53 protein-coding genes (2 of these 53 cut by a window edge) are annotated in these 57,171 nt (G+C 71.6%); 26 read left to right on the forward strand and 27 right to left on the reverse strand.

All coding sequences use genetic code 11. From position 1 onward, the window contains the following. Both OG462_RS24985 and OG462_RS24990 read right to left on the reverse strand, forming a co-directional pair. On the reverse strand, positions 1–337 hold the start of the coding sequence (locus OG462_RS24985) for a FecCD family ABC transporter permease (protein ID WP_406060876.1). Its footprint begins 743 nt before the window's first position; 337 of the gene's 1,080 nt are visible here — the first part of the coding sequence; it begins with the start codon at positions 335–337; its stop codon lies off the left edge, out of view. After that, positions 334–1,338 (reverse strand): FecCD family ABC transporter permease, encoded by a 1,005-nt coding sequence (locus OG462_RS24990; RefSeq protein ID WP_406060877.1) that lies wholly within the window; start codon positions 1,336–1,338, stop codon positions 334–336. The genes OG462_RS24985 and OG462_RS24990 overlap by 4 nt, the downstream gene beginning before the upstream one ends. A 111-nt stretch (positions 1,339–1,449) precedes the next feature. Here OG462_RS24990 and OG462_RS24995 point away from each other — a divergent pair, with 111 nt between their 5' ends. Further along, positions 1,450–2,076, forward strand: coding sequence for an HAD family hydrolase (locus OG462_RS24995; protein WP_406060879.1), 627 nt, complete (start codon positions 1,450–1,452; stop codon positions 2,074–2,076). Positions 2,077–2,216: 140 nt separating this feature from the next. Here the strand turns inward: OG462_RS24995 and OG462_RS25000 are convergent, their stop codons facing one another. Next, positions 2,217–2,495, reverse strand: a complete 279-nt coding sequence (locus OG462_RS25000) for a hypothetical protein (protein ID WP_406060880.1) — start codon at positions 2,493–2,495, stop codon at positions 2,217–2,219. Between the two features lie 139 nt (positions 2,496–2,634). Here OG462_RS25000 and OG462_RS25005 point away from each other — a divergent pair, with 139 nt between their 5' ends. Continuing rightward, entirely contained in the window at positions 2,635–3,018 is a 384-nt protein-coding gene (locus OG462_RS25005) for a cold-shock protein (protein WP_015035334.1), read from the forward strand. A 33-nt stretch (positions 3,019–3,051) separates the two neighbouring features. On the opposite strand, the gene OG462_RS25010 is transcribed toward OG462_RS25005, so the two are convergent. The 4 genes from OG462_RS25010 to OG462_RS25025 all read right to left on the reverse strand — a co-directional run bounded on the left by OG462_RS25010 (position 3,052) and on the right by OG462_RS25025 (position 6,763). Next, a complete protein-coding gene (locus OG462_RS25010) occupies positions 3,052–3,906 on the reverse strand; it encodes a 1,4-dihydroxy-6-naphthoate synthase (protein ID WP_406060882.1) in 855 nt (284 codons plus the stop codon). After that, positions 3,903–4,667: a futalosine hydrolase gene (locus tag OG462_RS25015; protein ID WP_406060884.1), complete on the reverse strand. Its 765-nt coding sequence runs from the start codon at positions 4,665–4,667 to the stop codon at positions 3,903–3,905. The genes OG462_RS25010 and OG462_RS25015 overlap by 4 nt, the downstream gene beginning before the upstream one ends. Positions 4,668–4,674: 7 nt before the next feature. After that, complete coding sequence (locus tag OG462_RS25020) at positions 4,675–5,154, reverse strand: DUF2771 domain-containing protein (protein WP_189834884.1); 480 nt, start codon at positions 5,152–5,154, stop codon at positions 4,675–4,677. A gap of 229 nt (positions 5,155–5,383) precedes the next feature. Further along, positions 5,384–6,763 (reverse strand): MFS transporter, encoded by a 1,380-nt coding sequence (locus OG462_RS25025; RefSeq protein WP_406060886.1) that lies wholly within the window; start codon positions 6,761–6,763, stop codon positions 5,384–5,386. Positions 6,764–7,222: 459 nt separating this feature from the next. Between OG462_RS25025 and OG462_RS25030 the strand changes: the two genes are divergently transcribed. Next, complete coding sequence (locus OG462_RS25030; protein ID WP_406060888.1) at positions 7,223–8,152, forward strand: DUF3027 domain-containing protein; 930 nt, start codon at positions 7,223–7,225, stop codon at positions 8,150–8,152. Positions 8,153–8,241: 89 nt separating this feature from the next. Here OG462_RS25030 and OG462_RS25035 read toward each other — a convergent pair whose 3' ends face one another. Both OG462_RS25035 and OG462_RS25040 read right to left on the reverse strand, forming a co-directional pair. Beyond that, complete coding sequence (locus OG462_RS25035) at positions 8,242–8,499, reverse strand: type II toxin-antitoxin system RelE/ParE family toxin (RefSeq protein ID WP_406060890.1); 258 nt, start codon at positions 8,497–8,499, stop codon at positions 8,242–8,244. Beyond that, positions 8,496–8,750: a type II toxin-antitoxin system Phd/YefM family antitoxin gene (locus tag OG462_RS25040; protein WP_406060891.1), complete on the reverse strand. Its 255-nt coding sequence runs from the start codon at positions 8,748–8,750 to the stop codon at positions 8,496–8,498. Before OG462_RS25040 ends, OG462_RS25035 begins: the two co-directional genes overlap by 4 nt. Positions 8,751–8,901: 151 nt before the next feature. On the opposite strand from OG462_RS25040, the gene OG462_RS25045 reads away from it, so the two are divergent. Next, the gene (locus OG462_RS25045) at positions 8,902–12,045 is read left to right on the forward strand and encodes a sacsin N-terminal ATP-binding-like domain-containing protein (RefSeq protein ID WP_406060893.1); all 3,144 of its coding nucleotides are present in this window, start codon (positions 8,902–8,904) and stop codon (positions 12,043–12,045) included. 47 nt (positions 12,046–12,092) lie between these two features. Here OG462_RS25045 and OG462_RS25050 read toward each other — a convergent pair whose 3' ends face one another. Together OG462_RS25050 and OG462_RS25055 are read right to left on the reverse strand one after the other, a co-directional pair. After that, a complete protein-coding gene (locus OG462_RS25050) occupies positions 12,093–12,878 on the reverse strand; it encodes a GNAT family N-acetyltransferase (protein ID WP_406060895.1) in 786 nt (261 codons plus the stop codon). A 222-nt stretch (positions 12,879–13,100) separates the two neighbouring features. Beyond that, positions 13,101–13,409 (reverse strand): hypothetical protein, encoded by a 309-nt coding sequence (locus OG462_RS25055; RefSeq protein ID WP_406060897.1) that lies wholly within the window; start codon positions 13,407–13,409, stop codon positions 13,101–13,103. Positions 13,410–13,776: 367 nt separating this feature from the next. On the opposite strand from OG462_RS25055, the gene OG462_RS25060 reads away from it, so the two are divergent. Next, positions 13,777–14,151: a hypothetical protein gene (locus tag OG462_RS25060; RefSeq protein WP_406060898.1), complete on the forward strand. Its 375-nt coding sequence runs from the start codon at positions 13,777–13,779 to the stop codon at positions 14,149–14,151. Between the two features lie 207 nt (positions 14,152–14,358). Here the strand turns inward: OG462_RS25060 and tgmC are convergent, their stop codons facing one another. The 5 genes from tgmC to OG462_RS25085 all read right to left on the reverse strand — a co-directional run bounded on the left by tgmC (position 14,359) and on the right by OG462_RS25085 (position 17,157). Beyond that, entirely contained in the window at positions 14,359–15,486 is a 1,128-nt protein-coding gene (gene tgmC, locus OG462_RS25065; protein WP_406060900.1) for an ATP-grasp peptide maturase system methyltransferase, read from the reverse strand. Beyond that, complete coding sequence (tgmB, locus tag OG462_RS25070; protein WP_406060902.1) at positions 15,483–16,433, reverse strand: ATP-grasp ribosomal peptide maturase; 951 nt, start codon at positions 16,431–16,433, stop codon at positions 15,483–15,485. Before tgmB ends, tgmC begins: the two co-directional genes overlap by 4 nt. Continuing rightward, on the reverse strand, positions 16,430–16,639 hold the full coding sequence (gene tgmA, locus OG462_RS25075) for a putative ATP-grasp-modified RiPP (protein ID WP_406060904.1): 210 nt from the start codon (positions 16,637–16,639) through the stop codon (positions 16,430–16,432). Before tgmA ends, tgmB begins: the two co-directional genes overlap by 4 nt. A gap of 123 nt (positions 16,640–16,762) precedes the next feature. Next, on the reverse strand, positions 16,763–16,945 hold the full coding sequence (locus OG462_RS25080) for a hypothetical protein (RefSeq protein ID WP_406060906.1): 183 nt from the start codon (positions 16,943–16,945) through the stop codon (positions 16,763–16,765). Positions 16,946–16,980: 35 nt separating this feature from the next. Beyond that, entirely contained in the window at positions 16,981–17,157 is a 177-nt protein-coding gene (locus OG462_RS25085; protein WP_406060907.1) for a hypothetical protein, read from the reverse strand. 251 nt (positions 17,158–17,408) lie between these two features. On the opposite strand from OG462_RS25085, the gene OG462_RS25090 reads away from it, so the two are divergent. The 3 genes from OG462_RS25090 (at position 17,409) to OG462_RS25100 (ending at position 20,817) form a co-directional block, all read left to right on the forward strand. Continuing rightward, positions 17,409–18,407 (forward strand): XRE family transcriptional regulator, encoded by a 999-nt coding sequence (locus OG462_RS25090; protein ID WP_406060909.1) that lies wholly within the window; start codon positions 17,409–17,411, stop codon positions 18,405–18,407. Between the two features lie 17 nt (positions 18,408–18,424). Then, on the forward strand, positions 18,425–19,003 hold the full coding sequence (locus tag OG462_RS25095; RefSeq protein WP_406060910.1) for an HD family hydrolase: 579 nt from the start codon (positions 18,425–18,427) through the stop codon (positions 19,001–19,003). Positions 19,004–20,052: 1,049 nt separating this feature from the next. Next, positions 20,053–20,817: a calcium-binding protein gene (locus OG462_RS25100; protein WP_406060912.1), complete on the forward strand. Its 765-nt coding sequence runs from the start codon at positions 20,053–20,055 to the stop codon at positions 20,815–20,817. A gap of 3 nt (positions 20,818–20,820) precedes the next feature. Here the strand turns inward: OG462_RS25100 and OG462_RS25105 are convergent, their stop codons facing one another. Continuing rightward, a complete protein-coding gene (locus OG462_RS25105) occupies positions 20,821–23,229 on the reverse strand; it encodes a cation-translocating P-type ATPase (RefSeq protein WP_406060914.1) in 2,409 nt (802 codons plus the stop codon). Positions 23,230–23,329: 100 nt separating this feature from the next. After that, the gene (locus OG462_RS25110) at positions 23,330–23,632 is read right to left on the reverse strand and encodes a DUF2530 domain-containing protein (protein ID WP_406060916.1); all 303 of its coding nucleotides are present in this window, start codon (positions 23,630–23,632) and stop codon (positions 23,330–23,332) included. 192 nt (positions 23,633–23,824) lie between these two features. Here OG462_RS25110 and OG462_RS25115 point away from each other — a divergent pair, with 192 nt between their 5' ends. Next, positions 23,825–25,276 (forward strand): NCS2 family permease, encoded by a 1,452-nt coding sequence (locus tag OG462_RS25115; protein WP_406060918.1) that lies wholly within the window; start codon positions 23,825–23,827, stop codon positions 25,274–25,276. Here OG462_RS25115 and OG462_RS25120 read toward each other — a convergent pair. After that, complete coding sequence (locus tag OG462_RS25120) at positions 25,246–25,527, reverse strand: hypothetical protein (protein WP_406060920.1); 282 nt, start codon at positions 25,525–25,527, stop codon at positions 25,246–25,248. The two genes, OG462_RS25115 and OG462_RS25120, sit on opposite strands and share 31 nt — an antisense overlap. Positions 25,528–25,727: 200 nt before the next feature. Between OG462_RS25120 and OG462_RS25125 the strand changes: the two genes are divergently transcribed. Beyond that, positions 25,728–26,171, forward strand: coding sequence for a MarR family winged helix-turn-helix transcriptional regulator (locus tag OG462_RS25125; RefSeq protein ID WP_015035348.1), 444 nt, complete (start codon positions 25,728–25,730; stop codon positions 26,169–26,171). Between the two features lie 26 nt (positions 26,172–26,197). Next, positions 26,198–27,535, forward strand: coding sequence for an MFS transporter (locus OG462_RS25130; RefSeq protein ID WP_406060923.1), 1,338 nt, complete (start codon positions 26,198–26,200; stop codon positions 27,533–27,535). Between the two features lie 66 nt (positions 27,536–27,601). Here the strand turns inward: OG462_RS25130 and OG462_RS25135 are convergent, their stop codons facing one another. Further along, a complete protein-coding gene (locus tag OG462_RS25135) occupies positions 27,602–28,108 on the reverse strand; it encodes a GNAT family N-acetyltransferase (protein ID WP_406060925.1) in 507 nt (168 codons plus the stop codon). 96 nt (positions 28,109–28,204) lie between these two features. Here OG462_RS25135 and OG462_RS25140 point away from each other — a divergent pair, with 96 nt between their 5' ends. From OG462_RS25140 to OG462_RS25155, 4 genes are all read left to right on the forward strand, one after another. Then, positions 28,205–30,457, forward strand: a complete 2,253-nt coding sequence (locus OG462_RS25140; RefSeq protein ID WP_406060927.1) for an FG-GAP repeat domain-containing protein — start codon at positions 28,205–28,207, stop codon at positions 30,455–30,457. 79 nt (positions 30,458–30,536) lie between these two features. Then, entirely contained in the window at positions 30,537–32,840 is a 2,304-nt protein-coding gene (locus OG462_RS25145; RefSeq protein ID WP_406060929.1) for an FG-GAP repeat domain-containing protein, read from the forward strand. Between the two features lie 117 nt (positions 32,841–32,957). Continuing rightward, positions 32,958–33,539, forward strand: coding sequence for an RNA 2',3'-cyclic phosphodiesterase (thpR, locus tag OG462_RS25150; protein ID WP_406060930.1), 582 nt, complete (start codon positions 32,958–32,960; stop codon positions 33,537–33,539). A 199-nt stretch (positions 33,540–33,738) separates the two neighbouring features. Continuing rightward, positions 33,739–34,728, forward strand: a complete 990-nt coding sequence (locus OG462_RS25155; RefSeq protein ID WP_406060931.1) for an aldo/keto reductase — start codon at positions 33,739–33,741, stop codon at positions 34,726–34,728. Between the two features lie 63 nt (positions 34,729–34,791). Here the strand turns inward: OG462_RS25155 and OG462_RS25160 are convergent, their stop codons facing one another. Beyond that, positions 34,792–35,331, reverse strand: a complete 540-nt coding sequence (locus OG462_RS25160) for a MarR family winged helix-turn-helix transcriptional regulator (RefSeq protein WP_406060933.1) — start codon at positions 35,329–35,331, stop codon at positions 34,792–34,794. Between the two features lie 60 nt (positions 35,332–35,391). On the opposite strand from OG462_RS25160, the gene OG462_RS25165 reads away from it, so the two are divergent. After that, a complete protein-coding gene (locus OG462_RS25165; protein ID WP_406060935.1) occupies positions 35,392–35,793 on the forward strand; it encodes a carboxymuconolactone decarboxylase family protein in 402 nt (133 codons plus the stop codon). 13 nt (positions 35,794–35,806) lie between these two features. Here OG462_RS25165 and OG462_RS25170 read toward each other — a convergent pair whose 3' ends face one another. Next, entirely contained in the window at positions 35,807–36,487 is a 681-nt protein-coding gene (locus tag OG462_RS25170) for a GDSL-type esterase/lipase family protein (RefSeq protein WP_406060937.1), read from the reverse strand. A gap of 73 nt (positions 36,488–36,560) precedes the next feature. Beyond that, on the reverse strand, positions 36,561–37,439 hold the full coding sequence (locus OG462_RS25175) for an alpha/beta fold hydrolase (RefSeq protein WP_406060938.1): 879 nt from the start codon (positions 37,437–37,439) through the stop codon (positions 36,561–36,563). A gap of 94 nt (positions 37,440–37,533) precedes the next feature. Here OG462_RS25175 and OG462_RS25180 point away from each other — a divergent pair, with 94 nt between their 5' ends. Beyond that, positions 37,534–38,529 (forward strand): WD40 repeat domain-containing protein, encoded by a 996-nt coding sequence (locus OG462_RS25180; RefSeq protein ID WP_406060940.1) that lies wholly within the window; start codon positions 37,534–37,536, stop codon positions 38,527–38,529. A gap of 118 nt (positions 38,530–38,647) precedes the next feature. Here OG462_RS25180 and OG462_RS25185 read toward each other — a convergent pair whose 3' ends face one another. Then, positions 38,648–39,259, reverse strand: coding sequence for a hypothetical protein (locus OG462_RS25185; protein WP_406060942.1), 612 nt, complete (start codon positions 39,257–39,259; stop codon positions 38,648–38,650). Positions 39,260–39,537: 278 nt separating this feature from the next. Between OG462_RS25185 and OG462_RS25190 the strand changes: the two genes are divergently transcribed. Then, positions 39,538–40,536, forward strand: coding sequence for a helix-turn-helix domain-containing protein (locus OG462_RS25190; RefSeq protein ID WP_406060944.1), 999 nt, complete (start codon positions 39,538–39,540; stop codon positions 40,534–40,536). Positions 40,537–40,670: 134 nt separating this feature from the next. Here the strand turns inward: OG462_RS25190 and serC are convergent, their stop codons facing one another. After that, a complete protein-coding gene (gene serC, locus OG462_RS25195; protein ID WP_266895025.1) occupies positions 40,671–41,789 on the reverse strand; it encodes a phosphoserine transaminase in 1,119 nt (372 codons plus the stop codon). 51 nt (positions 41,790–41,840) lie between these two features. Between serC and OG462_RS25200 the strand changes: the two genes are divergently transcribed. Continuing rightward, complete coding sequence (locus OG462_RS25200) at positions 41,841–44,672, forward strand: FAD-binding and (Fe-S)-binding domain-containing protein (protein ID WP_406060946.1); 2,832 nt, start codon at positions 41,841–41,843, stop codon at positions 44,670–44,672. A gap of 960 nt (positions 44,673–45,632) precedes the next feature. Here the strand turns inward: OG462_RS25200 and OG462_RS25205 are convergent. After that, positions 45,633–46,490 (reverse strand): LysR family transcriptional regulator, encoded by an 858-nt coding sequence (locus OG462_RS25205; RefSeq protein ID WP_406060948.1) that lies wholly within the window; start codon positions 46,488–46,490, stop codon positions 45,633–45,635. A gap of 171 nt (positions 46,491–46,661) precedes the next feature. On the opposite strand from OG462_RS25205, the gene OG462_RS25210 reads away from it, so the two are divergent. The 7 genes from OG462_RS25210 (at position 46,662) to OG462_RS25240 (ending at position 56,347) form a co-directional block, all read left to right on the forward strand. Continuing rightward, complete coding sequence (locus OG462_RS25210; RefSeq protein ID WP_406066706.1) at positions 46,662–47,606, forward strand: EamA family transporter; 945 nt, start codon at positions 46,662–46,664, stop codon at positions 47,604–47,606. 50 nt (positions 47,607–47,656) lie between these two features. After that, positions 47,657–48,034, forward strand: coding sequence for a VOC family protein (locus OG462_RS25215; RefSeq protein WP_406060950.1), 378 nt, complete (start codon positions 47,657–47,659; stop codon positions 48,032–48,034). A 1,123-nt stretch (positions 48,035–49,157) separates the two neighbouring features. Continuing rightward, positions 49,158–49,949: a TIGR03084 family metal-binding protein gene (locus OG462_RS25220; RefSeq protein ID WP_406060952.1), complete on the forward strand. Its 792-nt coding sequence runs from the start codon at positions 49,158–49,160 to the stop codon at positions 49,947–49,949. Then, positions 49,949–51,640: an acyclic terpene utilization AtuA family protein gene (locus tag OG462_RS25225; RefSeq protein ID WP_406060953.1), complete on the forward strand. Its 1,692-nt coding sequence runs from the start codon at positions 49,949–49,951 to the stop codon at positions 51,638–51,640. The genes OG462_RS25220 and OG462_RS25225 overlap by 1 nt, the downstream gene beginning before the upstream one ends. Next, on the forward strand, positions 51,637–53,235 hold the full coding sequence (locus tag OG462_RS25230) for an acyl-CoA carboxylase subunit beta (RefSeq protein WP_406060955.1): 1,599 nt from the start codon (positions 51,637–51,639) through the stop codon (positions 53,233–53,235). The genes OG462_RS25225 and OG462_RS25230 overlap by 4 nt, the downstream gene beginning before the upstream one ends. Positions 53,236–53,291: 56 nt before the next feature. Beyond that, complete coding sequence (locus tag OG462_RS25235) at positions 53,292–55,217, forward strand: acetyl/propionyl/methylcrotonyl-CoA carboxylase subunit alpha (protein ID WP_406066708.1); 1,926 nt, start codon at positions 53,292–53,294, stop codon at positions 55,215–55,217. Continuing rightward, entirely contained in the window at positions 55,214–56,347 is a 1,134-nt protein-coding gene (locus tag OG462_RS25240; RefSeq protein ID WP_406060956.1) for an acyl-CoA dehydrogenase family protein, read from the forward strand. Before OG462_RS25235 ends, OG462_RS25240 begins: the two co-directional genes overlap by 4 nt. A gap of 76 nt (positions 56,348–56,423) precedes the next feature. Here OG462_RS25240 and OG462_RS25245 read toward each other — a convergent pair whose 3' ends face one another. Further along, on the reverse strand, positions 56,424–57,171 hold the 3' portion of the coding sequence (locus OG462_RS25245) for a sporulation protein (protein ID WP_406060958.1). Its footprint extends 56 nt past the window's final position; only the last 748 of its 804 coding nucleotides appear in the window; its start codon lies beyond the right edge, outside the window; the stop codon is at positions 56,424–56,426.

Here is a 57,171-nt window from a genome sequence, read left to right on the forward strand (position 1 = left end):
TGCGGGCCACGGTCTGGATCAGCGCGCCCGCGACCCCGAACGCGGCGCCGACGGCGAGGGCGACGACGAGCCGGGGCTCCCGCAGCTCCGCCACGACGAACGTCGAAGGCGACGGCCGGCCGAAGAGGATCCGTACGACCTCGGAGGGGTCGACGAACCGCTCACCGACGCAGAGGTACGCGACGGAGGACGCGGCGAGGAGCAGCAGCAGGCCCACGGCGACGAGCGCGGAACGCCGGTGGACCAGGAACGAGGCCCTGCCGGCGCGCACGAGCCCGTACCCGGCGGGCCGCCGCACGCCCGCGGACTTCATTGGGCGCACGTCGAGCGAGGTCATGCCGGCACCGCCTTCCGCCGTACGAGCGTCACCAGGAACGGCACCCCGATCAACGCCGTCATCACCCCGGCCGGCACCTCGCCCGGCGGGAACACGATCCGCCCGGCGACATCCGCCACCAGCAGCATCACCGGCCCGATGACCGCGGCCATCGGCAGCACCCAGCGGTGGTCGGAGCCGACGACGGCCCGCGCGATGTGCGGGACGGCCAGGCCGACGAAGGCCACGGGCCCGGCGGCGGCCACCGCCGCGCCGGTCAGGACGGTCGCGCCGATCCCACCCACGATCCGTACCGTCGCGACCCGCTGCCCGAGCCCCTTGGCGACGTCCTCGCCGAGCGCGAGCGCGTCGAGCCCGCGCGCCACGGAGACGACCAGGAGCGCGCCGATCAGCAGGAAGGGCCAGATCTGGCCGACGATCTGGGCGTCGCGCCCGTCGAGGGAGCCGATCTGCCAGAACCGGAACTCGTCGAGCGCGGACGCCTTCGTGGTGAGGATGCCGGTGGTGACGGAGAGCAGCAGCGCGTTGATCGCGGCCCCGCCGAGCGCCAGCTTCACCGGCGTCGCTCCGCCGCGCCCGCTGGACGCGATGGCGTGGACGGCGACCGCGGCGACCGCGGCGCCGACGAAGGCGAACCACACGTACCCGGTGAGCGAGTGCACCCCGAAGAAGGCGATGGCCAGGACGACGCCGACCGAGGAGCCCTGGCTGATGCCGAGGATGCCGGGGTCGGCGATCGGGTTGCGGGTGATGCCCTGGAGGGCGGTCCCGGCGAGCGCGAGTGCCGCGCCGACCATCAGCCCGATGAGGGTGCGGGGGACGCGGAGCTGCCGTACGACCTCGGCGTCGGGACTCGTACCGCCGTGCAGCAGGGCGTCGAAGACCGTGGACGGGGCGATGGCGCGGGCGCCGACGGCGAGGCTGAGGAGAACGGCGAGGAGCAGGGCGACGAGAGCCGCCGAGGTCGCGAGGACCCGTCTGGAACGGAAAGCGGCTGGCATCAGGACCCATCGGGTGGCGCGAGGTTTGGTAAGGCTTGGCTCAGTGTAAGCAGCACCCATGTGTGCGGACCGGGCCGGAGGTCCCCGGGTGCGACCCCCGAGAATGGCCGCATGACGACTTCCGCCACCAGGCCCCCACTGACCGTCGGTTTCGACCTCGACCTGACGCTGATCGACACCCGCCCCGGAATCAAGGCGGCCTGGGAGGCCTTCTCGGCCGAGTCCGGCGTTCCCGTCGACGCGGACCTCGTCGTCAGCCGCCTCGGCCCGCCGCTGGAGCAGGAGATGGCGTACTGGGTCCCCGAGGAGCAGGTCACGGAGATGGTGACCCGCTACCGGGCGCTCTACCCGACGTACGCGATCGAGCCCTCGGCGCCGATGCCGGGAGCCCGGGACGCGATGCAGGCCGTGCGCGACGCGGGCGGCCGCACGCTCGTCGTCACCGCGAAGAACGGCCCGCACGCCGAGCTGCACCTCGCGCACCTCGGCATCGAGCCGGACGCGCTCGTCGGCGGCCTGTGGGCCGAGGGCAAGGCGGAGGCCCTGCGCGCCCACGGCGCCCAGGTGTACGTCGGTGACCACGTCGGCGACGTCCGCGGCGCCGCCACGGCGGGCGCCCTCTCGGTGGCCGTCGCCACCGGCCCCTGCGCCCCCGAGGAGCTGAAGGAGGCAGGCGCGGACGTCGTCCTGACCGACCTGACGGACTTCCGTGCCTGGTGGGAGAGGTACCTGGCCTGAACGGGAGCGCCAACCGGCCGGAGGGGGAGCGCGAACCGGTCCGGGGGGAGCGCTGTCCGGCTTGAACGGAAGAGCTGTCCGGCCCGAACGGAAGAGCTGTCCGGCCCGAACGGAAGAGCTATCCGGCCTGAACGGGAGCGCTATCCGGCCTGAACCGGCGCGGTCGCAGCACCGCGCGCCTGCCGCCGCTGGGCCGCGATCCCGCGCAGCACACCGGCGCCGGCGACGAGGAATCCGACCCCCATCAGCATGGAGATCGTGTACGCGACCGTGGGGAACGGGTCCGTACCCAGGAGCAGCGGAGCCACGGTGACCAGCGTCGCCACCGCGCCGATGGCGAAGAGGATGACACCGGCCTTGACGAGGCCGTCACCCGGAGCGCTGTCGTTCGCCGGTGCGGCAGGGGTTTCACTACGCATCCGGCCAGGGTAGTTCCCAGGCCGAAGGAACACATCGGCGACGTCTTGTCACCGGCCTCCGGACCATTAGCCTGGTGCGGCGGGTCGGTCGACCCGCTGTTTGCTATCCCCATCGACGAGGACGAGGACGAGGACAGACGTGCCTACCGGCAAGGTCAAATGGTTCAACAGCGAGAAGGGCTTCGGCTTTCTCTCCCGTGACGACGGCGGCGACGTCTTCGTCCACTCGTCGGTGCTCCCTGCCGGAGTCGACGCACTGAAGCCGGGACAGCGGGTCGAGTTCGGGGTCGTCGCCGGCCAGCGCGGCGACCAGGCGCTGTCCGTCACGATCCTCGACCCGACCCCGTCCGTCGCCGCGGCACAGCGCCGTAAGCCCGACGAACTGGCGTCCATCGTGCAGGACCTGACGACGCTCCTGGAGAACATCACGCCGATGCTGGAGCGCGGCCGCTACCCCGACAAGGCGCAGGGCGCCAAGATCGCGGGCCTGCTGCGCGCGGTCGCGGACCAGCTGGACGTCTGATTCCTTCGGCCGCCCTCGGCTACGGGAAAGCGGCTACGGGAAGGCGAGCGCGTCCGGGCCGAGGGGCGGTACGAGTCCCTCGGCCGCGGCGCGGGTGAGCAGCCCGCGGACCGCCGCGTATCCGTGCTCGCCGAGGTCGGCCGTGAACTCGTTGACGTACAGACCGATGTGCTGGTCGGCCACCTTCGGGTCCATCTCCTGCGCGTGCTCCAGGACGTACGGGCGGGAGGCCGCCGGGTCGTCCCAGGCCATCCGTACGGACGTACGGGCCGCGTCGGCGAGCCGCCGCAGGGTCTCCGGACCGAGGGAGCGGCGGGCGACGATCGCGCCGAGCGGGATCGGCAGACCGGTCGTGGACTCCCAGTGCTCGCCCATGTCGGCGAGGCAGTGCAGACCGTAGTTCTTGTACGTGAAGCGGGCCTCGTGGATGACGAGACCGGCGTCGACCTTGCCGTCGCGCACGGCGGGCATGATCTCGTGGAACGGCATCACGACGACGTTCCCGACCCCGCCCGGCACCATCTCGGCCGCCCAGAGCCGGAACAGCAGATACGCGGTGGAGCGCTCGCTCGGCACGGCGACCGTCTTCCCGGCGAGATCGGCGCCGGTCGCCGCGTCCCTGGTGAGGACGAGCGGCCCGCAGCCCCGGCCGAGGGCGCCGCCGCAGGGCAGCAGCGCGTACTCGTCGAGGATCCAGGGCAGCACGGCGTACGACACCTTGAGGACGTCGTGGTCGTCGGTGCCGCTCTCGGCCCAGCCGTTGGTGACGTCGATGTCGGCGAAGGTCACGTCGAGCCGGGGGGCGTCCGGGACGCGACCGTGGGCCCAGGCGTCGAAGACGAAGGTGTCGTTCGGGCAGGGCGAGTAGGCGATCTTCAACTTGGTCACGGCGAGGGCTCCACGAAGTCGGTGCTGTTGAGCAGCTGGAGGCTGAGCAGCTCGAAGGTGTGCCGGAGCGCGCCCAGGGCCTCACCGATGCGCCAGGCGGCGCGGTCGCGGGGGCCGACGGCGTTCGACACGGCCCGGATCTCGACGACGGGGACGCCGTACGCGGCGGCTGCCTCGGCGACGCCGAAGCCCTCCATCGCCTCGGCGGCGGCTCCGGGATGCCGCCCGGCCAGCTCGGCGGCGCGGCCGGCGGTGCCGGTGACGGTGGAGACGGTGAGCACGGGCGCGACGGTGTGCGGCCGCCCGCCCGCTTCCAGAGCGGCGGCGATACGGCCCGTCAGAGCCTCGGACACGGGGTGGACGGACCGCCCGAAGCCGAGCTCGTCGACGGCGAGGTACCCGTCGGGGGTCTCCGCGCCGAGGTCGGCGGCGACGACGGCCGACGAGACGACGACGGACCCGAGGGGCGCGAGGGGCTGGAACCCGCCGGCGATCCCGGCGGAGACGACGAGGTCGTACGGACTGTCGGCGCCGGTGAGCGAGGCGTACGCGAGCGCGGTCCCGGTCGAGGCGGCGACGGCCGCGGGCCCGACCCCGCCGACGAGCACGTCGACCCGTACGTCGCCGTTCGTCCGACGGCACAGGGAAAGGCCCCCCGGCAGCGGGACGAGCCCGGGGCCGCCGAGGTGGACGCCGAGGCCGGCGGAGACGGAGTCCGCCTCAGCCGCCACGGCCGTCACGATCAGGATCCGGTGGATCACCGGAGGATCAGGATTCCTTCTTCAGCTGGAAGTGCCAGATACCGGTCAGCTTCTTGCCGGTGTTCTCGACGATGGTCACCTGGGTCTTGTCGGTGGCCTCGCCGGTCTGGCTGGAGAAGAAGGCGCTGGCCGGAATGGTCCGGTACGTCTTCTTGTACGGCTCGGGCTCGGCCTGCTGGCCGCCGAGGAAGATGGTCCAGCCGTTGTCCGCGATCTCGGGGTCGACCCCGAAGCGGATCTTGTCGTCCATCGCCACGGTGATGGACTTCTCGGCCTTCTTGTTGAGGCACTGCTGGATCTGCGACTCCTTGATGGCGTCGCCGTTGTTGTAGCAGGCGGCCTCGGAGTGGATCGAGTCGGACCCGACCGTGACGGTCGCGATCGGAGTCGGCTTGTCGCAGGCGGAGAGAACGAGGAGCCCGGCGGAGACGGCCCCGAGGGCGACGGCGGCCCGGCGGCGCGAGCCGGAGAAGAACGCAACGGTCATGAGCCGAAGGCTATCGGGCCGCCGCGCCCGCGCCACGCGGGGGTACGGCGTGCCGCTGTCCGGTACCGGAAGGAGGGCGGCCGGCCGTACCCGCACGTGGCGCGGGCGCACGGCCGGCCGAGACGGCTTCCCACGCGCCTCCCACGCCCTCCTGCCCCTCTCCCACGCCCCTCCTGCCCTCTCCCGCGCCGCTCCTACCCCTCTCCCACGCCCCTCTGCCACGCCGCTCCTAGGCCACCCGCGTCTTCGACCGACCCTTAGGGCCCGACCGTCCCCGGGCCGCCGCGAGCAGGCCCCGTACGGAGAGGAGCGCGCCCGTGGCCAGGATTCCGGCCGCCACGGCCATGCCCAGGGCGCCGTTCAGAGGCAGGGCGATGCCGATCGCGCCGCCCACCACCCACGCCATCTGCAGCGCCGTCTCGGAACGCGCGAACGCCGAGGTCCGTACGACCTCCGGCACGTCCCGCTGGATCAACGCGTCCAGGGACAGCTTCGACAGGGCCTGGGTGAGGCCCGCGACCGCACCCAGGACGGCCACCATCGCCCCGCCGAAGAAGATCGCCGTACAGATCGCCGTACCGCAGACCACGCTGATCATGGTGGCGATGATCACCTCGGGCCCGTGCCCCCGGTCCCGCAGGAGCGAGCCCATCGCCGTACCGCACGCGTTGCCCACGCCCGCCGCGACACCCACGATCCCCAGCGAGACGGCGGCGCTCTGCCCCGACAACGGGTGCTCGCGCAGCAGGAACGCCAGGAAGAAGATCAGGAAACCCGACAGCATCCGCTGCGCCGCGTTCGCCTCCAGACCGTGCAGGACCGAGGGCCCCACCGTCCGCAGACTCGGCTTCCGCTCGCCGTGCGTCAGCAGGTGCGCCCGCCGCTCACCCTTCGCCGAGTCCACCTTGGGCGGCAGCCGTAGCGCCCAGAACGCCCCGAGCAGGAACAGCGCGCACGCCCCGTACAGCGGATACCGGGGCCCCAGCACCTGGAGCCCCGCCCCGATGGGCGCGGCGATGCCCGTGGCGAGCAGCCCGGCCAGGGTGACCCGGGAGTTCGCCTTCACGAGCGAGAAGTCCGGTGGCAGGAGCCGGGGCACGACCGCGCTGCGCACCACCCCGTACGCCTTCGAGGCCACCAGGACCCCGAGCGCCGCCGGGTACAGCTCGATGCCACCGGTGGCGACCGCCGCCGACATCATGATCGCGAGGACCGCCCGGGTCAGCATCGCGCCGGCCATCGCGGCCCGCCGCCCGTGCGGGATGCGGTCCAGGAGCGGGCCGATCACCGGAGCGAGGAGGGTGAAGGGGGCCATGGTGACGGCGAGGTAGAGGGCGACGCGCCCGCGGGCCTCGTCGGTGGGCACGGAGAAGAAGACGGTGGAGGCGAGGGCGACGGTGATCATGACGTCCCCGGCGCCGTTCACGGCGTGCAGCTCGATCAGTTTCCCGAGCCCCGACTCGCCCGCGCCGTGCGCGTGGGTGGCCTTGCGGATGCCCTTCGCGGTCCCCGTGAACGGCAGGTGCAGGGCGCGGCCGACCTTCCGGCCCGCTCTCCGGAGCGGTCCGGCATGATCTTCGGATCGTGCGGGGGACCGTGCGGCTGCCACTCCGTCATAGTGCCCCACCAGTGCGCCGGACGAACCGTGGCGCGGCGGTGGAGGCGCCTTCGGAAGGTCACGTAGGGCCACGTGTGGCGGTTTCCGCCCCTCCCGTTCACCTCTCGGCCCCGTGCCCCGACAGTCCTCCAGCTGTCCTCCGGCAGCCCTCCGACCGTCCTCCGACCGTCCTCCGACCGTCCGGGATCCGGGCCACTTGGGGCGGGCATGTGGGCTGCGGCCCGCGAACGGGGTAGCGTGCGTAGCGCGTCACCGGCGGAAGCTCTCGGCCGCGCGCCTCTTCGGCATCCCGCAGAATGGATGGCGATAGGTGTGCCCGAGACACGCGAGACAAGTCGGGTGCGCGGACGTCGATGCGGCCCACAGGTCCGCTCCGCCCGCCGCCCGTGGCTTCGCTCCCGCCCCTCGGCCGGCGCACCCGTGAGACGGCGTAGGAGAGAAGCGAGACCTGTGAGTGCTGCGACGACGCGAAGCGGTACCCCGCGTACCCCGCGAGCCACGCGTATCCCCGACCGCCTGTGTGCCGAGGCCGTAGACCTTGCGCGGGAGGCCGCCGAGGAGGCGGCCGCTCCCGGGATCGTCGGCGCACACGTCGAAGTGGTCGCCGAGGGTGACCGTGTCGTCACCCACTACTTCGAGTCCAAGGAGCCCGGCTACCGGGGCTGGCGCTGGGCGGTGACCGTCACCCGGGCCTCCCGCGCCAAGAACGTCACGCTCGACGAAACCGTCCTGCTGCCCGGCTCCGACGCCCTCCTCGCCCCCGAGTGGGTGCCGTGGAGCGAGCGGCTGCGGCCCGGCGACATGGGCCCCGGCGACCTCCTGCCGACCGAGCAGGACGACCTGCGCCTGGAGCCCGGCTACACGGGCGAGGACGCGCCGCCGCCGAACTCCGTGGTGTCGGAGGAACTGGCGGACCACCTCGACGTCGAGGACGCCGAGATCGTCACCCGTACCCCGTCGCGGGGTGCGATCGCCGCCGTCGCCGAAGAGCTCGGCATGCGCCGGGCCCGGGTCCTCTCCCGGTACGGGCTCCACATGGCCGCGGACCGCTGGGAGGAGTCCTTCGGCGCGCGGACGCCGATGGCCCAGGCCGCGCCGGCCACCTGCGAGTCCTGCGCGTTCCTGGTGCCGCTGGCCGGCTCCCTGAAGCAGACCTTCGGCATCTGCGCCAACGAGTTCGCCCCGGCCGACGGCCGGGTCGTCTCCCTCTCGTACGGCTGCGGTGGCCACTCGGAGGCCGCGATCATGCCGAAGCCGCCGAGGCCGGCGCCGCCGGTCCTGGACTCGATGGGCGCGGACGCCTTCCCCCTCCGCCCGGCCAAGGACTCCGGCTCGACGACGGAGCCGGACGACTCCTCGGAGGACCTGGGCCACTCGTAGCCGTTTCCGCGCCGCGCTCGTATGCCGCGGTCGGGGCGCGCGGAAGGGCGGACCCGTGGGGGTCCGCCCTTTCCTCGGGCCGCCGAACGTCAGCCGATGCGGCCGACGTGGATGACCACGACCACGACCGTGACGGTGGTCTCGGTGATCTCGTACAGCACCCGGTAACGGCCCACGTGCATGCGGCGCAGGTCGGGCGAGCCGTATTCGGCGCTGCCTTCCGGCCGGGGTTGCCCGGCGAGCAGGTCGACCGCGTCCATCAGTTGCCGCAGCCCGTCCGGATCGTCCTTGAGGAAGCGCGTGGCCGCGTCGATCGCGGCCTCGTCCCAGACGATCTCGTACGTCACCCGCGCTCCAGTCCGAGTCGGGCGCGGACGTCGTCATGCGGCACACCGCCGGTCTTCCCCGTGCTCTGACGCTCTCGGTACAGCGCCAGCGCCAGGGCGTCCTCCAGGTCGGCGAGTTCCTGGGGATTGATGAGTACGGCCGCCGGCTGGCCGTGATCGGTGATCGTGATGCGTTCACGGGCATGGGACGCGCGGCGCACCAGCGACCCGAACCGGGCCCGCGCTTCGGTGATCGGCAGAGTCTCACTCATGTGCAGAACTGTACACTTCACGCGTGTCTCCGGTGAGTGATTCCGCGCGCCCCGGCCCCAGACGCGCCCCAGCGTCCGGGGCGGGACGGGGCGCGGTACCTTCGGGCCCCGGTGCCACCATCCCGGCCCGGCACCATCACCGCCCCGCAGAGTGGAGTCAGACGTGAGCGTCAGCGTCCGGACGACGACCGACGGAACCGATCCCTTCGGCACCGCACGGCTGCGGCGGGGTGTGCTCGACGCCTGGGGCGCCTCCCCGGCCCGGTTCCGGGAGGACGCCAACGCCGAGGAGGACCTCGCCCTCGGCGGCTACCGCGACCGCCTCGTCGTCGAACTCGCCCAGAACGCCGCCGACGCCGCCCACCGCGCCGGCGTCACCGGCCGCCTCCGCCTCACCCTGCACCCGGCGGACGACGAGAGCCCCGCGATCCTCGCCGCCGCCAACACCGGCGCCCCGCTGGACGCCACCGGTGCCGAGTCGCTGTCCACCCTCCGGGCCTCGGCCAAGCGCGAGCAGACCCAGGGCGCCGTCGGCCGGTTCGGCGTCGGTTTCGCCGCCGTTCTCGCCGTCACCGACGAGCCCGCCGTCCTCGGCCGTCACGGCGGTGTCCGCTGGTCCCTCGCGGAGGCCCGCGAACTCGCCGCCGAGTCCGCCAAGTACAGCCCGGGCCTCGGCGACGAACTCCGCCGCCGCGACGGCCACGTACCCCTCCTGCGGCTTCCGCTGCCCGCCGAGGGCACCGCCCCCGACGGCTACGACACCGTCGTCGTCCTCCCGCTCCGCGACACCGCCGCCCGCGACCTGGCCGAGCGGCTCCTCGCCTCCGTCGACGACGCGCTCCTCCTCACCCTTCCGGGGCTGGCGGAGATCGTCGTGGAGACCTCCGAAGGGGTACGGACCCTCCGCCGCTCCGAGGACGACGGGTACGTGGTCATCGACGACACGGCCACCGGCACCCACCGCTGGCGGACCGTCTCCCACGGCGGCCCCCTCGACGCCGAACTCCTCAAGGACCGCCCGGTCGAGGAGCGCCTGCGCCCGCACTGGTCGGTCACCTGGGCCGTACCCGTGGACTCCGAGGGAGCCCCGCGCTACCCGCGTACGACCCCGGTCGTGCACGCCCCCACCCCCACCGACGAGCCCCTCGGCATTCCCGCCCTGCTCATCGCCTCCCTGCCCCTCGACACCGCACGGCGCCACCCCGCGCCCGGCCGGCTCACCGACTTCCTGGTGCAGCGCGCAGCCGACGCGTACGCCGAACTCCTCGCCGACTGGCAGCCGGTGACGACCGCCACGCTCGACCTCGTCCCCGGCCCGCTCGGCAAGGGCCCCCTCGACGGGGCACTGCGCGAGGCGATCCTGGACCGGCTGCCGAGGGTCGCGTTCCTGGCACCGGCCGCCCCGACCGAGGAACTCCCGGCGCTCCGCCCGATCGAGGCGGAGGTGGCGGAAGGCGCGGGCGCGGAGACGGTCGACGTCCTCGCCGAGGTCTTCCCGACCCTCCTCCCGGCCGGGCTGGAGCGGCGCCCCGAACTGCGCACCCTCGGGGTGGGCCGCGTACCCCTCACCGAGGCGATCGACCGCCTCGCCGGGGTGGACCGCGCCCCGACGTGGTGGTGGCGCCTGTACGACTCCTTCGCGGGCGTCGATCCGGACCGCCTGACGGGCCTCCCGGTCCCCCTGGCGGAAACCGCCGAGGGAGCCCGCATCCGCACGGCGATCGGCCCCCGCCAGGTCCTCCTGCCGCAGGACAGGACCCCGGCCGAGCTGACCCGCCTCGGCCTGAAGGTCGCCCACCCCGATGCCGCCCACCCGCTCCTGGAGAAGCTGGGCGCCCTCCCGGCGACGCCCCGCGCGGTCCTGACGACCCCGCAGGTGCGGGCGGCGGTCGCGGCCTCCCTCGACGCGGGCGAGATCTGGGACGAGGACGCGGACGCCCTGGACGCGGACGAACTCGTCGAGACCGTCCTCCGTCTGGTCCGGGACGCGGAACTCGACCCGGGCGAGGAGCCCTGGCTGGGCGCGCTCGCCCTCCCCGACGAGGACGGCGAACTCTCCCCGGCGGGCGAACTGGTGATGCCGGGCTCGGCGTTCGCCGCCGTCATGCGCGAGGACGAACTGGCCTACGTCGACGGCGAACTGGCCGCCCGCTGGGGCGAACAGCCGCTGGCCGCCTGCGGAGTTCTCACCACCTTCGCCCTGGTGCGGGCGACCGACCTGCTCCTCGACCCGGACGAGGTCGAACCCCGCGAGGGCGACTACCCGGAGCCGGACGACGCGGGACTCCTGGACGCGGTCGACGTGTGGTGCGAGGACGTCCTGGACCGGCTGCCGGAGTCGCCGGTGCCGCCGGTGGCGACGGAGATCGTGGCCGTACGGGACCTGGACCTGGTCGACGACGACGCCTGGCCGCAGGCCCTCGCGCTGCTGGCGCAGCCACCCCTCCGGGACGCCCTGACGCAGCCCGTACGGGTCCTCCTCCCGGACGGCACGACGGAGACGGTCCGCTCGTACACGGCGTGGTGGCTCCGCGACCACCCGGTCCTGGACGGCCGCCGCCCGGCGGGCCTGCGCGCGGCGGGCACGGACCCCCTCCTGATCGGCCTGTACGACCCCGCCGACGCGACCGGCTTCGAGGACGAGCAGGTCCTGAGGGCGCTGGGCGTCCGCACGTCGGTAGCGGCCCTCCTGGACGAACCGGGCGGGGCGGCGGAACTCCTGAACCGCCTGTCCGACCCCTCCCGAGAGGTCACGGACGCCCAACTCCACGCCCTGTACACGGCGCTGGCGGACCTGGACCCGGAACAGGTGACGCTGCCCGACGAGTTGCGCGCGGTGGTGGACGGCGAGGTGGTCGTCGTCGACGCGTCGGAGGCGATGGTGGCGGACGCGCCGGACCTGCTGCCGCTGGCGGGAGGGCTGCCCCTCCTCCCGGTGTCACCGTCGCGGGCGGCGGACCTGGCGGACCTGTTCCAGGTCAGGCGCCTGAGCGAGGCGGTGGAGGCGGAGGTGGTGACGACGGGCGAGGAGCACGAGGTCCCGGACTCGGTACGGACCCTCCTGGGCCCGACGACCCCCACCACGTACATCGAACACGAGGAACTCAGGGCGGCGGACACGGAACTCGACTGGCGACGCACCCCGGACGGGGTGGTCCACGCCTCCACCCTGGAAGGCGTAGCGGCAGGCCTGGCCTGGGCAGCCGGCCAATGGCCCCGCCGCTTCGAGGTGGCAGCCCTCCTGGAGGACCCGTCGAGGACAGCAGAACTGGCGAGGGACCGCTGGTTCGACTGAGGGGCGGCGGACGGGGATGCCGACGGCCGCCCGTGAGACTCCCGCACCTACGCGCGGGAACCAGGGACGGCCGTCCCGTCAGCGGCTCCCACCGCGTCCTGACGCAACTTGTTGTGGTCGAGACCAAGGCTCAGCTGACTTCCCAACTCCCGGAAGCCGAGGGCGCTCGCGACTCTGCGGGATGCCACGGGCCGAGCCCGCCACTGTGGCATGAGGCCGGCCGCGAGAGCATGCGCCACCGCTGCGGAAGCCACCTGCCGGGCCAGTCCGCGACCTCGGTGACGCGGGGCGGTCAGCACGCTGACGTGTGCGGTGGACTCCGGCCACGTCCGGTATCCGGCCGCAGCGATCACGTCCGTTCCGTCCCGAACGACGAACGCGGGGGAGGTGATCTCCTCCAAGCCGCTCTCGTCCCGGTCCTCCGGCCCCGCTGACCCCACCAGCCCGCGGAGGTCCTGATGGCCAGGGTCCAGGTGCTCGATCGCCCCAACAGCCGCCGACGGCCGGAAGTCGTCCGAGGACACGTACCCCAAGGCTGCGGGTCCGAGCACCTCGGTCACGGGCAGAACCGCCCGGACCACATCGCCCCTGGTGAGCGAGTCGGCCGGCACACTGGCCAGCGAACGGCTCACCGCTCGCGCGGCCACCTCCGTCGGCGCGGTGACGATCGCCGCATCACCCAACACGACGATGCCGGTCCAGGAAGGCGGACACAGCTGCGACCCGGGCGAAACGACCACGGTCACACCGCCGGACGGGGCGAACGACACGGGCACACCGGCCAGGGCCTCCCACAGGCCACGGGCCCGAACCAGCAACGGATCAACGCTCATGCGCCGATCCTGCCATCGCAAGATCGCAAGATCGCAAGATCGCCGGACGCTGGGGAGAAGGACGTCCGTCGCCAGGCTGATCAGCCCAGCCGAGAGATGCTCTGCCCGCCCGTGGAGACGGAGATCCGGAAGCGGTCCAGGGCCGGTGATCCGTCCTTGAATCGGGCCTGCCTCCCGACAACTCACCGGAGGCAGGCCGCACGGCCGGCCGCCGCACCGGCTCTAGGCGAGCCAGAGCCCGCTGCGCCGGTGACGGGCGGGTGGGATGTCGACGGCCTCGGCGGTATCGGGGTCGATGACGCCGTCGGGGGAGTTGACCATTCGCAGGAGCATCCCGGTCCGCCGGCGGAGCCGCTGCCGGGCCCGGCGCTCCTCCGCGGCGGCCTCACGCGCGACGCTCCCGTCCCCCTGGTGCCGGGGAAACGCGTACACCTCCACCGCGCGCCGAACCGGGCGAGGCCGGGGCCGCCGGCCCTCTCGTACGGCCTCGGAGACGTCCCGGGCGCTGTACCGGAGGTCATGGAGGGCCACGGCATGCCAAGGCTGCCCCTTGAGCATGTCGGCGCGGAAGCTTCTTCGTCCGCGGGAAGGGTGATGGGCGGTGCGTGTCACGGCAACTCCATGGGCAGCGACAGCGACCACCAGAAATCCTGGCGGGCTACCTGAAGCCCCGGGGCCCTCTCGCACGCGCGTTCCACACACCGGCACGGCATCCGAGGTTCGGGGTGCGGGGGTGTTGAATGCGGCTGCTCCAGGCGGCAGCTGATCCTGTGCGCAACGGCGCCGTGTTGATGCCCTGTTGATGAGCCGTTGGTGCGCGTGAATACCGTGATCACGAGGCGTTCGGAGACCGCTCCGGGCGCACGATGGCATTGACTCAACAGGGGGCACCTTCCGTATGTCCAAGACCTTCGCCACACGCGCCGCCGTGGCCGCCGGCAGCCTCGCCCTGGCCGCCACCGGAGTCCTCACGGGCGCGGGCGCGGCCTCCGCCGGCAGCAGCGGGCAGCAGATCTCCTACACGGACCACTACTCGCGTGGTTACCGGCATTCGATCGAGATCTACGGCTTCAACCAGAACGGCGAGGAGAGCCTCGGCTGCTTCAACATCAACTCGGGCGGCACCACCAACATCTCCGGCTGGTGGTGGCGGGGCGACGTCACGATCAAGGCGTACAACAGCTACAACTGCCAGAACGGCTACCAGTGGGGGGAGCACTTCTCCGTCCCGTACTCCCAGAGCGGCGACTGGCACCCCATCACCGGTTACTGAGGCAGGTGCGGCCTGACCACGGGGGACGTGGGTCAAGCCTGATCTGCGGGTAGGGAAGCGCGAACTCGCACCATACGGTCCTGCCGGGACCGCGCCGGTCCACCCCAGCTCGTCACAGAGCGCCGCCACGAGAAGCAACCCGCGCCCGCCCTCTGCCCTCGACCTGAGGACAGAGGGCGGGCTTCGGCATTCCTCCGGCCCCGCGGGTCAGTTCGGCCAGGTGATGGTCCGGGTGTCCGGGGTGACGGTGATTCGGAAGCGGTCGAGGTCGGGTGCACCGTCCCGTCGCCAGCGGTCCACGTGGTCCTCGATCCCGTCCCACAGGCGGTCCGGTCCGCCCTGGCGGACGATCCAGCGGCCGCCGTCGCGGTGCAGGACGACCCACGACCCGGCACCGACGTCGAGGATCACGTCGTCCGGCTCGCCGCCATCGCTGGAGATCCGGACGCGCTGAGCGCGAGGCGCGGCGAGCTGGGCGACGAACCGGGCGGTCCAGTCGTCCAGGGCGTCGGGGCCGAGGGCGGTTTCGCGTTCGTCACCGCTGGCGAGGTCGGGGAGCACCCCCAGGGGCGGCGGAAGGTGGGGGCGGGCCAGCATGAAGGAGACCTGACCGCCGAGAAGCCGGCCGTGGGCGGCGCCGTCGTCGTCGACGGTGAGCCGGGCGAGTTCGGAGGAGTACATCCATCCGCACACCGTGGCGAGGATCTGACCGCCGGGCCTGGTCTGCGCGAGCCAAGCCGGTGGGACGTCCAGGATTCCGCAGGTGGTCACGATGCGGTCGTACGGGCCGCCCTCCGGGACCCCGGCGAGACCGTCCCCGACGATCAGGTGGGGCACGTGCCCGGTGGTGCCGAGGGCGATCCGGGCCCGGGTGGACACCTCCTCGTCGACCTCGACCGAGGTGACGAGGTCGTCGCCGAGGCGGTGGCACAGGAGAGCGGTCGAGTAGCCCGCGCCTGTGCCGATTTCCAGGACTCGCATCCCGTCGTCCACGCGGAGCTCTTCGAGCATCCGGACGACCAGGCCGGGCATGGTGCTGGAGCTGGTCGGGGCCCGGAGGATCCGGCCCTGGATGTCGCCGGGGGCGATGGCTCCGGCGATCTGGGTCACTAGCGAGTCGTCGGCGTACGCGGCCGGGAGCCAAGCGGGGTCCTCGGGCATCACCGGCTCCCAGCCGGTGGGACCGCCGCCGTCCACCCGCCGGAAGTAGCCACCGCGAAGGAACTCGTGGCGGGGTGTGTCGAGCACGGCCTGGCGCCACTGGGGTGAGCGGAGGTGGCCGTCGACGGCGAGCCGGTCGGCCAGGTCCTGGCGAAGGGTCTTGTCGTCGCTCACGCGGTCTTCCGTTCCAGGAGGTCGCCCATGGCCGCGACCATGGGCAGCCCGGTTTCCGGCTCCATCCAGGCCCATTGCCCGGACGGGTTGCATTCGAGGAACCACCATCCCTCCGTACCGTCCACAGCGAAGTCGAAAGCACCGAAGACCAGCCCGAAGTGGTCCAGGTACCGGTGAAGGGCATCGACGATTCCGGGCGGCGGCTCTACCACGGTGTACGTGATCCGGTCGTAGTCCGTACGCCAGTCCAACAGCCCTGAGTCGATCCGTACGCTGAACACCTGCTGCCCGATGACGGTCACACGGACGTCGGCGACCTTGTCGACGCGGTGCTGGAATAGGTGCGCGGTGCCGGCCACCCGTTCGTCGATCTCGCCCACGGTGACCTCGCCGACCTCGACCGTGCAGGACACACCGCCGATCTGGTAGAGGGGCGTGGACAGCGGTTTGTAGGTGACCGGTCCGTGGGCCTGGATGAACGTGCGGGCGGTGTCGGGCTCCGAGGTGACGAGGGTCGGCGGGATCCGGAAGCCGCACTGAGCCGCGGCAGCGAGACCGGAGGGCTTGAACTCCGCGTCCCCGATGCGGTGGGGGTGATTGACGTACAGACAACCGGGGAGCGAGGCGAGGACGCCCCCGAGACCGTAGCGGGCCTGGGTGACGGCGAAACGGGCATCCTGCTCGTCGAGGTGGGCGAAGGTGAAGCCTGACGGGCGCCGGTAGTACAGCGACCGGACGTGGGAGAGGTCGGCGGTCCGAGTGAGGGTGGACAGCGTTCCTTCGATGCCGTGAGGCGTGAGAGTGGCCGCGAACGACAAGGTGGCCGGGAAGTCCCCGGAGTCGAGCCGCACGACCGGGACGCCCCGGTCGTGCAGCTCGCCGATCACCAGGTCGGCCGTGGGGTCGTCGATCATGGTGACGACCAGTACCGGGCGGACTGCGCTCACTGATCGGAGTCGTTCCCGGTGTCGCTGTCCCCGCCACCGGAGCCACCGCCGCTGGACCCGTCGGACGGGTTGCCGGTGTTGGTCCCCGGGTTGGTGCCGGTACTGGTTCCGTGCTTCGCCATCTCCATGACCTGGCCCGCCAGGTCGAAGTAGCGGGCGGTCTGGGTGTCCGGGTCGAGCTCGGCCCTCGACCAGGACGGCGCCATGGCCGGGTACGGGTCATGCGCTGAACGCCCCAGGGCGCGGCGGTGGCGTGTCCCATGGGCAGGGGAGTCCCGGTCGGAAGCCGGTCCATGTGGTGGAACAAGGGGTCCTCCAAGGTGGTTGGGTCAGTGCTCGACTGGCAGCAGCGCGGCCTGGATGTTGTCGGCCGAGGTCGTCCACTCGATGCCGCTCGTGGGCCGGATGTGCGCGACGCGGACCACTCGGCCGCCGTTGTGCAGCTCATGAGTCACGGCCGTCAGCTCTCCTTCGCCCTTGCTGGCGATGTCGCGGACTCGCGTGTGGAGCAAGGGATGTTGCTCGTACCCGTCGCGACCGACCGCGTTCACGTCTTCGCCTCGCGCAGCTGCTCCTCGACCTCGGCCCGCCGCATGAACTTCACCCAGCCGGCAGCCGCACGCATGCGGAGCGCCCGGCTCGGCGCACCGGGCGCCGGTTCGGGGGCGGTGTACGTCCGCCCGCTGGAACCCGGTGTACGGCGGGGTAGTTCGGGGGTGGTCATTCGGTCGCTCCTCTCGTAGGGCCTTCGGACGTCAACATCCGTGACCCGTACGGGTGCTGGTCGTTTCCGCGTCATGAACGTACGGTCGGCGCGGAAGCGATAGGACTGACCGGCAGTACGTGTTGAGGGACGGAGCACTCTCGGGAGCTGACATGGTGAAGCCGCCCGTACGGGGACGTGCGGTTGCTGGAGCCGTCGCGGGGTTCGTGCTGCGTGTGGCGAGGGAGAGCGTTCCGCGCACGCAGGTATCCATGGCGGAGGCACTGGGGGTGGATCTGGGCACCATGCAGGGCTGGGAGTCGGGCCGTAGGCCGCTCGCGAACATGAAGGCCGGAGGACTGCTGAATCTGCGTCGTCGGCTGGGCGCGCTGGGCGCGGATCCCGGGGTGGTGGGGCTGTTGGATGCGGCGATGGACGCGGACCAGATCATCGGCGCCGCGCTGGAGCCTCCGGATGACATCGGGTTGCACCCACTCGCATCCTGGGTGCATACCCGGGATACCGCCCACATGCTGGCCTGGGCACTGACCGGAGTGGCACCCCCGGCGCTGGCCGGACGCATTCCGGCTCCCCGGAGAGGACCTGTTGCGACTGCCCCGTTGCTGGGAGCGGCTGACCAGGCGCTGTTCTTCGACCACCTGCGGCGGACTGCCGAGGTCGCGCGGAGGCCTGGGGGCGGCATGCTGTTGCACCGCCAGGCCCTCTACCTAGCCTCGTATGACCGGGGGCCGGAAGCCGTCGCGTGGACGGCACACGCCCTGCACGCCCGGCGGGGAGTTGTCGCACGCCGGGGATGGTCGGAACACTGGGCTGAAGCGCGATCGACTGCAACGGCGCTGGCGCGGTTGGGAGATCCACAACCACTCCTGGACTTCATCGAGCGTTCCCTCGCCGGTGACGACACGGCTGAGGCCGCGAACCTCAACTACTGGGCGTACTGGCTGGGTGGCGTACGACTTCCTCAGTCCGATGACCGGTTCATGCAGGACCGAGAACTGACTGGCTGGGACCCTGTCACGCTCTTACGCGGACTTACGCACGGGATGCACCACGCCCCGGGATACGTCGATCTGTACGCACACACTCTGTGGTCCTTGCTGACCGCCCACCCGTGGCTGCCCCAGGCGTCACCGCGGCTGGCACGCGACCTGTTGCAGCGCACTAGCCGGCTGTTGGACGAGGGTGTCGCTTCCGAAAGAGCTCGTCACGAACTTGGCACTGTGCATTACGTTTTGCGTGATCGCACCTGAGAACCGGAGGTCACCACATGGCAGACGAGACGGCGAACGCCCAGGGCACGGCCGGGTTCATCTTCGAGATGGGCGTGCTCAAGAACGCCAAGCGGACCGGATGGTGGTTCACCGGTAACAACAACCCTGAGTCGATCGCCGAGCACTCGTTCCGCGTGGGAATCGTCGGTGCCGTCCTGGCCATGATGGAGGGGGTTGACCCCGCCAAGGTCGCCTTGATGTGCCTGTTCCACGACACGCAGGAAACCCGGATCGGGGACATTCCGCACATCGGCCGGCGCTACATCGACGCTGCTACGAACCAGACGGTCACCGCGGATCAGGTGTCCGCCGCGCACCCGGCGGTGAAAGCTGGGGTCCAGCGCGTCGTGGAGGAGTACGAGGCCAACGACACGCCCGAGGCGATCGTGGCCAAGGATGCGGACAAGCTGGAGTGCCTCGTGCAGGCCGTGGAGTACCGGGCCCAGGGCAACACGCTGGTTCAGGACTGGATCGACACCTCCCTGAACAGCCTCAAGACGGCGTCCGCGCAGGCTCTCGCCGAGGCCGCGCTCACCATGTCACCGCTGGAATGGCGGAAGACCTTCCTGAGCTGACTCGCGTCCCGAGCGGGGTTCTGGGGTGATCCGGCTTTGGGGGTGCGGGTGCGGCCGCCCTCTTTCCGAGTGTGGCGTCCTCCACCACCGCGTCAAGGGCGCTCCTTCTTCGCGTCGGCTTCGCCGATTTCGCTGCGCTCCACCCTTGACCCGGCGGCGGAGGCCGCCTTTTCACACTCGGAGGGCGGCCGGGGGCGTGGCCTACGCGGACTGTCCGGGCAGTGGCCGCCCGCCGCTTGCGGCTGTCGGCCGGTGGGTGGGGGCTTGGTTTGTGGCGGGGGTGGGTGGGTGCAGTTCGGTGGGTTGGGGGTGCGCGGTTGTTGAATGGGGCAGCCGGGCTCGGCTTAGCGGGTTGCGGTGGTGGGTTGGTCGGGCTTCAGGCCCCGCTGGTCTGTGTTGGTGGGTGGTCGGTGGTGCTGGCGGAGGTTTCCTGCAGTAACTCGGGGCGGGGAGGGTGATTCACCCCTTTTAAGGGGGTGTTCGTAGCCTGCTTCTCGGAGAAATGCAGGGTTATCCACGCCCTCCACCCGCCGGGAGTGACAAGCGGGGCCTGAAGCCCCACCCCGAACAACCTTCGGCCGCTAAGCGCAGCCCAGTTGCCCCATTCAACAACCGCGCACCCCGAACCCGCCGACGGGGACCCACCCACCCCTGCCGCGAACCAAGCCCCCACCCACCGGCCGGCCAGGCGCTCTCCCGTCCCGGATACTGCCCGGGCCCCGGCGTGGACTCCGCCCCCCGGACCGCCCTCCGAGAGTGTTTTCGCTCCTGGAGGCGGTGGGTCAAGGGTGGCCGAAGGCCATCGCGCAGCGACGCGACGAAGGAGCGCCCTTGACGCACCGCCGGAAGGAGCGACTCTCGGAAAGAGGGCGGTCCCACCAGAAGCCCGCGCACCCGGCCCACCCCCTCGCCCGTCTGCCGCCGGACCCGCGCCGGACCCGCGCCGGACCCGCGCCGGACCCGCGCCGGACCCGCCGTAGACTCCGGTCGATTCTCATTCGATCCGGCCAGGGGGGCCGGATCTTGTCCTTTGGGGGGACCTCTTGCGCTTGCGCGCGCTCACCCGTACCGGCTTCGCCGTCGCCCTCGTCGGTGCGGCTTTCGCCACCACCGCCGTCGTTCCGGCCGCTCAGGCCGCCACCGGCAATCTGCGGATCGCCAAGGTCGTCGTCAACGGCGGCAAGGACATCGTCCTGACCACCGCCGCGAAGAAGGTGACCGTCACGGCCACCCTCTCCGAGGACTCCGCCCTCACCGAAGTCTGGCTCGACCTGGAGAACCGGGTCGGCGACCAGGTGAGTTTCTACGCCTCTCGACGCGCCACCTGCACCGGTTCCGGCACCGTCAAGACCTGCACCACCGCCCTCACCCTCGACCCGCGCTCCGACCTGATCCACAACGCGCTCGCCGGGCCCAACAACTGGAAGGTCTGGGTCCAGGCCGACTCCCGGGACGGCGACTTCGCGAGCGGCTCCTACCCCTCCGTGGGCGTGCGCCGGGCCACCGCGCTCAGCGGTGACGCCGGCCCCGAGCCCGTCCGCAAGGGTGTGACGCTCACCGTCACCGGCCGGCTCACGGCGGCGAACTGGAACTCCAATTCCTGGACCGGGCTGTCCGGCAAGGCTGTGGAGCTGCAGTACTGCAAGGCCTCTTGCAGCGCGTACACCACGGTGAAGACGGTGACCTCGAACTCGACCGGCAACCTCCGCACCACCGTCAAGGCCGCCGCCGACGGTTACTGGCGCTGGCGGTACGTGGCCCCGCACTGGGCCGCGTCCTCGCTCTCCGCCGCTGACTACGTCGACGTGCGGTAGCCGCTACGCCGGGAACCTCCTGCTCACCCACCGCCACGTGACCTCGAGCAGTAGTCCGCCCGCCGCCGCGATGAGGACCGCCGCCCACGGCATCGTCGTGCCCACCAGCTTCAGGGCGAAGAAGTCCTGGAGCCAGGGCACGACGAGGACCAGGAGGAAGGCGCCTCCCATCGTGGCGACGAGGGTGAGGCGCCACCAGGTGTACGGGCGGGCGATGATCGCCAGGACCCACATGGAGACCAGGAAGAGGGTCAGGGTGGCGGCGCTCGTCTCGGCCTCCAGGGCGCCTTCGCCGCTGTAGTGGTGGCGGGCCAGGAGGTACGTCGTGAAGGTGGCCGCCGCCGCGATGACGCCGCCGGGGATCGCGTACCGCATCACCCGCCGTACGAAGTTCGGCTTCGCGCGTTCCTTGTTGGGGGCGAGGGCGAGGAAGAAGGCCGGGATTCCGATCGTCAGGGTGGACAGCAGGGTCAGGTGGCGGGGGAGGAAGGGGTACTCGACCTGCGAGCAGACCACCAGAACTGCCAGGAGGACCGAGTAGACCGTCTTCGTGAGGAAGAGCGTTGCCACTCGCGTGATGTTGCCGATGACCCGGCGGCCCTCCGCCACCACGGACGGGAGCGTCGCGAAGCTGTTGTTCAGCAGGACGATCTGGGCGACCGCCCTCGTCGCCTCCGAGCCCGAGCCCATCGAGACGCCGATGTCGGCGTCCTTGAGGGCCAGCACGTCGTTCACGCCGTCGCCCGTCATCGCGACGGTGTGCCCGTGGGACTGGAGCGCCGCGACCATGTCCCGCTTCTGCTGCGGCGTGACCCGGCCGAAGACGGCGTTCTCGTCGAGGACCTTCGCCATCTCCTCCCGGTCGGTGGGCAGGTGGCGCGCGTCGACGGTGTGCTCGGCGCCGGGCATGGCGAGCTTTCCGGCGACAGCGCCGACCGAGACCGCGTTGTCGCCGGAGATGACCTTCGTGGCGACGTTCTGGTCGGCGAAGTAGGCGAGCGTGTCGGCGGCGTCCGGACGCAGTCGCTGTTCCAGGACGACCAGGGCCGTCGGGCGGGCGTCGGTCGCGACCTCCGGGGAGTCGAGCTCGTGTGCCGTACGGGCGAGGAGCAGGACCCGTAGTCCCTGTTCGTTGAGGTGGTCGATCTCGGCGAGGACGGGGTCCCCGGCCTTGAGGAGGACGTCGGGGGCGCCGAGCAGCCAGGTCGAGTTCTCGCCGTCGCCCTCGCTGAAGGCGGCCCCGCTGTACTTGCGGGCCGAGGAGAACGGCAGCGCTTCCGTGCAGCGCCACTCCACCGTGTCCGGGTAGGCGTCGATGATGGCCTGCAGGGAGGCGTTGGGGCGCGGGTCCGATTCTCCGAGGGCGCCGAGGACCTTCCGTACGTACGTCTCGTCGCCGCCGTTGAGGGGACGGAGCTCGGTGACGTCCATGCCGCCCTCGGTGAGCGTGCCCGTCTTGTCCAGGCACACGACGTCGACGCGGGCGAGGCCTTCGATCGCGGGCAGCTCCTGGACGAGGCACTGCTTGCGGCCGAGTCGTACGACTCCGATCGCGAACGCGACCGAGGTGAGCAGGACGAGCCCCTCGGGGATCATCGGGACGATGCCGCCGACCGTACGGGCGACCGCGTCCTTGAAGTTGTTGTCCTTGACGACGAGCTGGCTGATGACGAGCCCGATCGCGGTCGGGATCATCATCCACGTCACGTACTTGAGGATCGTGGAGATGCCCGTCCGCAGTTCGGAGTGGACGAGCGTGAAGCGGGAGGCCTCCTCGGCGAGCTGCGCCGCGTAGGCCTCGCGGCCGACTTTGGTGGCGGTGAACGCGCCGCCGCCGGCGACCACGAACGAGCCCGACATCATCCGGTCGCCGGGCTTCTTGACCACCGGGTCGGCCTCGCCCGTGAGCAGCGACTCGTCGATCTCCAGGCTGTCGGCCTCGGCGACCTCGCCGTCGACGACGACCTTGTCACCGGGGCCGAGCTCGATGAGGTCGCCGAGGACGATCTCGGAGGTGGAGAGTTCGGCGGCCAAGCCGTCGCGCCGCACGGTCGGTTTCGCCTCGCCGATGACGGCGAGTCCGTCGAGCGTCTTCTTGGCGCGCAGTTCCTGGATGATGCCGATGCCGGTGTTGGCGATGATCACGAAGCCGAAGAGGCTGTCCTGGATCGGCGCGACGATGAGCATGATCGCCCACAGCACGCCGATGATCGCGTTGAAGCGGGTGAAGACGTTGGCGCGGACGATGTCCGTGGTCGAGCGGGAGCTCCGTACGGGGACGTCGTTGACCTCGCCGCGCGCGACGCGTTCGGCGACCTCGGCGGAGGTGAGTCCGGCGGGACGGTGGACAACGGGCGGCCCCACCGCCTCGGCTCTGCTGCCGTCCGTGTCGATCTTCGCCCGCTGAGTCATGTTTTCGACGGTACGACCGGAATCGACCGTTCACCTGCCGAGCAGGGCGAAGATCCGACCGGGGGAGGAGGTGAATCGTCCCCCGGTGCCATGCCGGGTGCTATGCCTCGGGGCCCTGGGTGGACTCCGTCGCCTCGGCAGCGGCCTCCGCCGCCCGTGCGGCCTCGTGCCGCTTGATCGCCGCGTCCCGCTTCCGTACGTACCAGATGCCGATCAGGCCGAGTCCGGCGCCGGCCAGGCAGGTCCACACCCACCAGGTCATGTCCCGGTCGTCGAACCAGCCGTAGAAGGGGACCTGGACGAGGAAGAGGACGAACCACAGGATCGTTCCGCCGGTGATGGTGGCGACGACGGGCCCTTCGAGGGGCTCGGGTGCCTCGTGCTTCGGTGTCCACTTCGCCATGGGGGTCAGTCTAGGTGGCGGGAAAACGTATCTACGCGCGGAGATAGACGCTCGCTCGTTCATGTGTTCATACTGAAACGGTTTGCCTCTGGCGGGTTTCCTTCGTACGAACACACAACGACGTCCACAACGACGTGGCGTGCGTACGAGCGTGCGGACCGCCAACCGGACGTCTTCCCGATGAGGAACCCCATGAGCACCACGGCCACCGCCAAGGCCATGCCCCCCGAGCCTTCCGCTCCCCAGGAGCCGACCTCGGGTCTCGACCGCCACTTCAAGATCTCGGAGCGCGGCTCGACCGTCGCCCGCGAGGTCCGCGGCGGCTTCGCCACCTTCTTCGCGATGGCCTACATCATCGTGCTGAACCCGATCATCCTCGGCAGCGCCAAGGACATGTACGGGCACCAGCTCGACAGCGGCCAGCTCGTCACCGCCACCGTCCTCACGGCCGCGTTCTCGACGCTCCTCATGGGTGTCATCGGCAACGTCCCGATCGCCCTCGCGGCCGGCCTCGGCGTCAACACGGTCGTGGCGCTCCAGCTCGCGCCGAAGATGTCCTGGCCGGACGCCATGGGCATGGTCGTCCTCGCCGGTGTCGTCGTGATGCTGCTCGTCGCGACCGGTCTGCGCGAGCGCGTGATGAACGCGGTCCCGGTCGGCCTGCGCAAGGGCATCGCGATCGGTATCGGCCTCTTCATCATGCTCATCGGCCTCGTCGACTCGGGCTTCGTCTCCCGTATCCCCGACGCCGCGCACACCACCGTCCCGCTCCAGCTGGGCGGCGACGGTCACCTCACCGGCTGGCCGGTCCTGGTCTTCATCCTGGGCACGCTCCTCACCCTCGCCCTGATCATCCGCAAGGTGCCGGGCGCGATCCTCATCTCCATCGTCGTCATGACGATCGTGGCGATGGTGATCAACGCGGTCGCGACCGTCCCGTCCTGGGGTCTGACCACCCCGGAGTGGCCGGGCAACCCGGTCTCCTCGCCCGACTTCGGTCTGGTCGGCGAGGTCAGTCTCTTCGGCGGCTTCGGGAAGGTCGGTCTGCTGACCGGCGTCCTCTTCGTCTTCACCGTGCTGCTGTCCTGCTTCTTCGACGCCATGGGCACGATCCTCGGCGTCGGCGACGAGGCCAAGCTGATCGACAGGGACGGCAACTTCCCCGGTATCAACAAGGTCCTGCTCGTGGACGGCCTGGCCGTCGCCTCCGGCGGCGCGACCTCCTCCTCGGCCACCACCTGCTTCGTGGAGTCCACGGCGGGCGTCGGCGAGGGTGCGCGCACGGGTCTCGCCTCGGTCGTGACCGGCGGTCTGTTCTCGGTGGCGCTGTTCCTCACGCCGCTGGCCACGATGGTGCCGTCCCAGGCGGCCACGCCGGCGCTGCTTGCGGTCGGCTTCCTGATCCTGGCCGGTTCGGTCAAGGACATCGACTGGAGCGACTTCACCATCGCGGTGCCGGCGTTCCTGGCCATGGTGATGATGCCGTTCACGTACTCGATCACGAACGGCATCGGCATCGGCTTCATCGCGTTCAGCGTGCTGCGACTGGCGACCGGCCGGGGCCGTGAGGTCCCGGTGGCCATGTACATCGTTTCGGCGGTCTTCGTCTTCTACTACGCGATGCCGGCGCTCGGCCTCACGTGATCACGAGGGGCGTCGGCCGTCGTGACGGCCGCCGCCCCGGCCGCCGCTCCGCCGGCCGCCCCGGGGAGCGGCTCCGCTCCGTAGAACTTCTCCGTCTCGTCGACGGCGGTCTTGAACCGCTCGTCGAAATCCTCGCGAATGAGCGTCCGGGCCACGTAGTCCTGGACGCTCATTCCTCTTTTCGCGGCGTGACTCCTGAGCCGGTCGAGCAGCTCACCGTCGATGCGCAGGCTGAGCACTGTCGATCCCATGTCGTTCAGGGTCGGGGCTGCCCGGGCCTCTTTGCGTCACTTTCCGGATCCGACTCACTCGTTTGGGTGATACATGGATGCCGAAGCGTGATCTGTGTGCATCCGGTTCACGCATGGGTGCAGCCGTACGGGTGTGATCCACGCGACGTCGGGGCGCTCCCGTTGGTATTTAGACAGAGTAATGAGTTAGGCTAACAAACATGCCAGATCTGTCCCACGGCACCGCCGACGACGCCGCGGCCGTGAACGCGCTCCGCTCCTCCGTCATGCGACTGGGCCGACGCCTCAAGCACCAGCGCGTCGACGAGTCGCTGAGCCCCACCGAGATGTCGGTGCTCGGCACCCTCGCGCTCTGCGGCTCCGCCACGCCCGGCGAGCTGGCCCGCAAGGAGCACGTCCAGCCGCCGTCGATGACCCGCATCGTCGCGCTGCTCGAAGCCAAGGGACTGGTCCGGCTGGAGCCGCACCCCGACGACCGCCGGCAGAAGGTGGTCAGCCAGACCGAGCAGGCCGAAGCCATGCTCGAAGAATCCCGCCGCAAGCGGAACGCCTGGCTGGCCACCCTCGCCGAAGGCCTGGACGAGGACGAATGGGCCAAGCTGCGCGCCGCCGCCCCGGTCCTGGAGAAGCTCGCCCACCTGTAGTCCATGCGCCAAGGAGGCGACGCACTTTGAGCACGGGACCCGGAGCAGACTCCGCACCCGTCCATAAACCCACCCTCGACACCCGTGGGCGGAGGGAAACCTTCTCCTCGCTCAGGATCCGTAACTACCGGCTGTTCTTCACCGGCGCGATCGTCTCCAACACCGGTACGTGGATGGCTCGGATCACCCAGGACTGGCTGGTCCTGAGCCTCACCGGCTCGGCCGCCGCCGTCGGCATCACGACGGCACTGCAGTTCCTGCCGATGCTGCTCTTCGGGCTCTACGGCGGTGTCATCGCCGACCGCTACCCGAAGCGGCTCCTGCTCCTGTTCAGCCAGGCGGCCCTCGGCCTCTGCGGCCTCGCACTCGCCGTCCTCACCCTCTCCGGCTCCATCCAGGTCTGGCACGTCTACCTGATCGCCTTCCTCCTCGGCATGGTGACGGTCGTCGACAACCCGGCCCGGCAGGCCTACGTCGCCGAGATGGTCGGCCCCGACCAGCTCCGCAACGCCGTCTCCCTCAACTCGGCGAACTTCCAGTCCGCGCGGCTCATCGGCCCCGCCGTCGCCGGTGTCCTCATCGCCGGAGTCGGCAGCGGCTGGGCCTTCCTCCTCAACGGCCTCTCCTTCCTCGCGCCCCTCGTGAGCCTCCTGCTCATGCGGACGAGCGAACTCCACAAGGTGGAACGCGCCCCGCGCGGAAAGGGCCAGCTGCGAGAGGGCCTGCGGTACGTGGCCGCACGGCCGGACCTGATCTGGCCGATCGTCCTCGTCGGCTTCATCGGCACCTTCGGGTTCAACTTCCCGATCTGGCTCACCGCCTTCTCCGGCGACGTCTTCCACGTCGGCGCCGGCGCGTACGGCTTCCTCAACACCCTCATGGCGGCAGGCTCCCTGGTCGGCGCCCTCGCGGCGGCCCGACGCGGCTCGACCCGGCTGCGGATGCTGGTGATCGCGGCGGGAGTCTTCGGCGTCCTGGAGATCGCGGCGGCCCTGTCACCGACGTTCTGGCTGTTCGCGCTGCTGCTCGTCCCGATCGGCATGATCGGCCTCACGGTCAACATCGCCGCGAACTCGGCCGTGCAGATGGCGACGGACCCGGCCATGCGGGGCCGGGTGATGAGCCTCTACATGATGGTCTTCGCCGGCGGTACGCCGATCGGCGCGCCGCTCCTCGGCTGGGTCACCGACACGTACGGCGCCCGCATCGGCTTCGCGACGGGCGGCGTGATCTCCCTGGCGGCGGCGGTCCTCGTGGGCCTGGTCCTGGCCCGGGTCGGCGGCCTGAAGGTCGCCTGGGCCTGGCGGCACGGGCACCCGCAGGTACGGTTCGTGGCGCGGGAACGGCTGGCGACAGCGGCGTAACGATGCTCGTACGCATCCGGGGGCGGGCTCTTCCGAAGAGCCCGCCCCCGGATGCGTACCCGGGTCTCAGACCCGCTGCTCCAGGACCTGCCCCGGCCAGTCGCCGACCTCGAACGGTTCGGTCGGGGTGAAGCCCTGGCCCTCGTAGTACGCGACGAGCCGGCCCTCGCTGCCCGCGAAGCAGTCCACCCGCAGCAGCGACACCCCCTGCCGCCGCGTCTCCTCCGCCGCGTGGGCGAGCAGCGCCGCGCCCACCCCCTGGCCGTGGAACCGCGCGTCGGTCGCGAGCAGCCGTACGTACACCTCGGGCTCGTCCGCCGGCTCGATGTACTGCCCGGGGTGCGGCGTCAGCGTCATCGTCCCCGCCGGTACGCCGTCGATCTCGGCGATCCACGGATCACCCGCGGCCATGGTGTCCTCGACCTGCTTCACGGCCTTGGGGCGCCCGGAGAACGACTCGGTGCCCCACTGGGCGGTGATCCCCTTGCCGTTGAGCCACACCACGGCACTGTCCAACACGCTGAGTATGGCGGGGAGATCCTCGGCCCCGCCCTTCCTGATGGCGATCTTCATCCCGCCGAGGGTAGTCGGCGGAAGGAGTCGCACAACCCTTCGACGAGGTGGGGAGTCGTAAGGGGCGTATCCATGAAGTTGGGGAGGGAATACACCTTGCGTACTGCTTTGTCGCGCCGTGTCTCGATGTCGGTGGGGGTCGTCCTGGCAGTGGCCGCCGCGGGGCCGCTCGTCGCACCGGCGGCCACGGCCGCCCCCGCGCCGACGGCGGCGGTGGCACCGGCCGCCGAGACCGCCACCGCGCCGATCAAGGTTCCGTTCCTGGCGTCGGGCGGAGAGCTGGTCGGTGCGGGGAAGACCGGATTCCTCACCCGGGACGCGGACCGCGTCGTGCGCTGGACCCGGTATGCGGACGGGGTCTCCAAGGTCATCGGAGAGGGCGCCACGGTCCACGGTTCCGCCTCGGACTCCGTGGCGGTCTCGTGGCCCAAGCTGCAGCGGTACGGCACCGAGAAGGCGATGGTGTACGACATGGCCACCGGCGCCGCCCCCGTCACCTTCAACGGTTTCAGCGGGTATGTCACGGGCGCGGTGGGGGCCGCCCTCTTCGACGACGGGTGGGCAGCTCATCCGGTGCTCAGCACCCAGGTGGGAAGCGTCCGGACCTTCAACCACGTGGTCGGAATGACCGAGGGCAGCGAGAGCCAGTTCTCGGTCGCGGACAGCCTGCCGGGCACCGCCCTCGGGTACTACCAGGGCACGCAACCCGTGACGCCGCGGAAGCTGGTCGTCGTCGACATCGCCGGTGCTCGTGTCACCGACACGTACACAGTGGGCGAAGGGGCGACGTTCGCCGGAGGCGCCTCGATCTCGGCGGACCGTGTCGACTGGGCTGAGTCCGTGGACGGGAAGACCGTCCTCGCGTCGGCGAAGCGCGGCTCGGCCGAGGTCACACGCGTGCCACTCACAGGAGACGGTCCGGTCTCCTTCCAGGGCTCCCTGGGCGGCGGCTGGTTCGTGCTCGGCGAGAAGGGGGACAGCCCCGCGACGGGAGGGATCGTGGCCCGTTCCCTGACGGACGGGACCTCCTTCAAGCTCCTCGACCATGCCGAGAGCGTCATGAAGGCGGCCGACGGCACCCTGCTCGCCATCGGAACCACCGCCGACCGCGGTACGGGCGTGTACCGGCTCGCCGTCAAGGACGGGAAGCCGTCCGCCGAGCTGATCGCCGCCACCGGCGAGCCGCCCGCCCCCACCACCCCGATCACCTACACCGGCCACGCCGTCCCGGCCGTCCTCAACCTCGACGGCGTCGCCAAGACCCGGATGAGCTGGAAGTTCTCCACCACCAGGGCGGATCTCTCGATCGAGCTCCGGTACAAGAAGTCGTGGCCGCCCTTCCGCACGACCGTCCGCCCCCGCACCTCCGGCACCGGGGTCTTCCCCGACGGATCGATCGGCATCGACTGGGCCGGGGAGAGGGGGTGGAACCCGACCTCCATGGAGGCCGCTCCCAACGGGGCGTACGAGTGGACGGTGACGGCCAGGCCCTGGAACGGCATGCCGTCCGTCACGGCCACCGGCACGTTCGAGGTGACCCGCACACCCAACCTGCACGACTACGAGGACAACGGTTCGCCCGACCTGTTCGCGCGCCGGACGGACGGGGACCTCGATGCGATCGACACGCGCTGGGACGACGCCACGGGACGGCTCGTCGCAGGCACGACCCGAGGCTCGGTGGTGTACCCCGGGGACTGGAACGCCTACGACCGGGTCGAGGCCGTCGGCGACATCGCGGGTTCCACGGCCTTCGACGCCGTCACCCGGAGCAAGGCCGGCGTGCTGTGGCTGCACGTCGGTGACCCGTCGGTCAGCAAGGGGCCCGTGAAGGTGGGCGGCGGTTGGGACACGTACACCCAGTTCACCGGCGGCAGCGATCTGACCGGTGACGGCCGGGCGGACCTGGTCGCGGTGGACAAGGTCGGGGACCTGTACCTGTACAAGGCGACCGGCTCGGTCACGGCTCCGTACGCCCCGCGGGTGAAGACCGGCTGGGGCTGGGGGATCTACCACCAGATCACGGCCGTGGGCAACGTGGCCGGGGGTCCCGCGGGAGACCTGGTCGCGCGTGACAACGCGGGTGTGCTCTGGCTGTACCTCGGCAAGGGGGACGGCACGTACGCGTCCCGCGTCAAGATCGGGCCCGGCTGGAACGAGTACACCGATCTGGTCGGTATCGGCGACGCGAACAAGGACGGCCGCCCCGACCTCTACGTCCGCACGACGGGGACGGGCAAGTCCTACTTCTACGCGGGTACGGGGAGCTGGCGGGCGCCCTTCGCGCCGCGGGCGGCCACCCAGGTCGCGGCCAACGACACCTGGGCGACGTACAACCAGGTCTTCTGACCTGACGTCAGTCGTACAACCTTTCGGTGGGGTCGAGAGTCGATACGGGCAGATCCATAGGCTTGGGGAGGAATGCGCCTTGCGTACTGCTTTGTATCTGTCCCGTCATCGGCTCTCGGTGGCGGTGGGGGTCGTCATCGCGGCCCTGGCCGCCGCCCCGCTCACCGCCCCGGCGGCGTCGGCCGCGCCCGTTCCGGCCGCCGCCCCGGCGCAGCCGACCGCGGCCACCGCGCCGGTCCCGGTGCCGTTCCTGGCCTCGGGCGGCTGGCTCACCGGCGCGGGAGCCACCGGCTTCCTGTCCACGGACCCCTCCGGTACGAGCCGCTGGACCCGGTACGCGGACGGGGTCTCGACGGTCGTCGGAGGAGGCGACTACGAATTCGCCACCGGCTCGGCCTCGGACGTCGTGGCGATCGGGAAGAGCATTTACCACAGCTCTGACCAGGACTGGGTGAAGCTGTACGACATGGCCGCCGGTACCGGGCCCGTCACCATCGACTTCGGGATGGACGCCGACGGCGGTCACCTGGAGAAGATGGTGGGCTCGACCGTCGTCATGAACGAGGGGGAGGGCCACCCGAGGATCGTCAGCGTGAAGGACGGCAAGGTGTCCGTCCGGTACGTGACGGGCCTGCCCGGCGGCTATTACAGCAGCCTCTCGGTGGGGGACAGCCTTCCGGACGCCGTGTTCGGCACCCACTACGCCTACGATCCCGGGGCGGGCGGCGAGCGCGAGCACATGGCAGTCGTGGACCTCGCGACCGGCCGCGTCGTCGAGACGTACACGCCCGTCCGTGGCGAAAGGGCGCCCACGGATCTGGCGCTCCTCTCGTCCAGCCGTGTCGCGTGGACGGAGCGGGCGGACGGCAAGATCGTGCTCGCGACGGCGGTCCGGGGTAAGGACGAGGTCACGCGGACGCCGCTCGGCCCCGACAGCCGGGCGAGCCTCGTCGGTGGCTCGCTGGGCGACTGGCTCGCGTTCGGAACCACGTCCGGTGACGACACGCGCCGGCACAAGTTCACGGCTCGCTCGCTGACGGACGGCACGACCGTCGAATTGCTCGACCACGCGAAGAGCGTGACGAAGGGCCCCGGCAACACCCTGCTCGCCCTGGGCGTCACCGCCGCCCACGGCAAGGGCGTCTACCGGATCGCGCTCGGCGCGGACGGCAAGCCTGCCGCCGAGCTGATCGCGTCCACCGGCGAGCCCAACGGGGGCGCCACCCCGATCTCGTACGTCGGGACCGACATCCCGGCCACCATCAACCTGGACGGCGTCGCCAAGACCCCGCTGAACTGGAAGTTCTCCACGACGAAGGCGGACCTTGTCGCCGAGCTCACGCACCGGGCCTCGTCGCGGCGCTTCCAGCAGACGCTCCGCCCCGGCACCGCCGGCACCGTGGTCCGCCCGGACGGCTCGCTCGGCATCGACTGGGCCGGGGTGGTGGGGAAGTACCCCGACGGGATCCAGGAGGCCGCTCTCGACGGCGCGTACGAGTGGACGGTGACGGCCAAGCCCTGGAACGGGATGCCGTCCGTCACCGCCACCGGCACCACCGAGGTGGTCCGGACGCCCAAGGTGCACGACTACACCGGCAACGGTTCGCCCGACCTGTTCGTCCGTCCGGCGAGCGGTTACCTCGACCGGGTCGACACCCTCTGGGACGACGACTCGGGTCGGCTCGTCCCGGCCCGCCCCGGCTGGGCCATGACGCCGTCGACCGTGAACTGGAACGCCTACGACCGGATCGAGTCCGCCGGTGACCTCGCGGGCTCGACGGCACCCGACGTCATCAGCCGCGACAAGGCCGGTGTGCTGTGGCTGCACCTGGGGAACAAGGGGGGCTTCATCGAGTATCCCGTGAGGAAGGTCGGCGGCGGCTGGGGTGTGTACGACCAGCTGGCGGGCGGTAGCGATCTGACCGGTGACGGGCGTGCCGACCTGGTCGCGGTCGACAAGGTGGGTGACCTGTACCTGTACAAGGGTGCCGGGTACGCGTCCAAGCCGTACGAGGTCCGGAAGAAGATCGGTTTCGGCTGGAACATCTACAACGAGCTGACGGCCGTGGGGAACATCGCGGGCGCGCCCGCCGGTGACCTGGTCGCCCGGGACAAGGCCGGCGTGCTGTGGCTGTACCTGGGCAACGGCGACGGCACGTACGCGCCCCGCGTCAGAATCGGCGGCGGCTGGAACGAGTACCGGGACATCGTCGGCATCGGTGACGCGAACAAGGACGGCCGTCCCGACCTGTACGTGCGGACCGCGACGAACAAGGCGTACTTCTACGCCGGTACGGGCAGCTGGCGGGCTCCGTTCGCCGCCCGTGCCGCGACTCAGGTCGGGGTCGCCGAGCCCGGAACGACGTACACCCAGGTCTTCTGACCTGGCAGCAGGCAGCAGGCAGCAGGCAGCAGGCGGCGGGCGGCAGGCAGCAGGCAGCAGGCGGCGGGCCCGGAGCGGATGACCGCTCCCGGCCCGCCGGCCTGCCAGACTTTCCCCATGAGGCTTTTCGCCGCGGTGGTGTCGCCCCCGGATCAGTTGGCCGAGCTCGGACACGTCGTCGACCGTCTGCACCGGCTGCCCGGGGCCGACGGGCTCCGCTGGACCTCGCGGCCCGGGTGGCACCTCACGCTCGCCTTCATGGGCGAGGTCGACGAGGCGCTGCTGCCCGAGCTGCGGGTCCGGCTCGCCCGGGCCGCGCACCGCACGCCGCCGTTCCCGCTGCGGCTCCACGGCGGCGGGCACTTCGGGCGGCGCGCCCTGTGGACGGGCGTCGCCGGGGACCTGGACGAGCTGCGGCTGCTCGCCGAGCGCGCCGACGCCGCCGCGCGCCGGGCGGGGGTCCCGATGGACGAGCACCGCCGCTACCAGGCGCATCTGACGCTCGCCCGCGCCCGTACGGACGAGGTGGACCTGCATCCGTTCCTCGACGAGCTCGGCACCTTCGAGGGCACGCGGTGGGAGGTCACCGAGCTGGCCCTGGTGCGTTCGAACCTGCCGGTGAGCGGAGTGCCGGGCGAACAGCCCCGGTACGAGAAGGTCGGCGGCTGGCCGCTGGAGGGTGCGGGAGGGTCGGGGTGAAGGCCCGCCCGGACGGCCGGGTAACCTCGAAGGGTGGATCCGAAGACCCGTAACCGAATCATGGCCGGCGTGCTCGTCTTGATGTTCGCGATCATCGCGGTGGCATCGCTGGCCGGCCAGTAGGCACCTCGCACCGCATCTCTCACCCCATGGGAACCCCCTTGCTTCGAGCGCACTCGAAGCAGTTGGCTTGACGCTCATGGAGTACACGCAGCTCGGACGCACCGGACTCAAGGTCAGCCGACTCGTCCTCGGGACGATGAACTTCGGACCCCAGACGGACGAAGCCACCAGCCACGCCATCATGGACACGGCGCTGGACGCGGGGCTCAACTTCTTCGACACCGCCAACGTGTACGGCTGGGGTGAGAACAAGGGGCGGACCGAGGAGATCCTCGGTTCCTGGTTCGCGCAGGGCGAGGGCCGCCGCGACCGGACCGTTCTCGCCACCAAGGTGTACGGGAACATGGGCGCCGACGGCGAGGCCTGGCCCAACCACGACAAGCTCTCGGCGGTGAACATCCGCCGCGCGGTCGACGCCAGCCTCAAGCGCCTCGGCACGGACTACATCGACGTCTACCAGTTCCACCACATCGACCGCTCGACCCCCTTCGAGGAGATCTGGCAGGCGATCGACGTCCTGATCCAGCAGGGCAAGATCCTCTACGCCGGCTCCTCCAACTTCCCCGGCTACAAGATCGCCCAGGCCAACGAGACCGCTGCCCGGCGTGGCTCGGTCGGCCTCGTCAGCGAGCAGTGCCTCTACAACCTCTTCGAGCGGCGCGCGGAGATGGAGGTCATCCCGGCCGCCCAGGAGTACGGCCTCGGGGTCATCCCCTGGTCGCCGCTGCACGGCGGCCTGCTCGGCGGCGTCCTGAAGAAGGAGGCCGAGGGCAAGCGGCGTACGGAGGGCCGCGCGGCGGCCACCCTCGCCGACCCGGCGTCCCGCGCCCAGCTCCAGGCCTACGAGGACCTGCTCGACAAGCACGGCCTGGAGCCGGGCGAGGCGGCCCTCGCGTGGCTGCTCACCCGCCCCGGCGTGACGGGTCCGATCGTCGGCCCGCGTACGCCCGAGCAGCTGACGAGCGCGCTGCGCGCCCTGGAGGTGGAGCTCGGCGAGGAGGTCCTGTCCGGCCTGGACGAGATCTTCCCGGGCCCGGGCCCGTCCCCGGAGGCCTTCGCCTGGTGACCTCGGGCGCCCGGAGTCACCCTTGGTGACCTCGGGCCGGAGGCTCGCCTTGGTGGCCGTCCTCTAGGGGGCGCCCAGCCAGCTCGTGGCGTCCAGGCGGAACGCCGTCTCCGGGGGGACGACGTTCCGCAGGGCCGCCTCCAGGTCGCGGACACGGTCTGCGCCGAGGGTCGTGGCCCATTCCGCCCGCAGTTCGTCGAAGATCGCGGCGGAGCGGGCGAGGGCCGCGTACCCCCGTGGGGTGAGGTGGACGAGTTTGCGGCGGGCGTCGGTGGTGTCGTCGGCGCGCTCGGCGTAGCCGAGGGCGAGCAGTCGGTCGACGGTCTTGCCGGCGGCCTGCTTGGAGACGCCGAGACGGCGCCCGATCTCGCTGGCGGTGGCGCCCCGCGCGCCGATGGCCTGCATGGCGAATCCGTGGGCGGGGCGCAGGTCGGGGTGGCCCTCGGTGGCGAGGCGGGCGTGGAGCCGGTCGATGAGGGTGCGGAAGCCGCCGAAGAGGAGCAGGGGGAGTTCGTAGCCCCTGCCGCCGCCCTCGGGCGCGCTTTTCCCCTTGCCGTTATCGACAACCTGGTTTACGTTTTCCCTCGACACATGGTCAACCATGTTGTCGATTCTACTCCTCGCGCCCGTCCCTCTCGCATCGGAGACGCCTTGCCCGTCGACATGTCCACCCGCACCGCCAACGCCGTCGCCCTCCTCAAGGAGTCGCCCGAGACCCTCGACGGCTTCCTGAAGCTCAGCCAGACCTTCGAGTCCACCACCCTCGACCCGCACTCCCGCGAGACGGTGATCCTGACCGTCGCCGACCGCAACCAGTGCCACCTCTGCGTCGACATGCACGAGGCCAAGATGGCCGCCCTCGGCCCGGCCCCCCACCCCGAACGCCTCGCCGCCGTCCGCCTGTTCACCCTCCGGGTCCTCGCCTCCTCGGGCGCGGTGACCGACGGGGATCTGGCCGCCTTCGAGGCCGCCGGCTACACCCGCCGCAACGCCCTGGAGGTCGTCCTCGGCATCGGCGCGTACACCCTCTCGACCTTCGCCAACCGCCTCACGCGCGCCGCCTGAGACCGGAGTCGAGTCAGAGGCGGTACGGGCCGCCCAGGCCCCACGCCTGGTGCATCGCGTCGGCGAAGGCCGCGGCCAGTTTGTGCTCGCCCGAGGGGCCCGGGTGGGTGCCGTCGTAGGTGTCCGCATCGAGGTCGTACGACTCCGGTACCGCGGCCAGGAGCAGCGGCGAGGCAGCGGTGTCGAGGTCGGCGACCGCCTTCGCGAGCAGCTCGTTGAAGCGGTCGCACTCGGCGGCGAAGGGCGCGTCGTACCCGGCGCGCACATTGGGGATGACCGGCAGGAGGACGGCCCGGACGTGCGGGTTCGCGGCGCGGGCCGCCGCGACGAACGCCCGGACGTTCTCCTCGGTCTGCTCGCTGTTGGTGTAGAAGCCGAGGTCGATCAGGCCGAGCGAGATCAGCAGCACGTCGGCGTCGGTCGCCGTGACCGTGTCGCCGATCGCGGGCGCCATGTGCAGCCAGCCCTCGCCCCAGCCGGCCAGATGGCGCCGGGCGTGGGCGGGGAAGGCCGGGTCGGCGTACGCCTCCGAGGCCGGGGCGTCGGCGGCGGGGTCGTACAGACCGGTACGGGGGCCGACGATCTCGTACCCGCCGGGGAGCATCGACTCCAGGTGCCGCCACATGCGGTACCGCCAGGTCCAGTCGCCGGCGCGTCCGATGGTCATGCTGTCGCCGACGAACAGAAAACGCATGGTCACATCATCGCGGACGGTGTCCCGGACCTGCGACGTGATCCGGGACACGGGCCCACCGGGGCGGGGCCGCCTACTTCAGGAACTCGCCGACCGTCTCCCTGAACCGCTCCGCGTCGTCGTGCCACGGGAAGTGCCCCGCCCCGTCCAGGACGACGAACGTCGCCTTCGGGAACAGCTCCGCGTACGCGGCCGCCGTCGGGACCGGGGTGTTCACGTCCCCCTCCCCGGCCACCACGAGCACCGGCCGCGTGAACTCCGCGAACACCGCGCGCGTCGCCTCCGGGTCGAAGGCGCCCTCGCTCGCGAAGACCCCCGCGCCCGCACCGTTCCGCTGCCCCTCCCCGGCGGCGTGCCGCTCCCGCGCGGCCTCGTCCCAGGTCCCGTGGAAGAACGGCGTCACCGCCTGGAAGGTCTCACCGGTCCCGCGCCCCGCCGTGACCTCCTCCAGAGCCGCGTACGCCGGACCGAACCACGGCTCGTCCCGCCGCAGCCGCGCCGCCGCGAGCCGCTCCTCCGGTGCCGTGTCGAGCCCGACGGCCGCCGTGCCCGGGGTGACGAGTACGAGCCGGCCGACGCGCTCGGGGTACCGGGTCACGTACAGGGCGGCGAGGTTCGCGCCCGCCGAGTGTCCGAGGACGTCGACCGTGTCGAGGCCGAGGTGCGCGCGCAGCGCCTCCACGTCGTCGACGAGCCGGTCGCAGCGGTACGAGGCCGGGTCGTCCGGCACGGCCGACGCGCCCGTACCCCGGAGGTCGAGCCGGATCAGCCGCCGGTGCGCGGTCAGACCGCCGAGGTCGCCGAGATACGCGGAGTCCTGGAGCGGACCACCGGGGAGGCAGAGCAGCGGGGCGCCGGCGTCGGCACCGGCCTCGCTCCCGGCATCGGGACCGGAGTCATGGAAGGCGAGCATCGTGCCGTCGGGCGCGGAGAAGGTCTGCGGGGTGAGCATGGCGCGACCCTGACAGCAGCTCCGGGGCAGGTCAAGGAGGTTTCGGGGTCGGCGGACCCGGTCCTCGTCCCCGCGTCGTGGCAGGCTGGGGGACATGCGATCTGTTCTGTGCGCCCTCGGCGCGGCGGCGGCCCTGGTGCTGCTCCCGGCCGGTCATGCCCGTGCCGAAGGACAGGAGCCGGACCGGGACTTCACCATCGAGGACTCCCGTATCACCGAGTCCAGCGGCCTCGCCGCGAGCCAGGCCCACCCCGGGATCTACTGGACGCACAACGACCAGGACGCGCCCCTGGTCTACGGCATCGACTCCCGTACGGGGAAGACGGTCGCGACCCTGACCATGCAGGGCGTCGGCACCCCCCGCGACATGGAGGCGATCGCGGTCGGCCCGGACGGCGACATCTACGTCGGCGACATCGGCGACAACCTCGACGGCTCCTGGGACCACGTCTGGGTCTACCGCTTCCCCGAGCCGAAGGTGCTCAAGGACCAGAAGGTGGCCGCGAAGCAGTACGTCGTGAAGTACGCCGACGGGGCGCGCAACGCCGAGGCGCTGATGGTCCACCCGAAGACCGGCCGGGTGTACATCGCGAGCAAGAACGAGGACGGCGGCGGCCTGTACGCGGGCCCCGAGCGGCTCTCCTCGTCCGGGACCAACGTCTTCCGGCGCATCGGTGAGGTCCCGTGGGTGACCGACGGCGCCTTCTCGCCCGACGGAGACCACCTGGTCCTGCGCGGCTACCTCATGGCACGCGAGTACGCGTGGAAGGACGGCCGCCTCGGCGACGAGGGCACCTCGATCGGAGCCACGTTCCAGGGCCAGGCGGAATCGGTGACGTACACGAAGGACGGCTCGGCGTTCATGCTCGGCGCGGAGGGCGCGAACAGCCGGGTGGTGCGGCTGGAGCGGCAGGACGCCGGGCGCCCCTCGGAGAAGCCGGGCGGTTCCCCGGACACCCCGGGCGCGCCGCAGGCCCCGCAGTCGCCGGCCGCCGACGGCGGGAAGGGCAACGCGACGGTGGGCTTCCTGGTCCTCGGCGGCGCGTTCGTCCTCGTCTTCGGCGTGAAGCGCCTGCTGCGGCGGGACTGAACGCGCGAGGCGACGCAGCCCCGAGCGGGCTGCGTCGCTCCCGTGCTTGGTCAGCTCCCGTGCTTGGTCAGCTCGCGTGGCTGGTCAGCTGCCGTGCTTCGTCAGCTTCCAAGCCTGGTCAGCAGGGGCTCAGCCACCCGACCCAGCCCCAGGGGGCGTGGCGGTCCTCGCTGTAGCCACCCGGCGAGGTCCAGCCGAGGTTGCCGTTCAGGTCGTAGAACCTGGCGTACAGGGTCGAGCGCTGGTTGTTGATCCAGGATCCGGTTCCGCCCCAGTAGATGCGGACCGGGTAGTTGCAGGTGAAGAGGCGCAGCTCTTCGCCCACGAAGTCCTCGTACGGGTAGGCGCACACATAGGTGTACGGGCAGCCGGCGGCGGCGCCGAGCTCCGCGTTCGGGGCGGTGAGGTCGCGGGCGTACCGCTCGCCGGGGAGCGTGAGCACCAGCTCACCGATGCCGCCCGCCAGAGCGATCTTGTTGGCGCCGACCTGGGTTCCGGGCATCTTCGCCAGGTAGCCGTCGACCCGGGCCTGCAGGCTTCTGGCCTCGGTGCCGGTCAGTCCGGCGCTTCTGACCTGCGCCGAGAAGTCCGTGCGGGGGCCGCTCGCCGTGTCGGCCATGTCGGCCGCACCGGCCGCGGCGGGTGTGGCCACGAGCGCCAGGAGGGCCATCGCCAGGGCGGCGAGGAGTTTCCCCCACCCGGCGGTTCGTAAGGATCCCTGTTTCGTCATCGAGTCACCTCTGCTTCGTGCGTCATGGGTTCACGCGTCTGCATGCGTCTTCATGCGGCATGCGTCTTCATGCGGCGCGATGCGTCGTCATGCGTCGTCATGCGTCTCTCGCATCGGGTCATCACTCTGGGGCGCACGGTCCCCTCGCGTCGTTGGCACCGGGCGCAGGTTCCTTTCACGCCGAGTGCAGCCCGCAGGCCGGGTTGACCGACTTCGCCCTGTCCGATCGGCCCGCCCGCGGTCAACGATGGGCGTGTACACATCACTGGGGGGTGAGCGTGAACGGGAGCGCATCGGTATCCACGACCAGCGTCAGCGCACGCGACGGCTTCGAGTGGTGGGCCCACATGGTCGGCGACATCGTCATGCCCGTGTCGCTCACCAGTCCCTACGCCGACCGCTTCCACGGCACCGCCACGTCGGTCCAACTGACCGACACCGACGTCTCCGACTTCGCCTTCTCGCCGATGTCCGCGCGGCGGGCCGCCGCCCACATCCGGAGTGCCGACCCCGAGCAGTACTTCCTCTTCCTCGTCCACGACAGCCCCATCGGCATCGAACAGTGCCGCAACAACTCCCTGCTCACCGCCGGGGACATGGCGCTCTTCGACACCTCCCACCCACTGAGCTGCGAGTTCCTCGACACGGGGCGGCTGTCGCACGTCAGCCTGCTGCGCCTGCCCAGGGCCACCCTGCCGCTGCCGCAGGACCGGGTCGACCGGCTGCTCGGCACCCCGCTGCCCGCCCGCACCGGCTCAGGTGCGTTGCTCGCCTCGTACCTGACCGGGCTGCGGACCGAGGCCGGCCGGTGCGACCCCGCCGAGCTGCGCCGCCTGGGAGCCGTCGCCCTCGCGCTCTCCGCCACCTTCCTCGCCGCCCGGACCGACAGCCCGGTCCCCCTGGCCTCCGAGTCCCGACGGCAGGTCCTCCTCGCCCGGATCCGCGCGTTCATCGACGCCAACCTGGCGGATCCCGGGCTCGGCCCGGCCGCCGTCGCGGCCCACCACCACATCTCCGTCCGCCTGCTCCACCTGCTCTTCCACGAGCAGCCGGCGCCGGAGACGGTCGGCGCCACGATCCGCCGCCTCCGCCTCGAACGCAGCCGCGCCGACCTCGCGGACCGGAGCCTCGGCCACCGCGGGATCGGCGAGATCGCCGGGCGTTGGGGCTTCCGGCATCAGGCGGACTTCAGCCGCGCCTTCCGCCGCGCGTACGGGATGCCGCCCAGCGACTTCCGCCGCGCGGCCTTCTCGGCGCCGCTCGCCCCGGGAGGCTGAGGGAGCCGGACACGCGGACCGGACACGCGGACCGGACACGCGGACCGGACACGCGGACCGGACACGCGGACCGGACACGCCGAAGGGCCCGGCACCGGATGTGTCCGGTGCCGGGCCCTCCGTACGACAGCGGGTTACAGCTTCTCGATCACGTAGTCGATGCAGGCCGTCAGGGCGCGCACGTCCGCCGGGTCGATCGCCGGGAACATCGCGATGCGCAGCTGGTTGCGGCCCAGCTTGCGGTACGGCTCGGTGTCGACGATGCCGTTGGCGCGCAGCACCTTCGCGACCGCGGCCGCGTCGATCTCGTCCGCGAAGTCGATGGTGCCGATGACCTGCGAGCGCTTCGCTGCGTCCGTGACGAACGGCGTCGCGTACTTGGACTCCTCGGCCCAGCCGTACAGCGCGTCCGAGGACTCCTTCGTCCGGGCCACGGCCCAGTCGAGGCCGCCCTGGCCGTTGATCCACTTCAGCTGCTCGTTGAGCAGGAAGAGGGTCGAGAGCGCCGGGGTGTTGTACGTCTGGTTCTTCAGCGAGTTGTCGATCGCCGTCGTCAGCGAGAAGAACTCGGGGATGTGCCGGCCGGAGTCGTGGATCGTCTGCGCCCGCTCCAGGGCGGCCGGGGAGAAGGCCGCCAGCCACAGGCCGCCCTCGGCGGCGAAGGACTTCTGCGGGGCGAAGTAGTAGACGTCCGTCTCGGTGATGTCGACCGGGAGGCCGCCCGCGCCGGAGGTCGCGTCGACCAGGACGAGGGAGCCCGCGTCCGCGCCGGCGACCCGCTTGATCGGGGCGGCGACACCGGTGGAGGTCTCGTTGTGCGTGTACGCGTAGACGTCGACGCCCGCCTCGGCCACCGGCTCCGGGTGGGTGCCCGGGTCGGAGGAGATCACGGTCGGCTCGGCCAGCCACGGGGCCAGCTTGGCGGCCTTCGCGAACTTGGAGGAGAACTCGCCGAAGGTGAGGTGCTGCGACTTGTGCTCGATCAGACCGTGGGTCGCGACGTCCCAGAAGGCGGTGGAGCCGCCGTTGCCCAGGATCACCTCGTATCCCTCGGGGAGCGAGAAGAGGTCACGGATGCCGGTACGTACCTCGCCGACCAGGTTCTTGACCGGAGCCTGGCGATGGGACGTGCCGAGGAGAGAGGTGCCGGTGGCGGCCAGGGCGTCCAGCGCCTCCGTACGCACCTTGGAGGGGCCCGCGCCGAAACGGCCGTCGGCGGGCTTGATGTCAGCGGGAATCTGGATATCAGCCACGAGGCGGAGAGTATCGGGTCGGGAAGGGGCCGGTCGCCGGATGTCCGCCCGATGAGACGAGGTCTGAGACATCCTGGGCCTGTGGGAACACACGAGGTACGCGCCCAGGAACGTGTCGGGAAGGCCGCAGGACTCGCCGCCGGGCTGCGCGCCGCCGTCGCCGGGGAGGTCGACTTCTCGACCACGGCACGCGCCCTGACGACCATGGACGCCTCCAACTACCGCCGGGTGCCGGTCGGTACGGTCGCGCCGCGCGACGCCGACGACGTGGCGGCGGTCCTGGAGGTGTGCCGGGCGCACGGGACACCGGTCGTCGCACGCGGCGGCGGCACGTCCATCGGGGGCCAGGCCACCGGCACGGGCATCGTGCTCGACCTCACACGGCACATGGCCGGACTCGTCTCCCTGGACCCGGAGGCGCGGACGGCGGTCGTCCGGCCGGGGCTCGTCCTCGACCGGCTGCGGGAGGCGGCACGCCCGTACGGGCTGACCTTCGGCCCCGACCCGTCGACCCACAGCCGCTGCACCCTCGGCGGCATGATCGGCAACAACGCGTGCGGGGCGCACTCGGTCGCCTGGGGCACGACGGCGGACAACGTGCGCTCGCTGGACGTGATGACGTACCGGGGCGAGAGGTTGACGCTGGGGAGGGACGGGCGAGGGGCGCCGGTGGGACTGGGGGATCTCGTCGACCGGAACCTCGCGCTCCTGCGGACCGGCTATCCGCAGGGGCTGCCGCGCCGGATCTCCGGATACGCGCTCGACGCGCTCCTCCCGGAGCGGGGCGTGGACGTGGCCCGCGCGTTCTGCGGCAGCGAGGGGACGCTGGGGGTGGTGACGGAGGCGACGGTACGGCTCGTCCCGCTGCCGACCGAGCCGGTGCTGGTGGTGTTGGGGTACGCGGACGAGAGCGCGGCGGCCGAGGCGGCGGTCGGCCTCCTCCCGTACGGCCCGCTCACGGTGGAGGGCATGGCGGCCGATCTCGTACGAGGGGCGGGCGCGGTGAGGCTGCCGAGGGGCGGGGCCTGGCTGTTTTGCGAGGTGGACGGGGAGGGCGCGGCCCGACGGCTGGCGGGCGCGGCCGACGCGGTGGATTCCGCGGTGGTGAAGGACCCGGCGGGGCAGCGGGCGCTGTGGCGGATCCGGGAGGACGCGGCCGGGACGGCGACGCGGATGCCTGGGGGCACCTCCCGGACGGAGTCCGGGGGAGGGGGCGAGGCATGGCCGGGCTGGGAGGACTGCGCGGTGCCGCCGGCGCGGCTGGGGGCGTATCTGCGCGAATTCCGTTCCTTGTTGCGGGAGTTCGGTCTCCGGGGAGTCCCGTACGGCCACTTCGGGGACGGCTGCGTGCACGTCCGGATCGACTTCGATCTGTGGACGGAGAAGGGGGTACGGGACTTCCGCCGGTTCTCGGAGGCGGTGGCGGACCTGGTGGTCGCCCACGGCGGCTCGCTCTCCGGGGAGCACGGAGACGGGCAGGCACGGGCTGAACTGCTGCCGAAGATGTACGGGGAGGAGCTCGTCGGCCTGTTCGGCGCGGTCAAGGACGTGTGGGACCCGGACGGGGGCCTGAACCCGGGGATGCTGGTGCGCCCGCGCCGACTCGACGAGGGGCTGCGGTTCGAAGGGCTGCCGCTGGTGGGGGTGGGGCGTGCCGCGGCGAAGTGCGTGGGAGTGGCCAAGTGCCGGGTGGACGGCCCGAGTTCCGGCCCAGAGGTGATGTGTCCTTCCTACCGGGCGACGGGGGAGGAGAAACACTCCACCCGGGGGAGGGCGCGGCTGCTCCACGAGATGGCGCTGGGTGAGGTCATCACGGACGGCTGGCGCTCGGAGGAGGTCAGGGAGGCGCTGGACCTGTGCCTGTCCTGCAAGGGCTGCCGCAGCGACTGCCCGGTGGGCGTCGACATGGCCGCGTACAAGGCGGAGTTCCTGGACCGGCACTACGCGGGCCTGCTCGGCCACCTGCGGCGGCCGCGCTCCCACTGGACGATGGGCCGGCTCCCGGGATGGCTGGCGCACTTCGGGCGGGGGCTGAACGCGGCGATGAGGCTGCCGTTCGCCGCGCGGCTCGCGGGGGTGACACCGGAGCGGACGATGCCGAGGGTGGCGGAACGGCCCTTCGTCTCCTGGTTCGCCGAACGCGCCTCGAACCGCCCGCCGACGCTGACGCTGTGGCCGGACACGTTCACGAACCACCTGGCCCCGGAGGTGGGACAGGCGGCCGTCCGCGTCCTGGAGGACGCGGGCCTGGGAGTGGAACTGCCACCCGGCCGGGTCTGCTGTGGACTCACGTACGTGTCGACGGGACAGTTGGGGGCAGCGCGGAAGGTGATGCGGCGGACGCTGGACGTGGTGGACGGGAGGGGGACGGGCCCCGTCGTGGTCCTCGAACCCTCCTGCGCGGCGACGCTCCGGACCGACCTGCCGGAACTGCTGCCGGACGACCCGAGGGCGGCCCGGCTGGCGGCGTCGGTACGGACCTTCGCGGAGGCGCTGGAGACCCTGGCGCCGGAGTGGGAGCCGCCGCGCCTGGACCGCCCGGTCACCGGCCAGACCCACTGCCACCAGCACGCGGTCCTGGGCGACGCGGCGGAGCGCCGCCTCCGCGAACGCGCGGGTTTGGAGGGTGAGTTGGCGGGAGGCTGCTGCGGCCTGGCGGGCAACTTCGGCTTTGAACCGGGCCACTACGAGGTCTCGGTCGCGTGCGCGGAGGACCAGCTCCTGCCGTCGCTGCGGACCGCCGCCACTCACACGGCCGTCCTGGCGGACGGCTTCTCGTGCAGGACACAGATCGGGGACCTGACGGGGACGAGGGCGCGGCACATGGCGGAGGTGCTGGCAGAGGGCCTGGCGGAGGGCCTGGACACGGGGGAAGGTCGCTGAGGCGGGGGTTTCGGGTGGGGTGCGGGTGCGGCCGCCCTCTTTCCGAGTGTGGCGTCCTCCACCACCGCATCAAGGGCGACTTCGGCGTCGCTGCGCGATGGCCTTCGGCCACCCTTGACCCGGCGGCGGAGGCCGCCTTTTCACACTCGGAGGGCGGCTGGGGGGGCATGGCCTACGCGGACTGTCCGGGCAGTATCCGGGGTCGGAGGGCGGCTGTCGGTCGGTGGGTGGGGGCTTGGTTTGTGGCAGGGGTGGGTGGGCGGCGTCGGTGGGTTCGGGGTGTGCGGGAGTTGAATGGGGCAGCTGGGCCTTGCTTGGCGGGTTGCGTTGGCGGGTTGGTCGGGCTTCAGGCCCCGCTGGTCGCTCCCGGTGGGTGGAAAGCGGGGAAACCCTGCATTTCTCCGAGTAGCAGGCGCGGGATTAACCACCAAAGGGGTCAAATCCCCCACTCGTGCCCGAGTTACTGCGAGAAACCTCCGCCAGCGCCGCCGACCACCCACCCACACAGACCAGCGGGGCCTGAATCCCGACCAACCGACGGCCGTCGGTCGCTAAGCCGAGCCGGGCCGCCCCATTCAACGGTCGCGCACCCCGAACCCAGGGACGCGGTCCACCCACCCCCACCACAAACCAAGCCCCCACCCACCGACCCGTCAGGCGCCCTCCCGCCCCGGATGCTGCCCGAAGCCCGGCGTGGACCCGCCCCCCGGACCGCCCTCCGAGAGTGTTCTCGCTCCTGGAGGTGGTGGGTCAAGGGTGGCCGAAGGCCATCGCGCAGCGACGCGACGAAGGAGCGCCCTTGACGCACCACCGGAAGGAGCGACTCTCGGAGAGAGGGCGGTCCCACCAGAAGCCCGCGTACCCGGCCCACCCCCGTCGCCCGCCCAGTCGCAGGTCGCCGGTCGCGCTCTCCCGCGCCTCCCGCGTCCTCGATGCGAGGTCCCTTCATCCCCCACTGGCTCATCCATCGCCGACGATCTCGCGTGCCATCGCCACCAGCGCCCCCGTCGCCGGGTGCGGGAACGCGTCCCGCCAGGCCAGGATCACCGGTAGCGGCGGCGCGTCGGGCAGCGGGCGGTACGTGACCCCCGGGTGCGGGTGCAGCGCCGCCGTGGACGCGGACGAGACGCCGACGCCCCTGCCCGCCGCGATCGCCGTCAGCCAGTCGTCGGTGTTGGCGACAGTGACGGTCGCCGCCGGGCGCGCGGCCGCCGGCCAGAGCGTGAGGGTGGTCGTACCGGAGACGGTGTTGAGGACGACGGTTCCGCCGGCCAGGTCATCGAGGCTGAGCCGGGGCCGTTCGGCGAGCGGGCTGTCGGCGGGTACGGCGGCGACGCGTTCCTCCGTGGTGAGCTCCTCGGTGACCAAGCCCGGCGCGTCGACCGGCCCCCGGAGCAGGGCCGCGTCCACCTCGCCCCGGGTGAGGCCGGCCGTGCGGTCGTCGATGCGGAGGAGTTCGAGCGGGGTCTCGGGGTGTTCGCGCTGCCAGCGTCGGAGCAGGGGAGTCGTGTACGGGCCGAAGGCCGACCAGGCGTGCCCGAGGCGCAGGGGCCGGTGGCGCAGCCTGGCCGGGTCGACGGCGGCCTCGAACGCGGCGAGGGCGGCTGCGGCCCGGTCCTGGAAGGCACGGCCCTCGGCGGTGAGGGCGAGGTGGTGGGTGGAGCGGTCGACGAGCCGGGCGCCGAGGTGCTGTTCCAGGGCGGCGAGCGTGCGGGAGACGGCGGGTTGGGTGAGGTGGAGCCGGGCGGCCGCTCTGGTGAGGCTGGATTCCTCGGCGATGGCGAGGAAGCAGCGGAGGTGGCGTAGCTCGATGCTCATGCGTCCGGAGCATAACCGCAGCGCAATCGGCATTTCCGGTGCCGCGCGGGGGCTCGTAGCGTGGGAGGGGAACTGCGGTGACAGCAGCCCTGGAGTGCACTATTCTGGACTGAAAGTGCAATGAAATGAACAACTGAGGAGTCGTCGGTGGACAGCAGTCCGGTGCAGGAGGTGGTCCCGGCGGGGACCGCGGTCGGCGCGCAGCCGACGGGCGCCCACGCCCCCGGCCCCACCCGAGGGCCGAAGGGGCTGGCGGGCCACCGGCTCGGGCCCGTCGCGCTCGTCGTCACGGGTGGGCTCTCCGTACAGTTCGGATCGGCTCTCGCCGTCCTCCTCATGCCCCGGGCCGGCGCCCTCGGCGTCGTCACCCTGCGACTCGTGCTCGCCGCCGCGGTCCTGCTGATCGTCTGCCGCCCGAAGGTCCGCGGCTACGGCCGTGCGGACTGGGGCACGATCGTCGCGTTCGGCGCGGCGATGGCGGGGATGAACGTCCTCTTCTACCAGGCCGCAGACCGGATCCCGCTGGGCGCCGCCGTGACCCTGGAGGTCCTCGGCCCGCTGATCCTCTCGGTGGTCGCCTCCCGCCGGCTGATGAACCTGTTCTGGGCGGGACTCGCCCTCGGCGGCGTCGTCCTGCTCAGCGGCGGCGGCTTCGACCGGCTCGACCCGGTGGGTGCGGCCTTCGCGCTCGCGGCGGGCGCGATGTGGGCCACGTACATCGTGTTCAGTGCGCGTACGGGGCGCCGTTTCCCGCAGGCGGACGGGCTCGCGCTCGCGATGGCCTTCGCGGCCGTCCTCAGCCTGCCGCTGGGCATCGCGGAGGGAGGCGACAGGCTCCTCGTACCGTCGACGATCGGCCTCGGCCTCGCGGTCGCGCTGATGTCCTCGGTCCTGCCGTACACCCTTGAACTCCTCGCCCTGCGCCGCCTGCCCGCCCCTACCTTCGCGATCCTGATGAGCCTGGAACCGGCCATCGCGGCGACGGCCGGCTTCCTCATCCTCAGTCAGGCTCTGTCACTGACCGACGCCCTCGCGATCGCCCTGGTCATCGGGGCGAGCATGGGCGCGGTACGGACGCAGGTGCGGGCTGCCGCGAGGGAGCGGGCGATGGAGTAGGTCAGGGCACCAGGGGCGCTGTCCTTGGGGGCGGATCCTAGGATCCGTGCATGATCGCTGAACTGCAGTGCCTGGTCGTCGACTGCCCGGCCCCCGCCGAACTCGCCGAGTTCTACCGCGGGGTGCTCGGCGGCGAGGTGGACCGCCCGGACCGCCGGTGGTCCCTCGGCAAGGACTGGTCCACCCTGCACACCCCGGGTGGGCTGGTCCTCTGCTTCCAAGGGGTCGCGGACTACCGCCCACCGACGTGGCCGACTCCGGAGCGCCCCCAGCAGTCCCACCTGGACTTCGCCGTATCGAACCTGGACGACGCCGAGGAACAGGTCCTCGCCCAGGGGGCGACCCTCCTGGACGCGGGCAACGGCAACCGAAGCTGGCGCGTCTACGCGGACCCGGCGGGCCACCCGTTCTGCCTGGTCCGACACTGACGTCACAGGAACGGGGGGCGTTCGGTTGGTTTGTGGTGGGGGTGGGTGGAGATCTTCCGTCGGTCGGTGGTGCGCGGGAGTTGAATGGGGCAGCTGGGCTGGGCTCAGCGACTGGCGGAGTGGCTCGGGGTGGGGCTTCAGGCCCCGCTGGTCACTCCTGGTGGGGGGTGGCGTGGATAACCCTGCATTTCTCCGAGGAGCAGGCCCACGAATACCCCCTCAAAAGGGGTGAATCACCCTCCCCATTCCGAGTTACTGCAGGAAACCTCCGCCAGCACCACCGACCACCCACCAACACAGACCAGCGGGGCCTGAAGCCCGACCAACCCACCACCGCAACCCGCTAAGCAAGGCCCGGCCGCCCCATTCAACAACCGCGCACCCCCGACCGACGGAAGGTCGCGACCCGGCCCCGCCGCAAACCCAGCCCCCACCCACCGGCCGACAGCCGCAAGCGGCGGGCGGCCACTGCCCGGGCAGTCCGCGTAGGCCACGCCCCCCGGCCGCCCTCCGAGTGTGAAAAGGCGGCCTCCGCCGCCGGGTCAAGGGTGGCCGAAGGCCATCGGCGAAGCCGACTTGCCCTTGATGCGGCGGTGGAGGACGCCACACTCGGAAAGAGGGCGGCCGCACCCGCACCCCACCCGAAACCCCCGCCCCCAGTACCTCTGCGCCGGGCCTCGCCTCCACATCTCCAGACCTCCACCGGTACCTCGGTCGCGGCGGGTCGCCGCGTAGCCCCGCTGGTCATCGTTGGAGGTCTGGAGGTCTGGAGGTCTGGAGGTCTGGAGGTCTGGAGGTGTGGAGGTGTGGAGGTCGGCCGTGGTTCCGCCCCTTTCCGTTCCCTTGCCCTCGTGGTCGCCGCCACGGTTCTGGCGGCCTTGATCCAGAGGGAGTCGAGGAAGCATGAGGGAGTCGAGGAAGCGCGGGGAAGTCGAGGAAGCGCGGGAACGTGTCACACCTCGGGCGCCCCCCCGCGCTCCGCGCCGGCCGTGCGGCCGGCGCCCCCCGCCCCCGGGGTTGCCGCGACCCCATAATCTAAAGCAAGCACGCTTGATTGTTTCTGTCCCCACTGTCATGCTCCTCGCGAAGGCCCGTGAACGCCCGTCCCCGAGGGGAGCGCACCGTGTCCGACCCCGTCGTCGTCCTCGACGACCTGCGCGACGAGAGTGACGAACTCGACCGTCTTGTCAGCGAGTTGAGCGAGGAGCGGTGGGGTACGCCCACCCCCGCGCCCGGCTGGACCGTCGCCCATCAGATCGCGCACCTCGCCTGGACCGATCGCGCCGCGCTCCTCGCCGCCACGGACGCCGAGGCCTTCGCCGCTGAGGCCGGGAAGGCCCTCGCCGCGCCCGATCGCTTCGTCGACGAGGGGGCCGAGGAGGGAGCGAAGCTGCCGCCCGTCGAGCTTCTCGCCCGCTGGCGCGACGGGCGTGAGCGGCTCCAGGACGCCCTTCGCGCGGTCCCGCCCGGCGCGCGCTTCCCCTGGTACGGGCCGCCCATGAGTGCCCCCGCCATGGCCACCGCCCGGCTCATGGAGACCTGGGCGCACGGCCAGGACGTCGCCGACGCCCTCGGGGTCGTCCGCACCCCCACCGCCCGTCTCCGGCACGTCGCCTGGATCGGCCACCGCGCCCGCGACTACGCCTACCTGGTGCGGGGTCTTCCCGCGCCCACCGAGCCCTTCCGGGTGGAACTCGTTGCTCCCGGTGGTGAGTTGTGGGTGTACGGACCCGAGGATGCCGGCCAGAGGGTCACCGGGTCCGCTCTCGACTTCTGTCTGCTCGTCACCCAGCGCGTCCACCGTGCCGACACCGCCCTGCTCGCCGTCGGCCCCGACGCCGCGCACTGGCTCACCATCGCCCAGGCCTTCGCGGGCCCGGCGGGCCCGGGCCGTACCGCCGAAGAGGACCGGTGATGGTCCTCCGTATCGGCAACGCCTCCGGCTTCTACGGCGACCGTTTCGACGCCGTCCGCGAGATGCTCACCGGCGGCGGGCCCGACGGCGCGATCGACGTCCTCACCGGCGACTACCTGGCCGAGCTGACCATGCTCATCCTCGGCCGCGACCAGCTCAAGGACCCGAGCGCCGGGTACGCCAAGACCTTCCTGCGCCAGATGGAGGAGAGCCTCGGTCTCGCCCACGAGCGCGGGGTCCGGATCGTCTCCAACGCCGGCGGCCTCAACCCCGCCGGCCTCGCCGACGCCCTGCGCGCCCTCGCCTCGAAGCTCGGCCTCCAGGTCCGTATCGCGCATGTCGAGGGCGACCGACTCCCGGCCGCCGACGGTGCGTTGGCCGCCAACGCCTACCTCGGCGGTGCCGGAATCGCCGCCTGTCTCGCTGCCGGTGCCGATGTCGTCGTCACCGGCCGGGTCACCGACGCCGCCCTCGTCACCGGGCCCGCGCAGTGGCACTTCGGCTGGGGCCCCGAGGAGTACGACAAGCTCGCGGGCGCGGTCGTCGCCGGGCACGTCCTGGAGTGCGGCACCCAGGCCACCGGCGGGAACTACGCCTTCTTCCGCGAGCACGACCCGGCGGTCTTCCGCCGCCCCGGCTTCCCGCTCGCCGAGCTCCACGAGGACGGCAGCGCGGTCATCACCAAGCACCCCGGCACCGGCGGCCTCGTCGACGTCGGTACGGTCACGGCCCAGCTCCTCTACGAGACGGCCGGCGCCCGCTACCCCGGCCCCGATGTCACCGCCCGGCTCGACAGCGTCCGGCTCACCCAGGAGGGCCCCGACCGGGTCCGGATCGACGGCGTACGGGGTGAGGCGCCGCCCCCGACGCTCAAGGTCGGGCTCAGCAGGCTCGGCGGCTTCCGCAACGAGGTCGTGTTCGTCCTGACGGGCCTCGACATCGAGGAGAAGGTCGGACTCGTGCGGGCCCAGATCGAGGACGCCCTCGCCAACGGGCGTCCCCGTGAGGTCCGTTGGGAACTCGCCCGCACCGACCGGCCCGACGCGGACACGGAGGAGACCGCGAGCGCCCTCCTCCGGCTCGTCGTCCGGGACCCGGCCCCGGAGGCAGTCGGCCGGGCCCTCACCGGCGCGGCCATCGAACTCGCCCTCGCGAGCTACCCCGGTTTCCACGTCACGGCCCCACCGGGGAAGGGCGCTCCCTACGGGGTCTTCGACACGGAGTACGTCCCCGCCGCCGACGTCCCGCACACGGCTGTCCTCCCTGACGGGGCCCGTGTCCCCGTCCCCGTACCGCCTCGGACGCGGGAACTGGAGCCCGTCCCGGAGCCGGCCCTTCCCGAGCCGCTCCCGCCGGGGCCCACCCGGCGCGTCCCCCTCGGTCGTCTCGTCGGCGCCCGCAGCGGCGACAAGGGTGGCGACGCCAACATCGGCGTCTGGGTCCGCACGGAGGAGGAGTGGCGCTGGCTCGCCCACACCCTGACCGTGGCGAGACTGGCCGAACTCCTGCCGGAGACAGCCGACTTGAACGTCACCCGGCACGTCCTCCCGCACCTCCGCGCGCTCAACTTCACCGTCGCCGGGATCCTCGGCGAGGGCGTCGCCTCCCAGGCCCGTTTCGACCCCCAGGCCAAGGCCCTCGGTGAGTGGCTCCGCTCCCGCGAAACAGACATCCCGGAGGGACTGCTGTGACCGTCCTCGCCTCCGCCCTCGACACCGGCGGATCCGACTACCAGGCCCACCGCGCCGCCATGCTCGACAAGCTCACCGTCCTCGACGCCGAGCACGCCAAGGCCCTCGCGGGCGGCGGCGAGAAGTACACGGCCCGGCACCGGGCGCGCGGCAAGATGCTCGCCCGTGAGCGCATCGAGCTGCTCGTGGACCCCGACTCCCCGTTCCTGGAGCTGTCGCCGCTCGCCGCCTGGGGCAGCGACTACGCGGTCGGCGCCTCCCTGATCACCGGGATCGGGGTCGTCGAGGGCGTCGAGTGTCTGATCACCGCCAACGATCCGACCGTGCGGGGTGGCGCCTCCAACCCCTGGACGCTGAAGAAGGCCCTCCGCGCCAACGAGATCGCCTTCGCCAACCGCCTGCCCGTCATCTCGCTCGTCGAGTCCGGCGGCGCCGATCTCCCTTCCCAGAAGGAGATCTTCATCCCCGGCGGCGCGCTCTTCCGTGACCTCACCCGCCTGTCCGCCGCGGGTATCCCCACGATCGCGGTCGTCTTCGGCAACTCGACGGCCGGTGGCGCGTACGTCCCCGGCATGTCCGACCACGCCGTGATGATCAAGGAGCGGTCGAAGGTGTTCCTCGGCGGTCCGCCGCTGGTGAAGATGGCGACGGGGGAGGAGAGCGACGACGAATCGCTCGGTGGCGCCGAGATGCACGCGCGGACGTCCGGGCTCGCCGACCACTACGCGGTCGACGAGGCCGATGCGCTCCGTCAGGCCCGCCGGATCGTGGCCCGTCTCAACCACCGCAAGGCCCAGCCCGACCCGGGCCTCGCGGAACCCCCGAAGTACGACGAGGACGAACTCCTCGGCATCGTGCCCGGGGACCTCAAGACCCCCTTCGATCCGCGCGAGGTGATCGCCCGGATCGTCGACGGCTCCGACTTCGACGAGTTCAAGCCGCTGTACGGGCCGTCGCTCGTCACCGGTTGGGCGAGCCTGCACGGCTACCCGGTCGGTGTCCTCGCCAATGCGCAGGGCGTCCTCTTCGGTCCGGAGTCGCAGAAGGCCGCGCAGTTCATCCAGCTGGCCAACCAGCGCGACATCCCGCTCGTCTTCCTCCACAACACCACCGGCTACATGGTCGGCAAGGAGTACGAGCAGGGCGGGATCATCAAGCACGGCGCGATGATGATCAACGCCGTGTCGAATTCCCGTGTCCCCCACCTGTCCGTCCTCATGGGGGCGAGTTACGGCGCCGGGCACTACGGCATGTGCGGCCGCGCGTACGACCCGCGCTTCCTGTTCGCCTGGCCGAGCGCCAAGTCCGCCGTCATGGGGCCGCAGCAGCTCGCCGGTGTCCTCTCCATCGTGGCGCGGGCGAGCGCCGTCGCGAAGGGGCAGCCGTACGACGAGGAGGCCGACGCCGGTCTCCGGGCCCTCGTCGAGGCGCAGATCGAGTCCGAGTCCCTGCCGATGTTCCTCTCCGGCCGGCTCTACGACGACGGGGTCATCGACCCCCGCGACACCCGCACGGTCCTCGGGCTGTGCCTCTCCGCGATCCACACGGCACCGGTCGAGGGCGCGCGCGGCGGCTTCGGCGTCTTCCGAATGTGAGGCCCCTCCCCATGACCTCGATGGCCCCCATGACCTCGATGGCTCCGATGACCTCGATGATCACCTCCGTCCTTGTCGCGAACCGGGGCGAGATCGCCTGCCGGGTCTTCCGTACCTGCCGTGAGCTGGGCATTTCCACCGTCGCCGTGTACTCGGACGTGGACGCCGACGCCTTGCACGTACGGGAGGCGGACACGGCGGTACGGCTGCCGGGGGCCGCGCCCTCGGAGACGTACCTGCGGGGCGATCTGGTGGTGAAGGCGGCGCTGGCCGCGGGCGCGGACGCCGTCCACCCCGGCTACGGCTTCCTCTCCGAGAACGCCGACTTCGCCCGTACGGTGATCGGCGCGGGCCTGGTCTGGATCGGCCCGCCGCCGGAGGTGATCGAGGTGATGGGCTCGAAGACCCGCGCGAAGGAACTCCTCGGCATCGCCCCCCTGGCCGAGGTCACCGAGGGCGACCTGCCCGTGCTGGTGAAGGCGGCGGCGGGCGGCGGCGGCCGCGGCATGCGGATCGTACGAGAACTGGGTGATCTGGCAGGCGCGTTGGAGTCGGCGTCGGCGGAGGCGGCGAGCGCCTTCGGGGACGGCGAGGTCTTCGTCGAGCCGTACGTCGAGAACGGCCGGCACGTCGAGGTGCAGGTCGTCGCGGACAAGCACGGCGGCGTCATGACGCTCGGCGCCCGTGACTGCTCGCTCCAGCGCCGCCACCAGAAGGTGATCGAGGAGGCGCCCGCTCCCGAGCTGCATCCCGATGTCCTCGGCGAGCTGTCCGAGATCGCGAGGGACGCCGCGGAGAAGGTCGGCTACGTCGGTGTGGGGACGGTCGAGTTCCTGCTCGCCGGCGCCCACATGCAGTTCCTGGAGATGAACACCCGCCTCCAGGTCGAACACCCGGTGACGGAGGAGGTGTTCGGAGTCGACCTCGTCGCCCTCCAGATCTCCGTGGCCGAGGGCAACCGGCTTCCCGACGTCAAGGAGCCGGCGGCCCGGGGCGGCGGCCGGCCGGGGCCGTTCGGCCATGCGGTCGAGGCCCGGCTCTATGCCGAGGACCCGGCCGCCGGGTGGACCCCGCAGGCGGGCGTGCTGCACCGTCTGGAGTTCCCCGCCGGTCCGGGGATCCGCGTCGACACCGGGTACGTCTCCGGGGACACCGTGCCGGTGCAGTACGACGCCCTGCTCGCCAAGGTCGTCGTGCACGCCCCGACCCGCGCCGAGGCCGTGCGCAAACTGGCCCACGTCCTCGACCGGACCGTCATCCACGGGCCCGCCACCAACAGGGACCTGCTCGTCGCCTCGCTGCGGCACGCCGAGTTCGGGAACCCCGGCCTGCTCGACACCGGGTTCTACGACCGGAACCTGGACACGCTGAGCCGCCCCCGGGGCGGCGAGGAGTACGCGGCCGTCGCCGCCGCCCTCGCCGGGGCGGTCGCCGGCAGGGGGCGTTTCGGCGGGGGCTGGCGGAACGTCCGCTCGCAGGACGAGACGCGGACGTACGGGGACCACGAGGTCCGCTACCGGCCGACGCGGGGCGGCGGGTACGAGGTCACGGCACCCGAAGGCATCGGGGTCGTCTCGGCGGCCCCCGGCCGTGTCAGCCTCGAAGTCTCCGGTGTCGTACGGCACTTCGACGTCACGGCGTACGAGGACGGCACCGTCCATGCCGGTCCGCACCGGCTCACGGCTCGTCCTCGCTTCACCGACCCCCGTGAGCAGACGGCCCCCGGCTCCCTGCTCGCACCCATGCCCGGCACCGTCGTTCGGGTCGCGGACGGTCTCGCCGTCGGCGACCGGGTCACCGCCGGGCAGCCGCTCCTCTGGCTGGAGGCCATGAAGATGGAGCACCGCGTCATCGCCCCCGCCTCCGGCACGCTCACCGCACTCCACGCCGCCCCCGGCCGCCAGGTCGAGGTCGGTGCCCTGCTCGCCGTCGTCTCGGACGACGCCACGACCGAAGCAGCACAGGAGGACCAGACCGTATGAGCACCATGATCGAAAGTGAAGAGCTGACCGCGCTCCGCGCCGCCGTCTCCGCGCTCGGCCACCGGCACGGCCCCGGCTTCGACCGGGCCACGCTGTGGGCGGAGGCCGGCAAGCTCGGCTACCTCGGTGTGAACCTCCCCGAGGAGTACGGCGGCGGGGGCGGCGGCATGGCCGAGCTGTCGATCGTCCTGGAGGAGGCCGGCGCCGCCGGTGCGCCGCTCCTGATGATGGTCGTCTCGCCCGCGATCTGCGGCACGGTCATCGCCCGCTTCGGTACGGAGGAGCAGAAGCGGGCCTGGCTGCCGGGTCTGGCGGACGGCTCGCGGACGATGGCGTTCGGCATCACGGAGCCGGACGCCGGCTCGAACTCGCACCGCATCACGACCACCGCGACCCGTACGGAGGAGGGCTGGGTCCTCGACGGACGGAAGGTGTTCGTGTCGGGCGTCGACATCGCCGACGCGACGCTGATCGTGGGCCGTACGTCGGACGCCCGCACGGGCAGCCTCAAGCCCTGTCTCTTCATCGTCCCGCGTGACGCCCCCGGCTTCCAGCGACGGCACATCGAGATGGAACTCGACGCGAACGAGAAGCAGTTCGAGCTGACGCTCGACGAGGTGCACCTGCCGGCCGACGCACTCGTCGGTGACGAGGACGCGGGTCTGCTCCAGCTCTTCGCGGGGCTCAACCCGGAGCGGATCATGACGGCCGCGTTCGCGATCGGCATGGGCCGGTACGCCCTCGCGCAGGCCGTGAAGTACGCGAAGGAGCGCCAGGTCTGGAAGGCCCCGATCGGCGCCCACCAGGCGATCGCGCATCCGCTCGCGCAGGCGCACATCGAACTGGAACTGGCCCGTCTGATGATGGCGAAGGCCGCGCACCTCTACGACGCGGGCGACGACATGGGCGCGGGCGAGGCCGCCAACATGGCCAAGTACGCGGCGGCGGAGGCCTGTGTGAGGGCCGTGGACCAGGCGGTCCACACGCTCGGCGGCAACGGCCTGACCCGTGAGTTCGGCCTGGCCCGGCTGATCACGGCGGCGCGGGTGGCCCGTATCGCCCCGGTCAGCCGGGAGATGATCCTCAACTACGTGTCGCACCAGACACTGGGGCTGCCCAAGTCGTACTGAGGTCCCGGTGGCGAAGGAAGTCCCGGCCTGCGGGCGCCCGTTCCCCCCAGGAAGGGGGACGGGCGGCGGGTCCGGATCAGTCCTCGTCGTCGGCGGCGGCGTGGCTGCTGCCGAGGAGGACGACCTCGCCGATCCAGCGGCGGACCGCCTCGCCGAAGTCCACCTGGCCGACCTCGTGGTGGGCGGCCACGAAGCGCCGGGCCGGCGGCTTGTTCTTCCAGTGCCGCTCGCCGATGGCCGCCATGCGGAGGAAGATCTCGCAGCCGACCGCGTTGGTGTGGAAGTGCAGCTCCAGCTCCTTCGGGCGGTCCTGCCCGGTCAGCTGGTCGACGAGCAGCAGCCCCTGCGTCCGGTAGACGTGGTACTCGGTGCGGGGGATGTTCCCGGTGTGGATCCGCGAGGTCCGGAAGGCGTACCCCTCGGCGGCGAAGGCGTCCAGGACGGCCTCGTGGAGGGGCAGCGCGGTGATGTGCACGAGGTCGTCGTCCGTCTGGGCCTTGATCCCCTCGGCTTCGACCTCGGTGTGCAGGCCCAGGTGGACCCCGAGCTGTTGCCCCTTCACCTCGGTCAGCGGGGTCTCCCACTTGAGCCGGTGGCGGATGGGGACCCGCTTCTCCTCGCCCTTCTCCAGGGTGAAGTAGCCGCTCATGCTCGGGTAGTCGAACGTGTCGCCGTGCTCCCCGTCACCGTCGCCCTTGTGGGCCACGGGAGCGTCGGTGACGAGCTTCAGATAGATCGACTTCACCTCGACGCGGCGATCGGGGGCGCGCAGCACCACTTCCCCGCGCAGGACGCCTCCCGGCAGCGCCGGCTCGGACTGCACG

Source organism: Streptomyces sp. NBC_01077, assembly GCF_045162855.1.
Taxonomy (GTDB): domain Bacteria; phylum Actinomycetota; class Actinomycetes; order Streptomycetales; family Streptomycetaceae; genus Streptomyces.

Coding starts and splice junctions, on each gene's coding strand:
- OG462_RS24995 (WP_406060879.1), top strand. CDS start 1,450: ATGACGACTTCCGCCACCAGGCCCCCACTGACCGTCGGTTTCGACCTC.
- OG462_RS25170 (WP_406060937.1), bottom strand. CDS start 36,487: ATGCGTTTTCTGTTCGTCGGCGACAGCATGACCATCGGACGCGCCGGC.
- OG462_RS25020 (WP_189834884.1), bottom strand. CDS start 5,154: ATGACCGTTGCGTTCTTCTCCGGCTCGCGCCGCCGGGCCGCCGTCGCC.
- OG462_RS25205 (WP_406060948.1), bottom strand. CDS start 46,490: ATGAGCATCGAGCTACGCCACCTCCGCTGCTTCCTCGCCATCGCCGAG.
- OG462_RS25000 (WP_406060880.1), bottom strand. CDS start 2,495: ATGCGTAGTGAAACCCCTGCCGCACCGGCGAACGACAGCGCTCCGGGT.
- thpR (WP_406060930.1), top strand. CDS start 32,958: ATGAGGCTTTTCGCCGCGGTGGTGTCGCCCCCGGATCAGTTGGCCGAG.
- OG462_RS25105 (WP_406060914.1), bottom strand. CDS start 23,229: ATGACTCAGCGGGCGAAGATCGACACGGACGGCAGCAGAGCCGAGGCG.
- OG462_RS25240 (WP_406060956.1), top strand. CDS start 55,214: ATGAGCACCATGATCGAAAGTGAAGAGCTGACCGCGCTCCGCGCCGCC.
- OG462_RS25120 (WP_406060920.1), bottom strand. CDS start 25,527: ATGGGATCGACAGTGCTCAGCCTGCGCATCGACGGTGAGCTGCTCGAC.
- OG462_RS25200 (WP_406060946.1), top strand. CDS start 41,841: ATGAGACGAGGTCTGAGACATCCTGGGCCTGTGGGAACACACGAGGTA.
- OG462_RS25165 (WP_406060935.1), top strand. CDS start 35,392: ATGTCCACCCGCACCGCCAACGCCGTCGCCCTCCTCAAGGAGTCGCCC.
- OG462_RS25090 (WP_406060909.1), top strand. CDS start 17,409: ATGGCGGAGGCACTGGGGGTGGATCTGGGCACCATGCAGGGCTGGGAG.
- OG462_RS25180 (WP_406060940.1), top strand. CDS start 37,534: ATGCGATCTGTTCTGTGCGCCCTCGGCGCGGCGGCGGCCCTGGTGCTG.
- OG462_RS25040 (WP_406060891.1), bottom strand. CDS start 8,750: ATGAGTGAGACTCTGCCGATCACCGAAGCGCGGGCCCGGTTCGGGTCG.
- tgmA (WP_406060904.1), bottom strand. CDS start 16,639: ATGGCGCCGTCCTGGTCGAGGGCCGAGCTCGACCCGGACACCCAGACC.
- OG462_RS25160 (WP_406060933.1), bottom strand. CDS start 35,331: ATGGTTGACCATGTGTCGAGGGAAAACGTAAACCAGGTTGTCGATAAC.
- OG462_RS25085 (WP_406060907.1), bottom strand. CDS start 17,157: ATGACCACCCCCGAACTACCCCGCCGTACACCGGGTTCCAGCGGGCGG.
- OG462_RS24990 (WP_406060877.1), bottom strand. CDS start 1,338: ATGCCAGCCGCTTTCCGTTCCAGACGGGTCCTCGCGACCTCGGCGGCT.
- OG462_RS25185 (WP_406060942.1), bottom strand. CDS start 39,259: ATGACGAAACAGGGATCCTTACGAACCGCCGGGTGGGGGAAACTCCTC.
- OG462_RS25225 (WP_406060953.1), top strand. CDS start 49,949: ATGGTCCTCCGTATCGGCAACGCCTCCGGCTTCTACGGCGACCGTTTC.
- OG462_RS25135 (WP_406060925.1), bottom strand. CDS start 28,108: ATGAAGATCGCCATCAGGAAGGGCGGGGCCGAGGATCTCCCCGCCATA.
- OG462_RS25060 (WP_406060898.1), top strand. CDS start 13,777: ATGTCCAAGACCTTCGCCACACGCGCCGCCGTGGCCGCCGGCAGCCTC.
- OG462_RS25175 (WP_406060938.1), bottom strand. CDS start 37,439: ATGCTCACCCCGCAGACCTTCTCCGCGCCCGACGGCACGATGCTCGCC.
- OG462_RS25110 (WP_406060916.1), bottom strand. CDS start 23,632: ATGGCGAAGTGGACACCGAAGCACGAGGCACCCGAGCCCCTCGAAGGG.
- OG462_RS25050 (WP_406060895.1), bottom strand. CDS start 12,878: ATGAGCGTTGATCCGTTGCTGGTTCGGGCCCGTGGCCTGTGGGAGGCC.
- OG462_RS25115 (WP_406060918.1), top strand. CDS start 23,825: ATGAGCACCACGGCCACCGCCAAGGCCATGCCCCCCGAGCCTTCCGCT.
- OG462_RS25155 (WP_406060931.1), top strand. CDS start 33,739: ATGGAGTACACGCAGCTCGGACGCACCGGACTCAAGGTCAGCCGACTC.
- OG462_RS25095 (WP_406060910.1), top strand. CDS start 18,425: ATGGCAGACGAGACGGCGAACGCCCAGGGCACGGCCGGGTTCATCTTC.
- OG462_RS25125 (WP_015035348.1), top strand. CDS start 25,728: ATGCCAGATCTGTCCCACGGCACCGCCGACGACGCCGCGGCCGTGAAC.
- OG462_RS25235 (WP_406066708.1), top strand. CDS start 53,292: ATGATCACCTCCGTCCTTGTCGCGAACCGGGGCGAGATCGCCTGCCGG.
- OG462_RS25215 (WP_406060950.1), top strand. CDS start 47,657: ATGATCGCTGAACTGCAGTGCCTGGTCGTCGACTGCCCGGCCCCCGCC.